Source organism: Ancrocorticia populi (assembly GCF_003123745.1).
In the GTDB taxonomy this organism is placed as follows: Bacteria; Actinomycetota; Actinomycetes; order Actinomycetales; family Actinomycetaceae; genus Ancrocorticia; species Ancrocorticia populi.
The window spans coordinates 173015-230685 of record NZ_QETB01000004.1 but is presented as its reverse complement, the minus strand read 5'-3'; the positions used below and the strand labels follow the sequence as shown (position 1 = coordinate 230685).

The following is a 57671-nucleotide window of genomic DNA, read 5'->3' as shown; positions in this document are numbered from 1 at the left end:
GCTTGTACGCGATGATGTTGCCACACCGGACATTGACGGTAGGCGCGGCATCGGCGGTGCGTTTTACGTTGTCAAGGCCGCGGGTGCCGCCTGCGCGAAGGGTCTCTCACTCGACGAAGCCGCAGCCGCAACCGAGCGCGTCCAGTTCAACACCCGGACGATCGGTGTTGCGGTAAAAGCGGGAACACTGCCAGACACCGGCAAGTTGACGTTCGAGCTTGGCGACGACGAGATTGAAATCGGTCTTGGCGTCCACGGCGAAATGGGCGTGGAGCGCTCGAAGATGATGAGCGCGGACGAACTAGCCAAGAACATGGTGGATCGCGTGGCCGATGACCTTCCCTTTGAGAAGGGTGATCGCGTTGCAGTGCTCATGAATAACCTTGGGGCTACAACCCAGATGGAGATGCTCATTGTGTACCGGAAGGTGGCCGAGCTTCTGGAGGAGCGTGGCCTAAAGATCGAGCGCACGGACATCGGTGCCCACTTCACGTCTCAGGAAATGGCGGGCTTCTCGCTTACTATGCTCAAGCTGGACGATGAGATTGCCGAACTGCTCGCTGCACCCTGCAACTCCGTTCCCTACACTCAGGCACAGCTATGACAGAACCACTGACCACTGAACAGGTTCGCGGCGTTCTCGCGGCCGCATGCCAAGCGATTTACGATGCGCGCGAGGCACTGTCCGATGCCGATCGCCAGATCGGCGATGGCGATCATGGGGTAGGTATGGGGCGTGGCTTCAAAGCGGCCCGAGAAGCGGTTGAAACCGCAGATCTAACGACAGTCGGAGATGCGTTCAAGGCCGTGGGATCCGCCGTTATGCGTACAAGCGGCGGCGCCTCAGGCGCAGTGTTCGGGACCATGTTTCGTGGACCGTCCAAGGTGTTGAAGTCTGAAACTCTAGATGGTGAGGGACTGGCGCAGGCACTCGAGGAATCGGCAGAGCAGGTTCAGCTCCGGGGAAAGGCTAAGCCGGGGGATAAGACGATGCTTGATGCGCTGGTTCCCGCAGGCCTGGCGGCTAGGGAATCGGCTGACGCAGGTGGAGACGTCTTGGCGGTTGCCAAGGCTGCTGCCGCAGCCGCTCACGATGGGTGCGAGGCGACCATTGATATGAAGGCCACCGTTGGAAAGTCCAAGTCACTCGGCGAACGGAGCCTTGGCTACCGGGATCCGGGTGCCATTTCGGTGACTATCCTGCTGGACACTATCGCGGAGGCGATTGAGGCCGCCTAGCCGGGCTCTCTAGCCGAGGTGGGTGCCGCCATTGGAAGGCGGCACCCACCTCGGGTTTGCGTCAGATCTCGGGAACAGAAGTGAATCTTGTGCCAAGTTTCTGGGATGAGAGAGGGGTGCTCTCCATATCGGAGAGCGCCCCTCTGACGCGTCAGTGTGTCCGGGCTGAGTCTCAGATCCAGGTCTGAACGACGTCTGTAAGCGGAGTTGTGGGGTGGCCGATCAGTTTGGAGAGGGTGCCGGGGTTCTTATCCTCAAGCTCTCCTGCCGCGATTGCCTGATCGGTGCCTACAAGGAAGTCCGCCATTCCTTCTGGCACACCCGAGTCGAGGAGAATACTGCGGTGTTCAGCGGAGGATACGTTGTTCAATGTGATGCTCTTGCCAGAAGCTTCACCGATGATGCTGTTCAGATCGGAAAGAGTCCATGACTCATCGCTCGCGAGCTCGTAGGTGGCTGGCTGGGCGGTTTCGGCGGTAAGTACGATAGCTGCTGCCTCGGCGAGATCCTTGCGTGGTACAGACGAGATTCGCCCATCGCCTGTGCTACCGAGAAGTGTGCCGGTGGAGACGGCCTGCTTCACGAGACTCTCGAAGTTCTCTGTATACCAACCGTTGCGTAGCAGGGCCACGTCGAATGGCGCCTCAGCTAATAGCTTCTCGGTTGCTTGATGCTCAGGTGCTACGGCGATGATAGAGGCGGTGTCTGCGTGCAGGAAGCTTGTGTAGGCAACGAAACCCACATTCGCTTCGGTGGCGGAACGGATGACCGCTTCGTGCTGAGGGATACGCTGGCCGATCGCTGATCCGGAGATCAAGAGGAGGCGGTCCACCCCTTCGAGGGCTGGCGTGAGCATGTCAGGCTGGTCATAATCGAAAGCGCGAACCTCAATTCCCTTATCGCGCAGATTGCTGGCTTTTTCTGGATTGCGGGCGAGTGCAACTATGTTGTCAGCACTGGTGCGAGCCAGAAGCTCGTCCGCAAGTAGTGTTCCGAATTGGCCTGTGGCACCTGTAAAGGCGATGGTCATAAGTGTTCCTTCCGTCCGTAACATGAACTATTCGTGCATCACTTACTTTTCGTAAGCACTTACTTAATGTAAGCTCTACTCATAGAAGTGTCAACCAGTAGCTGTGGTGAAAGAGGAGTCAATTAAGGTGGCCAACTTTGAGCATGAAGATGGACCGGTCATTGACGTATTTGATCCGCGATGTCCTTCTCGATCTATCCTGCGGGATGTCACCGGACGTTGGGCGCCCTTGGTTCTCATGGCTCTAAATGATGGTGCTTGTAGGTTTGGGGAGCTGCACCGTACCATCGGTGGTTCGAACGAACGGATGCTGTCTCAGACCCTTGCAACACTCACGGATGACAAGCTGATCAGCCGTTCTCTGGACGAAAATGGCCGACCTTCATACGAGCTCACGGACAATGGCAGAAACATCACGTACGCGCTTCTAGGGCTGCGTGATGCGATCGCCACCTGCCTCTGGGCCTCCGAAAATAACGAGCAATCGCGCTCGGTAGAGGCAGAGTGAGTAGTAGGGGCCTACACACCCACCTCGGCAACTTAGTGCGGAGGTGGAGTTTCGTCGTCGTCCTCAAACTTAGGGCTTGCGGCATGGGACACGTTGAGGGGGCCGCTCTTTTTAGCAAAGCGGCCCCCTCAACGTGGTGCTCAGAACCTATGCGCGCAGTGGCTGGCCCGAATCACTGGTGCCAGCCTTCGAAACGTCAGCTGACTCGCCCTGGAACTTCCATTCCCGAACCTCGGGCAGATCCTCAAGGTGTTCAACCTTGTAGACCTCGTGCTTGGCCAGTTGCTCCTCGCACCAACGCTTGAGATCGGCCCCGCCGCGCACCGTGCGCTTGCAGTTGTTGATTGCGTCAATTACGAGGTGGTAGCGATCCGCCCGGTTGCGAACCACCATATCGAACGGCGTAGTGGTTGTTCCTTCCTCAATGAACCCGCGGACGTGGAAGCGATCCGCATCCGGCCGGCCGTGGACGAGCTGGTGAACAACGCCAGGATAGCCGTGGAAGGCAAACACCACGTCCGTTGAATCGGTGAAGGTTTCGGAGAAGTCCTGATTGGACATTCCGTTGGGATGATCCTTGGGCCGCGCCAACGTCTGCAACCGCACAACGTTCACCAGCCTAACCTTCATCTGCGGTAGCTGCTGGCGAATAATCTGCGCCGCTGCCACAGCCTCCAGAGTGACCACGTCACCGGCGCAGGCGATGATGATGTCGGGGTCCTTTTCAGAATCGAGATCCTCGTTCCCTGCCCAGTCCCAGATGCCGTATCCGCGCTGGCAGTGATCGTAGGCTTCCTCCTTGGTGAGCCACTGGAACTGTGGCTGCTTGTCCTGAACGATCAGGTTCACCCGATCCTTGGTCTCGAACGCATAGGAGGCGATCTCCAGAAGGCAGTTCGCATCCGGCGGCAGGTACACGCGCACAACGTCACCGCGCAGGTTCACCACAGTGGACAGCACGCCGGGTCCCTGATGAGAGAATCCGTTGTGATCGTTGCGCCAGCAGGTGGAGGACAGAAGCACGTTCAGTGACGGAACGGGTGTACGCCAGTCAAGGCTCACGCCCTCCTCAAGCCACTTCGCGTGCTGGATGGTTTGCGAAACGCTTACCATCCCGAAGGCCTCGTAGGAGGCAAACATCCCGTGCCGGCCCGTCAGGTTGTAGCCTTCCAGCCAACCGTGAGTGTTGTGCTCGGAGAGTACCTCCATGACGCGACCACTCGGAGACAGCTTCACGTCCTGATCGTTGGTCGGCTCCATAAACGTCCGATCCGATACGTCAAACACCGAACCCAGCCGGTTGGAGTTAGTCTCATCAGGGCAGAAGAGTCGGAAAGTTTCAGGGTTCTGCCGGTAAATCTCCGCCATGAACTCGCCCAAGCTGCGGGTGGATTCCTTCTGGAACGTGCCGCGCTCCTCTGGTGCGAAGTCAAGCCCGAACGTGCCCCACTCAGGCAGCTTGAGTGGCGTATAGACGCCACCGCCATTGGCTGCGGGATTGGCGGACATGCGCTTTTCGCCAGAAGGATTGGCGCGGCGGACCAGGTCCACGGCCGCGCCGTCGGCGTCAAAAAGCTCCTCTGGCCGGTACGAACGCAACCAATCTTCCAGAATCTTGAGATGCTCGGGATTCTCTCGTACGCCGGAAAGCGGGACCTGATGGGCGCGCCACGTGCCTTCAACAACCGTGCCGTCTACTTCGTGTGGGCCCGTCCACCCCTTTGGTGAGCGCAGGATGATCATCGGCCAGCGTGGCTGCCCGGTCACGCCATGCTCGCGGGCATCGGTCTGGATCTTGCGGATCTTGGCCCACGCTGTTGCCAGCGCCTCGGCGAAACGATAGTGCATACCCGGCCGGTCATCGCCGCTGACTTCGATGACTTCATAGCCGTGACCTTCATACAGCTTGCGCAGATCGTCAGGATCCTTGCGGCCCTGAACCGTGGGGCTGGCAATCTTTGCCCCATTCAGATGGAGGATTGGCAGTACGGCACCGTCACGCTCCGGATTCAGGAAGGAGATACCCTTCCAAGAGCCTTCGAGTGGCCCAGTTTCAGCCTCGCCATCGCCCACCACTGTGAGCGCGATCAGGTCCGGATTATCAAACACGGCGCCAAAGCCGTGGACCAAGCTATACCCAAGCTCGCCACCTTCGTTTATGGACCCGGGTGTTGTTACGGACACGTGGGAGGGGATGCCTCCTGGTGCCGAGAATTGCCGGAACAGCCGAAGCACACCCTCCTCATCCTCGGTGATCTTCGGGTAGGTCTCCGTATACGTATCCTCTAGGTACGTTGCCGCCACGAGGGCTGGGCCTCCGTGCCCCGGCCCCGTCACATAAATCATGTCCTGATCCGTCATCCGGATCAGCCGCGAGGCGTGCGTGTAGATGAAGGAAAGCCCCGGAGACGTTCCCCAGTGTCCAAGTAGCCGCGGCTTGATGTGGTCTGCGGTGAGCGGTTCGCGAAGCAGCGGATTGGACTTGAGGTAGATCTGCCCCACCGTCAGGTAGTTGTCCGCGCGCCACCAAGCATCCATGGCGGCCACATCGTCTTCCGTGGGATGGGCAAGGGCATCTACTAGCTCCGGGCTTGGTGATTCAGCCATTGTGGCTCCTTTTCCGTACGTAATGGATACACACACTCAGCCTTCAGCATGTCAAACTAGGTGGTAGAGGAGAAGGCTGTTGCGCTTAGAGAGTAACCGGTGTCACTTTTTTGTGGACGACGACGTCACCTCACGCAACCACCCGCTCTAATGAGGTTGCGCGGAGGTGGGATCCGTCGTTGTTCCAAAGATTGCGTCATCCCTTTAGAAACGAAATCGGAATTGCGTCAATTCTGCAGGAAAGGGAGTACGAGTCTCTAGGAAGTGGGCTAATCGATAACGCCCTGATCGGCCAGCCAGTCCGAAGCAATCACTTCGGGCACCGCCTGCTCATCGACACTTCTGGCATTCAGCGCCAACAGCTCGTCCTGATCCAGCCGCGCAGAGATGTCATTGAGGACCTCTTGTGCCTGCTCATCAACGGAGTCGGTCACGATGGGGGCAATGTGCTCCTGAGGGACGATCTGCTCTGGATCCTCCAGAACCACGAAATCGTTGGCCGCGATGGACGGGCTAGATGTGAAGATATTGGCGGCTACATCGATTTCCCCGTCGTTGAGCGCCTTGACGGTGAGTGGTCCACCGGAATCGTCGATGGTTTGGAGCTCTACTTCAACGCCATAAGCATCTTTGAGGCCAGTTGGGCCGTATGGCCGTGTCTCGAACTCGGGATTTGCACCAACCACGAGCCCATCGATGGAGGCAAGGTCACCGATCTCTTGGAGGTTGTGCTCCTCCGCAAAATCTTTCGTGACAACCAGCGAGTTTTGATCCGTAGCTTCGGCACGATCCAGCGCGGTCAATCCGTCGGGTAGGGCGCTCGCGAGCTCCTCCTCGATCTCGTCAGCGCTTGTTGCTGTGGTATCAGAGTCAAAGTATTGCAGGAGGCTCCCCTCGTATTCGGGGAATACATCAATGTTCCCATCCTCCAGCTCAGAGGCGTAAACCTCGCGTTGGCCGATTTCATACTCGCGCTGGACGCTGTAGCCCTCGGCCTCGAGCGCCTGCGCGTAGATCTCCGCGATGATCGTGTTGGAGTAGTACTGCTGGGAGCCGACGACGATGGTTTCGCCCGATTCTCCGCCAGATTCGGATAGCGGATCTTCTTGGCCGCCACAAGCGCTCAGTGCGAGTGCCATCGCGCCCGAAAGAGCCGCCACCTTGATGGATGTTTTCATGGTTACGTCCTTACTCTCATTGTTTACCTCAATCCGGGCAATCTACGCAGGAGCCGCCCTATAACCTCGAAGAGGATATCGAGTACTACTGCCAAGGCAATGACTACAAGTGATGCTGCCAGAAGGAGGGGATAATCGTAGGTTTTTAGGCCGAGGAAGAGGGGCGCTCCGAGCCCGCCAGCTCCCACGTAGGCTGCAAGAATGGCGGTGCCGGCCACCTGCACTGTTGCCGTGCGAATTCCGCCGATCAACAACGGAAGGCCGAGGGGGATCTCTACACGAAAGAGCACTTGCCAACCGCTCATTCCCTGGGCTTTTGCGGCATCCACAACACGTGCGTCCACTGACTCAACTCCCGAGTAGGCCCCGGCAAGTACTGAAGGAATCGCAAGGGTTACAAGTGCCACCATCGGGGCCACCAGCCCTAGGCCCGTGAAGAGCGCTACGAGGGTGAGTAAACCGAGTGTGGGAAGGGCGCGTACCATGCCCGTGGTAGCTACGCTCAAATTGCGGAATCTGTGAAAATGCCCGATAGCCAGCCCGATGGGCAACGCGATCACTAACGCGATTGCCACAGCGGCCACGGTGTACCACAAGTGCTCACCCAGTCGCATTCCGAAGCCTGTTGGTCCGGACCATATATCCGAAGTGAAAAGAAGTTGGAACGCCTCACCTATCTGGTTCACGCGGCCACCCCCTTTGAGTGGGAACGTTGCCACGGAGCAGCCAGATACCCCACAAGGACGATAATCTGATCAAGGATCAGCGCCAACAGTGCTGTGATCACAACTCCGCTCAGGATCGAGGGGACGATGCCGCGCTGGAAACCGTCCGTGAATAGGGAGCCCAGCGACTGAACTCCGATCACGGCGCTTACCGTCACAAGACTGATCGTACTGACGGCCACCACTCGCAAACCGGCCAGAAGTGCCGGCATCGCCAGAGGCAGTTCAACTGAGAAGAATCGCCCGATAGGAGAGTACCCCTGCGCAGTTGCCGAAAGCCGGACTGTGTTTGGCACGGCATCCAGAGCGTCTGCCGCCGAACGAACCATAAGCGCCAGCCCGAACAGTGTCAGGGCAACCACCACATTGATGGAATCGCGAACGCCCGTTCCCAGAATGACGGGCAACACGATGAAGAGCGGCAGCGAGGGGACTGCATAAAGCAGTCCAGTACCTGTGATGATGACGCCGCGCACGCTCCGGAACCGATTAACGAAAGCAGCAATCGGTAACGAAAGCACGAACGCGGCCAAGATTGCCGGCAGTGCCAGCGCCACGTGTTGGCCAGCAAGGGACGCAATATGCGCGCTGTTGGTGAGAACCCAGTTCATCGGTCTACTCTCCGGCGAGCTGGCCGAGAACTCCGAGGGGCCTACCCGCGGCGTCGCTCACGTTCCAGCCGCCCGAGCGCCGCGGGGAAGCAGCAAGTTCGCGTCTTCCACCCTCATCTACGCCTACAAACCGAGCAACGAAATCATCTGCCGGATTCTCAATAATCTCCTGCGGGCTGCCCACCTGAGCAGTCTTTCCTCCGGATTGCATCACAGCGATCTGATCACCGAGCGTCAGCGCCTCATCAATATCGTGGGTTACGAATAGAATCGTCTTCTGTAAATCTTTCTGCAGGTGCATGAGCTCGCGCTGCAAGTCCAGCCTCACCAGCGGATCGACCGCCCCAAACGGTTCGTCCATGAGGAGGATATTGGGATCCGCCGCTAACCCGCGAGCCACTCCCACGCGCTGCTGTTGGCCACCGGAAAGCTGCTCGGGATAGCGATCGGCGAGCGATTGATCCAGCCCCACCATGTCCAGCAGCTCCCGTCCTCGCTCCCGTGCCTCACTCTTTGATGCTCCGTTCAGCCGCAGAACCGTCCCCACGTTATCCACCACCCGGCGATGTGGGAGTAGGCCAGCATTCTGCATCACGTATCCGATACTCCTGCGGAGGTTGACGGGGTTGGCGGAGGAAACGTCGTCGTCGTCAATCAAAACACTCCCCGAAGTCGGATCAACCATCCTGTTAACCATCCGAAGAAGTGTGGTTTTCCCGCAGCCGGACGAACCAAGCAAAACTGTGCAGGTGCGGGACGGGATAGTCAGGCTGAAATCGCGGACGGCTTCCGTCCCATCATCGTAGATCTTCGAGACGTTGCGGAATTCGATACCCACGGGTTGCTCCTCGGGCTGGACAGTTCGCTGAACCTTAGCTTACACGCCGTCCGCTTGCGTAGCGGCGCGAAGATCCTCTGGCCGCGAACTTTGGCATTGACGTGGGTTATTCCGGCGAGGAAGCTGGGGGCATGGATGCAAGAGATGTATTGATAGACGCTGCGACCCGCCCAGCGCAGGCCGCCCGAGCCCTTGAAAGCAAACTCAGCCAAGAGGTTCTCAACGGTCACCTTGGTGGTCACGACAATTCGGTCGCGTGGCTACTGTGGCACACGGGCCGCGAGATTGATGCGCAGCTCGCCGATCTGGCTGGCCAGCCCGAGGCGTGGGACCGCTTCAAGGATGGCATTGGGCTGGGTGATGCTGGGGCACTCGAGGGATACGGCCATACTCCCGCGCAGGCGCGTGCTATACGGGTGGACGATGCCGGGCCGCTCTTGGACTATATCGATGCAGTGACTGCCGATCTTGTTGACTACCTACATGGGCTCGCGGATGACGATCTGGATACCGTGATTGATGCGAGTTGGGACCCGCCCACCACCCGCGGTGTTCGGCTTGTGAGCATTATCGACGACGCCGCCCAACACATCGGCCAAGCCGCCTACGTTGTGGGGGCATTCAGTCAGAACTAGGCTCTCAGCGAAGAGGATTCGCCTTTACATCCCCGGTGGCCCCAACTAGCGTGGAAAAGAAGATGAACGGCTAAGCCGATGATCTCGATTGGGTGTTCAACCGCCTAGCCTCGGCTTAGCCACATTGCACGTAGGAGGCAATATGGCTACCTTTTCGTTGAACAATCCCTCTACCGGCAAATCCGAGGACACATTCGATCGAATTGAGGATTCTGATCGCGATGCAATCCTCGATCGTTCTGAAATCGCCTACGAATCGTGGCGGCAAACGCCGATAGATGAGCGCGCGGCAGTCTTAAGGCGTGCGGCCCAGCTCTATGAGGATCGCAAGGATGAACTCGCTGCTCTCATCGGCCGCGAGATGGGCAAACTCAAGCGTTGGGCAATCGCCGAAATCGACATCGTATCCGATATCTACCGCTGGTACGGCGAACATAGCCACGAACTGCTGGCACCTCAAGAGCTTCCGGCTCAAGGCGCCTTCCACACGTATGTACGCAAGGATCCTATCGGGCCGCTAGTTGGCATCATGCCGTGGAACTTCCCCTACTATCAGGTTGCTCGGTGGGCTGCACCGAACCTCTTGTTGGGCAATTCCCTTGTGCTTAAGCATGCCTCGATCTGCCCGCTATCTTCACAGGCCTGCGCGGACATCCTCCGCGAGGCGGGCCTGCCCGAAGACGTGTTCATTAACGTTTACGCGTCCGGCTCGCAGATGGGCGGATTTGTGGCCGATTCGCGCGTTGCTGGTGTTTCCCTTACCGGCTCGGAATCCGCCGGTGCTTCCGTGGCGAAGACTGCAGGCGAGCACTATAAGAAGTCGCTCTTGGAGCTGGGCGGCAACGATCCCTTCCTGATTCTTGATGATCAGAATTTGGACTGGGTTCTTGATCAGTTCGTGAAGATCCGCATGTACAACACGGGTCAAGCATGCAACGCTCCAAAGCGCTTGATCGTTCTGGACGATTTTTATGACCGCACCCTTGAGATTCTCAAGCAGAAGATCGGCCAGTTGACGGTTGGGCCGTGGGACGATGAGAGTGCGGATATCGGTCCGCTTTCGTCGATTGGTGCGCGCGATGAAATCGTAGAGCGAATCGAAGATGCTCGTCAGCGTGGGGAGGCGAGCGTGCCGGTTGGTGGAAACGCGCTCGACAGGCCAGGCGCCTACATGGAGGCGACTCTGCTCACTGACGTTGATCCAAGTTCCGACGCTGGCTCCAATGAGATCTTTGGTCCCGTTGCCATCGTCTTTTCCGCGCAGGACGTGGAGGAAGCAGTCTCCATCGCTAATAACTCTGATTATGGGCTGGCTAGTTCCGTTTGGGGCAGCGATTTGGCGCTTGCTGAGCGTGTTGCGGCGCAGATCCGGACCGGGATGAGCTTCGTTAATGAGGCATCTGTGACCGGTGCTGGCCTGCCTTTCGGCGGCGTTGGACGCTCCGGTTACGGCCGTGAGCTTGCCGAATGGGGCGTTGGTGAATTCGTCAACGATCACCTCATTCGAGTAAGCGATCAGTCCGATGCGGGGCTCTCGCCCGCTTTCTGACGTGAGAAGAACCATTCTGGGGGCCGGCTCGTAGTACGGGGTACCGTTGAGCCGGCCCCCAGTTTCTTTTTGGGTGGGCGCGCTTTCGAGGCTTGCTCGGCTGATTGTGCTTTTACAACGACGGCGAAGTAACGCGCAGCAAATCTGAGCCTCCCAGACTAACCGTCCAGATGATCGATCGCGTATTGAGCTTGATCTGCGGTGTACTTTTCCCCGTACTCGGAGACAAGCTGCTCGTAAATCTCCGAGGATGACATATCCATGAGGTCTTGGTAGCTTTTCGCGGATTCTAGGGCGTTCTTGTTCCAATCGGCATCAAGGTTGTCCACCGCATATTGGGCTTCATTGTCGGTGAATTGTTCGCCATACCCGGAGACTAGCTGGTCATAGAGCCCTCGATAGCTCATCGGCATCGATTCGTTATATGAGGCGGCGTTCATTAGGGCGTTCTGCTTCCAGTCAACGTCGAGGTTATCGACTGCATATTGGGCGGCTTCTGCTGAGAAGCCATCGCCGTATTCGGAGGTGAGCTGATCGAAGAGGCCCGCCTTACTCATATGGAAGATGTCTGAATAGGACTTCGCGGAATCGAGAGCGGACTGGTACTCAGCTGGCACGTTTGAGGCCGGTTCTGGAGTAGATTCGGGTGGCTCCACTGTGGGCTGCGGCGCCTCGCTTGGAGGCGTCGGTGGCTCGGTTTCAACCGTTATGGCAGATTCCGTCGGCTCAGGCGATTGCGACGTGGCGGGTGTTGAGGAACTTGTGGAACTAGAGTTTGCTTGGAGTCCGCCAATCACTCCGCCCGCTATGAGTAGTAAGCCAATAAGAAGCCAAAACCACCACTTCTTGAAGAAGGGAGACTTAGCCTGTTGACTCGGGCCCCATTGGTTGCCGAAATCTGGCTGGCTCTGTTCGGGTATCGCTGAATTTTGGCTAGGTGGGAATGACGGGAATTGCTGACTGGGCGGCGGTTGTGTACTCATAACCACACCTTAAGTGCAGGCTCCCACATAAAAGCGGCGATTAGCCAATATCGATACTTCGCACTAATGCTCATCGTGCCGTAGTGTCGCACTTAGGTTGCGTTCTATGGCGGATGAGAGACGAACATGTCTGAGGAACACAAAGAAGAATCAGTGCCAATCCCACCTGAAGCCCCTCCTGAGGAGGAAGTAGTTGCCGTGGTGGTCGAGGCCGAGGAACCTACCCCGAAAAGCTACGGAGGAGTGTCCGCGGTTCTTACGAAATACGGGTTGGGAGCCTGGTACCTCATCGGCATTGGGCTGGTCGTGGCTTTCATCATCTTCGCTACCGCTCAGATCCAAATGGTGTTTATCGCAGTGTTCTTGGCACTAGTGATTACCTCACTCCTTGGGCCGTTCGTTGGGTGGCTATCCCAATGGATACCGCGAGGATTGGCCACTGCCCTGTCGCTCCTGGGAACATTCATCTTCTTCGGTGGTCTGTTGTTCTTCGTTGGATACTCCGTCTCAAACGAGTGGGCTGATCTCGGCTCACAGTTTTCGACCGGCATCGCGCAGGTGTTTGATTTCCTTGACCGCAGCCCATTAAGCGACATGATCGGTGACGGCGAAGTGAACCAGAGGCTTCATGAGGTCACAGTTGCCGTGATGGAATGGGTTCAGGATAACGCGGGCAACGTCGCTTCTCAGGCGATGAGTTCCGCTTCCGCTATCGCGCTGGGCCTGACCATGCTGGCCCTCGCCATCTTCATGGCGGTCTTCTTCCTGACGTCAGGATCCAAGATGTGGCTCTGGTTCATCAACTTGCTACCCGCCAAGAACCGCAGGAACGTGCATCACAGCGCCACCGCTGGTTGGAAGACCTTCTCCGGATATGCTCGTGGGACTATTATCATCGCCGTTACGGACGGGATCTTGGCGGCCATCCTGCTATTGATTGTTGGCGTTCCTTTGGCGGCACCGCTCGCAGTCCTCGTAATGATTGGCGCCTTCATCCCGATGATCGGTGCTCCCGCAGCCATGATCATTGCAATGATTGTGGCGCTCGCGGCTGATGGCATCGTCAAAGCTGCCGTGGTAGGAATTGGCATCGCGCTGATTGGGCAGTTCGAGGGACATATCCTTCAGCCACTCGTCATGGGCCGTCAAGTATCGCTCCACCCGGTGGTGGTGGCCGTTGGTGTCGCAGCCGGGACCATGCTGGCGGGGCTGCTCGGGGCGATTATCGCAATCCCTCTAATCGCCGTAATCTGGGAGGTTTACAGAGTTTTGCGCGCGCCCGAACCGACGGTCCAGAGCCTCGAGGAGCTAAACGATTGACCCTCAGCTCCCAGAGATTGGACGCAACCTCGGCGGAGCCAAACACAGTGAAATCGCGCTGTCAGTGTCTTGCTGTGTCCTTGTAGGTTGTCTCGTGGGCGAAAGACGAGGTCTCGGCGTGAGATGCGCAAGAAGTGATCTCGCATAGCGAGCTCCCCGGAACGAGGAGCTGAGGTGATTCTCAACCCAGATCCCGGGGAGCTGGTGGGTCAATAGGGCGTTGAGGAACTCCCTGATTAATCGTTGAGTGTTGCTAGTTCGTCAGCTGGGTCAGCGCCATCTCCGATATTCTGCAAGACAATACCCAGATCATTCTCGAGCGATTCCTTTCCAGGAACGGTCAGCTTGCGGGGATAACTGGCCTCTTCCAATGTTTCGGTGACTAGATCGAGGCTGGACTGAGCTAGTTCAGTTTCATCGCCCACCTCAATTTCCATACCTTCTGCCACGGGGAAGCCCTGAAGGGTATTAACCCACATCTGTTGTCCTTCACCCACGGCCATAAACTCCACGAACTTTGATGCGGCCACCAAATGATCATCATCGATGTCCGCGTTTATGGCGATGGCGAAGTCAACGCCAGATGTGACACCAGCATCGTTGTCTCCGAGCGTGGGGAATGTGGCCATCCCGATCTCATCGCCTTCAACTGCAGTGCCGGGGACTTCAGGACTGCTGGAAAGAGCCGCGCCAATGTGCCACGATCCCGTGGGCATAGCGATCGACTTTCTGGCGAGGAAGTAATCATCGCGAGCAGACGGATAAGTGGTGGTGGAGGTAGCGCCCTGTTGGAACACGCCCTCGGAGAAGAGATTTTGCCACTGTGTTGCGGCTTCAACAAGGGAATCGGAATCCCATGGGATATCCCCCGCGGCGGCCTTGTAGACGTCACCGCCATCTCCATATTGGTTACTCAACCAGACGAAGAAATCGGCGTTATGCCACTCTTCCGCAGCACCCATGGCGAATGGCGAATATCCCGCATCGCGCGCGGCTTCACTCACCGCTAACAGCGAGTCGTAATCGGTGGGCAGATCAAGATCAAGTTCGTCGAGGAGTGTCTGGTTGTACAGGTAGTACTCCATGCCGCCCGTTAAGAGAGGAATGGCCGCCTCCGTACCTTCTGTGGTGGTTGTTTGATTGACTGATTCTTCATTGAGCTGATCGATCCAGTCCGAGGCGTATTCTTCAATGGGAAGGGCGAAATCGGCGTAATCGTCAAAGGACGATCCCACTTGAATACCGTAGAGGTCTGGAGTTTCTCCAGCCAGAATCTCGTTATCGAGGTTCGTAAGGTAGTCCCCGTAATCCTCCTCTCGTGTGAATTCAATGGTGATGTTCGGGTTCTCCTTCTCGAAGGCCTCGATAAGGTCGGTCCACTGGTCTTGAGTGGGGAGCCAAGAGTGGAAGGTTATGGTGACCGCATCATCTGAGGAACCTCCTTCTGAATCGGATCCACTGCATCCCGCTATGGCGAGGCTTGCTGCAGCCGTCAGTGCCACGAGAGGCGCTATGTGCTTTCTATAGTTTCGCGTGCTCATTGTCTACTCCTTTGTTGGTCGATGAACCGGCTTGTTGTCTGCGAGTAATCGGTTTCCTGATAGTGCAATAGGTGGGCAGCGGTCAATGAGATCTGCTGGGTAGCTGGCGCTTGGGTGACGTGGTAGCAGAAACGCCGCGTCCCAATGTGTAGGACGAGCTCAGCGTTGGCTACTTCTGCTCTGATCACAGCAGAAGATTCGTTCTGCTCCCAAGCTAGTGACTCTTCTGTGTGTTCCAATGGTTCCGACCACTCGACCCTAAGGTCTTCCGGGGTAATCTTGATGCGGATATAGTGTTGTGATCCTGCCCGCCACGGCTCAACGATGGCTGTGCCACCGGGTTCCGTGGCCACCTCGTAAACCGTGGTACCAGATGTGGGACGGGGCCCTGAGGCCGTCAGCTCACGATCACGACTGGTACCCGTCACATCCAGAACTGAGGAGAGATTCTTGAGTTCACCCTGCCAGAGCTCCACATGGCGGGTTATGGAGAAATCGTCAAAGCGTTGCCCACTGCGACTACTGGTGAGTCCCACTCTCGCAGGGGAATCGTCTATGTCGCAGCTGAACCGAACCGTATCGGCAAACGTAACGCATACAGATCCTGGGGATTTTTCGATGCGCAGCTTTTGCCAGCAGCTCGTAGATACGGTATTCGGCAGTTCCTTGGTGAGATCACGGTTTTGCCCTGCCCCCTGGTTCCTGACAGATAGAGTCCGATCATCATGATCAACCACCACCTCGATAGTGCCCCCAGACTCCGGTCGGAGATGGAAGCCAGCGCGGCTGGGGCCCGGCCCTATCCAGACCTGAGCGACATAGAAGGCGAACTTTCCATCGCAGAGGCGGGGGCCGTCAATCGTCAGCTCACCAGTATGCACGGCGGGAAGAGCGGGTTTAATGCGGGGCTCAGAGCTGGGTGCATCCGTGTACATCCGCTTCGATCCGCACCAAAGCGGATCAATCCGCATCACGCGTTGTTCCACACCTATCTGCCGAACTTGATCGGTAGAACGGCCATGGTAAATGATCCAATCACTAACTAGGTTAGGTGCAGTAGTGATGGAGTTATGTCCGGTCCCCTCCACCGCCCCGGTTTGACGGACAAGGGGGCTGAACGTATCGGGGTCAGGATGTTTCGACCATTCCAGCTCGTGGCCGGCCGTGCCAGTAAGTGGCGCAGAGGCCTGACCAATGAAGTAATCCTTGTGCTCGTACGCATTGCCTGAATACGTTAAGAAGGCGCGGTTGCCGCGCTCGATGTAGGTGGCGCCCTCAATGGTGTGCCAATCGCGGCCATCCCCAAATCTGTTCCGCTCGAAAACCTCTTCGTCCATGGAAGGCGACACAATCCTCTGGGGCCGTCCCTCCAGCTGATCGGGGGCAAGGAGGCGATCTGCCACGATCACAGTTCCGATACGGCGGGTTGTAGCTTCGTCGTCGTTCACTGAATAAAAAAGGATCAAATCCCCTTGCGAATCACGGACCACGTCCGGATCAATCGCGAAAGTATCGAAGAAGCGGTGGACGGGAGTAAAAGGGCCCTCAGGAACCGAACTGGTGGCCAAATGGAGCCGCTCATCGTGCGGATCGGAGGAGCCACCGGGCCGGAAGGATACGTACATGTCAAAGCGTCCGTTGTTATATACAACGCACGGCGCCCAGAAGTGGCTACGGCCAGCCACCGTGAGTGCGGGCCCGAGGTGGTGCCAAGTTACCAAGTCTTGTGACACGGCAACGTTGACCTGCTCCTCGCCCGTCGAATAGCAGTAGTAGCTGCCTCTGTAGGGCAGGATGAAGGGGTCAGGGTTTGTGTGCGCGATGCCGTCCGTGTACTGAACTGGATTGGTATACGTGGCAGGTGCGTAGGGCGAGACCATCAATTCTTCACCGCCCCTGCGGCTACTCCTTCTTGGAGGTAGCGCTGGCTGAACAGATAAACGATGACCGACGGAATGGTCATGAGGATCAGCCCCGCGTAGAGCTGGGAAATCTGTTCCAAGCTCATGCGGTCGAACTGTAAGAGTGATATGGCCTTTGGCACGGGGAAGAGTTCCGGTGACGTCAAAAGTAGGTTCGGGAGAAGGAATTCATTCCAGCAGTAGACGAAGGAAAGGACTCCCACAGTAGCCAGAGCAGAGCCGCTCAGTGGCATGAGGACCCGCCGCCAGATAGTGAAGGTGCCGCAACCATCCAGGGTTGCCGCTTCCAAGAGGTCGTCCGGAATGCTGTCAAAATGGTTGCGCATCAGCAACAGCATCATCATGACGTTGAACGCGATCATCGGGATGATAACTCCCACCCGAGTGTCCCGTAAGCCCATCGTGTTGACGGTGAAGAATAGCGGGGTTACCACGGCAGCTACGGGCACGGCCAGGCATGCGAGGAGCGCCCGGTAGATGACTTCTCTACCTCGGAACTGCATCTTGGAGAAGGCGTATCCACCCAGAGAGGAGATGAGTATGATGACCATCGTGGACAGGCCCGCCATGAGGAAGCTGTTGCCGATCGCACTCCAGTAGTTGAACGTATCGTGGTTCAGCACGGCAGAGTAGTTGTGCCATCCGCCCACTTGCACAGATTTCACAATCGCAATGACGATCGGGTACATCCAAAGGATCAGAAGAAAGACGAGCACCGCGTACATGATGACACGGGCGAAAAGTTTAGGCTTCATGCGTCCTTCCTCGAATTGACACGTAGTTGAATAAGCGAAAGTAGGAAGGCGATCAGCAGGATGATGACGCCTATAGACGACGAGTATCCTGCTTCACGATCGCCACGGGTCTGGTAGAGGTACGTGGTGAGGAACTGGGTCGCATTTCCTGGCCCGCCCCCGGTGGTTAGCCACACGATGTCGAAGGTCTTCAGTGATCCCACAATGCCCAAAATGATGAGGACACTGGTTGTACCGCGCAAGGAGGGAATTGTGATGGACCAGAGTGTGCGCCACCAGCCGGCGCCGTCGATGCGGGCAGCCTCGTAGATATCATTGGGAATGGCCATCAGGCTGGAGAAGTAGATCATCATCGAGAAGCCCATCCACTGGAAGATGTTGATGGCGATGATGGACCATACGCCCAAATCAGCGCCCAGCCATTGGATCACCTCGCCTTCTCCTAAGAGCCCGATGGAACGCAGAGTCTCATTGAAAGAGCCGTAGTTTGTTTCGAGCATGTAGCGGAAAACCGTTGCGATGATAGCGGGAGCCATGGCGATCGGCAGGAAGAATACGGCCTTGAAAAAATTGCTTCCCGGCATGCGTTCCTTGCAGATTACCGCAACGAGAAGTCCAAGGGCAGCCTGGACAGCCACCGTGATCACCATGAAGATGACAGTGTTGAGAGTGGCTCGGCGGAACGTGCGATCACTGAAAAGGTCTATGTAGTTTTGGAACCCCACGAACTCATACTTTGTCAGACCGTTCCAATCGGTCAGGCTGGCAAGGAAGGTAAATCCGATTGAGAAGTAGATGAGGACGCCGCCCAGAAGAACGATCGGCAGAATGTATAAATAGGGCGTCAAGCGGTTTGAGGTATTCCTCATCGACCCTCCTGAAGTGTAACATTCAACGTTGAACCTTTGAATTAGGATTTCACAGTTTAACGTTGAACGCAACACTCATTTTGATGTGCTTGTTGGCAAGCCATACGACAACGCGAGCGGCTAGAGTTACGCAAGTACAAACTGACAGAGGAGCGAGAAATGGCCCGTGTTACGCTAGCTGACGTCGCAGATGCCGTGGGAGTCAGTGCGAAAAGCGTCTCCAATGTTGTTAACGGTACGGGCTGGGTAGGCGAAGAAACGCGGAAGAGAATTCTGGCTGCCATCGACGAATTGGGTTATCGTCCCAACCTTGCCGCCCGACAGTTGCGAGGGGGGACCAGTGGTGTACTGGCCCTTGCGATTCCAGACTTACGGGAGCCCTACTTTGCGGAGTTCGTTTCACGATTCGTGACGGCAGCGCAGGAACGGGCCCTCAACGCACTTATCGTACAGACGGGTGGCGAACGAACCGCAGAAAAGCGGGCAATTGAGGGTGAGGGCCTTCCCGCACTTGACGGTGTTGTTGTAAGCCCTCTCCAGCTAACCTCCCAAGACATTCGCCAGCACCGAGGAAAGACCCCACTCATTCTTGTGGGGGAACATGGACAGGAAATCTCCGAGCCACCCGCAGTACACATTGGTGCGGACAACGGTGCAGCGGCACGGGCGGCTACCTCCTGTCTTTTGAAGAATGGGAGAAAACGAGTGGGCGTGATAGGTGTCCAGGAGGAAGGGTCAAAGGCCACGTCTCGCCAGCGTTTTCAGGGGTACCAGAGCGCTCTCGAGGAAGCGGGAATACCGTTCGAAACGGCGCTTGTTGGAAATGTTACCGACTTTAATCGTTCCGAAGGAGCGCGTGCCACAGAAGGCTTGCTGAAGCGGGGAGCTGACTTTGACGGTCTCTTTTGCTTCAATGACACATTGGCACTTGGCGCACTTCACGTTCTGGCTGCAAATGGCATCAGCGTTCCTGACGCCGTTGAGATCATCGGATTTGACGATATTGATGAGGGACGGTTCGCCACGCCGCCCCTATCCACAGTCAACCTCGGCATATCAGACGCGGCGGATATCATCCTAGATATCGTGGAGGGGCATCGGGAGATTGACAGTGGGCACGTGACCGTTCCCTTCAGCGTGGTCCGGCGTTCCACTACGCGCTAGACGGTCCGGTGTACGCAGGGTGCAAAGGGTGTTCGCACGGGATGAGTGCCACGTCTACGCCTTGATCCCGCCGGTAGATGGTCCTGAATGAGGGCAAGTGTTATCCAGTGCGTGCGGGAAAACAAAAGAAGCCCCCGCGATGTAGAAGCTACGCGAGGGCTTGTGGCTCCGACCGGCGTCGATCCGGTGACCTTTCGATTTTCAGTCGAACGCTCTACCAACTGAGCTACAGAGCCATCTGGATTGATGTCCAGAGAGACAAAAGGCCGGTTTCCCGGCCAATTATCCGCGACCCCGACGGGACTTGAACCCGCGACCTCCGCCGTGACAGGGCGGCGCGCTAACCAACTGCGCTACGGGGCCAATACTTTGAGGTATTGACCTCTGGCTCCACAGGATGGAACCTGTACCCCCAACCGGGTTCGAACCGGTGTCGCCGCCGTGAAAGGGCGGTGTCCTAGACCACTAGACGATGGGGGCCTTGCGGACGAACCGCGTTCCTAACGTCTCCGCTTGGTGGAACTCCTAAAGCTTAGACCGTGTTGCTCGGCTCTGTCGAATCGAGATCGTGTGGACTGGATCACCGGCGCGGTAACCGAATAACGGTCGCATTTTGGCCAGCTTTCCACAGGGCGAACAGATTGCCATCCCCAAACATCGGGGTCCTGCTTTAGCCTTGAAGTATGGGGAATGTATGGGCAGCGCTAAGGGTCTTGGCTGATAGTGATTCAACGGATGGTGTGGACACTGATGAAGTTGTCAGCGCAACGGTGGACGTTGTGACCGTCTTGCTTGGAGTAGGTATCGGCATAGCGGTAGGTGTGCTGATCGCGGTGATCATCCAACTCATTTCCCGGTTCGCCTTGCGTAAGCACTCCTTTATGCGCGAAACAGTGCATTCGGCCGCTAATTCCCTCGAGTTTGTGTTGGGTGTAGGGGGCGCTTGGATTGGGATGCGCATAGCGTGGCCGGAGAATTCGGGCACGGAAGGAACGCGCTGGCGTGCGTTGGCTGATCATGGGCTACAGATTCTGTTTATCCTCGCAGTCACATGGTTTGTGGCACGTGCGTTTACTAGCGTCGAGGCCACGATGCTCAACGGGATGAAGCGGAGGGGAGATTCGCGGTACCTGCGCAAACAGACGCAGCTGGAGATTCTCCACAGGATCCTCATCGTAGTAGTGTGGATGTTTGGTATCAGTGCCATTCTCTTGACGTTCTCTTGGGGCAAGACGCTGGGTAGTGCCCTCTTTACCTCCGCCGGCTTGTTCTCTGTGGTTGTTGGTATTGCTGCCCAGTCAACGCTGGGTAATGTGTTTGCCGGGCTTCAGCTCGCGTTCTCGGATTCGATCCGCATGGGCGATATCGTGGTGTGGCAAGAGGACTTCACTACGGTTGAGGAGATCACGCTTACCTATGTTGTCCTCAAGTCGTGGGACGGGCGCCGTTTAATCGTCCCTTCAAAAGAGATGGTGGGCAGCACGTTCGAGAACTGGACGCGGCGTTCGCCAAAGCTCCTCGGCAAGGTTGAGTTCGATGTTGACTGGAAGGTCCCGATCGACGGTATGCGCAAGCAGCTGAACGTGCTCCTCAAACACACGAACCTGTGGGATGGCGAGACGGGAATTCTCCAAGTCACTGACACCGCGGGCGGGCGGATTCAGCTAGCTGCCCTAGTATCCGGCAGCAATTCGGCGGAAGTTTCCGATCTGAAGCTGTACATCCGCGAAGAGATGGTCAAATGGCTTCAGCGTCAGGCCGAAGCGTCCGAAGGTGGGGAAGAGTCCGTAGAAACAGAAGATTCGGGAGATTCTGGGGATTCCAGTGGTCTCGTTGATCCAAATGGTAACGTCCTTCATTCTGGCGACGACGACGTACGCAAACCCTCCGATACCTTTGAAACAGCGACTGTCGGCCCAACTGTGGAAGATGTGACGGCAACACAGGTGATCGATGTATCGGATATGCCTCTGCTGTATCCGGCCCGCGTCCCCGTTGAGGAAAGGGAAACGTCTGATTCTGCGGAGGAGGAAGATACAGAGACTCACACCACTGGCCATCAATCAGCGATGTTCACCGGTTCCGAATCCGCGGAGAAGCGTGCGGAGGAGTTTTCCGGGCCGGGTGAAGAGGCCTACCACGAGCGCGATGCTGCATATGAACGGAAGCTGGCGGAAGAGACTCAGGTAATGTCGCTTGACGATATAGCGGACGGTGAGGCAGAAGGAACCGACGCTGATAGTACTGCGGCCGAGAGCGCAGAAACCCCGGCAGAGACCGAGGTCACCAAGACCTCGGTCATGGAGCCAGTTCAGACTGACGATGCGGCCGAAAATACTACCCAGATGGAGCAGGATCCCGGTAAGGGGTGAGCTGCCTCCCTTGTATAAAGGTGTGTCCGTGGAGGACTATGAGAAGGTGAGTGACAAACCAATGCTTCCCCAGAGCGAAGAAGAATGGCGTAAGGTCCTCCAGCCGGAGGAGTTTCAGGTGCTGCGCGAGGCAGGTACGGAGCGTCCGTTTACCGGAGAGCTCTTAGACGAATCGCGTGAAGGCATCTATCGCTGCAAAGCATGCGGGGCCGAGTTATTCCGCTCGGAAACGAAGTTTGATGCCGGTTGCGGCTGGCCCAGCTTTTACGATCCGGCGGAATCGGATGCGGTGGAAACTGATGTGGATTACAAACTCGGCTACGCGCGGGTCGAGGTACGGTGCGCCACCTGCCATTCGCATCTTGGCCACGTGTTCCCGGACGCTCCCCAAACACCAACAGGCCAGCGCTACTGCATGAATTCGGTGTCTCTCACGTTCGATCCGGAGATAGATACGGCCCACAAGTAAGATGCGGGTAGCGACCTTCAATCTTCAAAGTGGACAACCAAATGGCCTTAGCCCTCACGGGGGTACCGGCCAGCTGACAACCGACGAGGCAACGATGGCGGCCGCTGCCAAGATGGTGGAGCTTGACCCGGATATCGTCTGCCTTCAGGAAGTACGTGGATATCAGGGCCTGACGTTTGTCCACGGTTCTAGCGCGCGTTGGAGTGAAACTGCGCTAGCGCAGCGTCTCTACACTCCGCATAGTGTGCGAACTGAGAAGCGCTACGGGATTGTCATGTACTCGATGCTGGGTGTGGAGGCATCCTGGATCTGGCGGCTGCCCAGCTGGCACTCACCGATACGCCAAACGCCTAACGGCATGCGGTTTCGGTTCGAGGAGCAGCGCCGCGCGATTGTTGCGCTGGTCCGGGAGAACGGCCAGCCAGTATTTGTGTGCGGCACACATCTTGCCCCAACGGCCGGGCTGGGTATCCGCCAGCTTCATTGGCTCGAGGAACGCCTCGATAACCTAGCTCGGAGCACAAAGATGCCCCGAGCACCCCGCCTGATTATGGGCGATCTCAACATAAGGTCGGAGGTGCTCCGTGGCGAAACCCGTTATACGGTACTCGGAGAAGGGGATACTTTTCCCAGCGATTCGCCGCGCACTCAAATCGACCATGTGATCGGGCAAGGATTGAAAGTGCACGGCAGTCAGGCTGTGCTCATGCCAGTATCGGATCACCGCGCGCTGATCTCGGAGATTGAGCCAGAGGCTGGGAATGATCCGGGGGCGCGGCCCCGGCGATGAACAAGTGGCGTGGTGAGCAATGCTCATCGTTGGTGGAGGTACACGATGGGCGACGTTATTGTTGCGTTTTGGTCACTCATCGCAGTGATGATCGTTGGCTACCTATTAGCGCGGTATAACGTAACGCGCCCGGGAGCTGACAAGGCCCTTACGCGCATCTGCTTTGCTGGCGCAATGCCGGCGATGCTTTTCAACACGGTGGCAAGCTCGGATCCTGCCGAAGTGTTTTCGGCGGGTGCGGCGGCCAACGTTCTGGGGGCCGTGATTCTGACCACGACCTATGCGATTGTTGCCCGCTACGTATTCAAGTTGCGTGGGGGTGAAGTGACGATTGGGGCACTCTGCGCGTCCTATACAAACGCGGGCAACCTTGGTGTGGCCTTCTTGGTGGCAGTGGCCGGGGACGCCGCCGCATCAGCGCCCATCATGGTGTTCCAGCTGTGCGTGATGGTTCCCATTGCCTTCGCGATTCTTGACCGGCAGACGGGAGTGAAGGGCAGGAGCTGGATCAAGACGCTGCTTGCCCCATTTCTCAATCCACCCGTCATTGGAGTTCTGCTTGGCCTGATCGTGGCGCTCACGGGTGTTCGCGTGCCAGCCCTCGTGGCCGCGCCCGTGGACGTAATGGCGAACGCCGCGATTCCCATGATTCTTCTTGCTATGGGCATCTCCTGGCGCGGATCCCACATCCCGAAGATCGGGCGCGAATCGGCGCCGCTGTTCTTCGCCGTGTTCCTCAGGTGTATCGCGGGCCCCATTGTGGCGTTTGGTCTGGGAACAGCCTTTGGAATGGAAGGCGCCTCCCTCATGGCCGTCACGATTGCCGGAGGTTTCCCCGTGGCCAACAACGTGTTTACGTACGCACACCGCTACAACGTTGGTATCGAGCTGGCCCGGGACGCCAACATTTTGTCCACACTGGCCAGCCTAGTCATCACTTTATTCATCGCATTCCTTTTCCATATGTGAGGCAACAATGTCAGATGCGGTTAGTCCGCAATCGCAGAGCGGGAGGGCCAGTATCTGGGCCCCCATGCTCATGCTCGGATCGGGGATCTCCCAATACGTTGGCGCATCCTTCGCCGTGGGGCTTTTCGCTGTGGCCCCCGCGATCTCGGTGGGCTGGGGACGTATCGCTGCGGCCGCGATTATCATGCTGGTTTGGCGCCGCGCCCTTCCGCGCCGTCCCGACGGCAGTTTCGATTGGCATATGTTGGGGCGTGCGGCGCTGTTCGGCATAGTTCTGGGCGGGATGAATCTCAACTTCTACATGGCAATTGACAGGATCCCGCTGGGTACCGCCGTGTCCATCGAGTACATCGGGCCGGTACTTTTGGCTGCACTGACTGGCCGCGGTTGGCGGGTTCGGACTGGTATCACGCTTGCCGCACTTGGTGTTTTTCTCATCTCTTGGGCCGGCGTGGATATGTCGGATCCAAGCGTTGCCGCGGGCGTGGGCTTTGTTCTGCTCGCTGGCCTTTTCTGGGCACTGTATATCTGGATCGGCCGGAAGGTGGCCATCGGTGGGCGCGGACTCGATTCCCTGTCGTGGGCCATGATGGTGGCCGGACTGGTCTACATCCCGCTTGGCGCCCCAGGCATCGGCCCGATCGTCTCGGATTGGAAGCTGCTCCTCGCGCTCTTCGCCGTGGGAACTCTTTCCTCCGCCCTCCCGTACGGCATCGATCAAATCGTCATGCGCAAGATCCCTGCTCCCACGATGGCTCTGCTCACCTCACTGCTCCCGGTCACTAGCCTGTTAGTTGGACTTGTCATGCTCCAACAAATCCCCAACTGGGCGGAGGTGACGGGACTAATTCTCGTCTCGATCGCAGTGGCACTGGCCACCTCCCACACTCAAGAAGAAGCCGAGGCGTGACCGGCGCCATTACCTGACTGTTGGAGCCTTGGTCCACAATGGTAAGCATGCATGGTGAATACAAGGTTCCTGATGGCAAGCTCGTTGTAATCGATTGTGACGTCAAGGAAGGCGTCCTTACTAACGTCCAGCTCTCGGGAGATTTCTTCTTGGAGCCCGATGAATCCCTGGCGCGCATTGTGAGTGCCGTTGAGGGTGCCCCCGCCGATTCCACGTCCAGCCAGCTTGCTGAACGGATTGAGCATGCCGTGCTCCCCACGGACGTCCTGTTCGGCATCACGCCAGAAGCCGTTGGTGTGGCCGTGCGCCGTGCGCTTGGCCTAGCAATGAGCTGGGACGATATTGATTTCGAGGTCATCCACGGCCCGACGGTTCATCCGATGCTCAACGTGGCGATGGATGAAACTCTGCCGGCAGAAGTGGCCGCGGGCCGCCGCAAGCCCTTCATGCGTATCTGGGAGTGGAATGCCCCTCAGGTGGTCATCGGCTCCTTCCAGTCCTATCAGAATGAGATTGATCAGGAAGGCGTGGATTTGCATGGCATCACCGTTTCTCGCCGAGTAACTGGTGGAGGTGCGATGTTCATGGAGCCGGGCAACTGTGTCACGTATTCGCTGGTGGTTCCCACGGCATTGGTTGACGGCCTGAGCTTCGCCCAGTCCTATCCTTTCCTCGATCAGTGGGTTTTGGAGGCACTGGAAAAGGTAGGCGTGCACGCGCGCTATGTCCCGCTCAACGATATCGCCTCTGAGGTAGGAAAAATCGGAGGCGCGGCGCAGAAGCGCTGGGCCAATGGCTACATGGTTCACCACGTGACGATGTCCTACGATATCGATGCCAACAAGATGATGGACGTACTGCGCATCGGTGGCGAAAAGATCCGTGATAAGGGCCTGCGGAGCGCGGTTAAGCGTGTGGATCCGATGCGTAGCCAGACGGGTATGGCCCGCGAGGATATCCTCGATGTGTTCATCAACCACTTCGCAGAAAAGTATGGGGCTACCCCCGGAGAGATTACCGAGGCGGATCTGGCCGTTGCGGAGGAACGTTGCGAAACGAAGTTTGCCACGAAAGAGTGGGTGCACCGCCTACCGTAGTTTTATTGGCGACGACGAACTGGCGGCCGTCGTCGTTTCAATAAAAACTGGCTCAAAGCTGAAACGGTTGCACACAAGTGTGAGCGGACATACATTCGAGAGTGTAAGAACGCACTGACACAGGAGGAATCTCATGGCGAACGAAGATAATAAGTTCGATCAGTTCACTGGCAAGGCGAAGGAAGCTGCCGGAAAGGTTTCCGGCGATAAGGACCTAGAGGCCGAGGGCAAGGTGCAGGGCGCCGAGGGCAAGGCCAAGGAATTCGTTGATGACGCGAAGGCTGGCGTGAAGGCGGTCAAGGATCGCGTCGACGAAGAAATTGACAAGCGCCGCAAGTAGGGCGAACAGCTAAAGCAATCAGGTGGGGATCTCGCGGTGGGGTCCCCACTTTTTTGGTAGGCCCACTGGGATTCGAACCCAGAACCAGCGGATTAAAAGTTATATCCGTCCGGTAGATGGCGACTAGGGTTTGGGCTGTTTGGGGCGTAATATCAACACTTATTGCTCTTGTTGTTTCGCGTCAATTCGGACCTATTCTCGACCTCCTGTGCACCAGAAGTGCACCGTGAGAAGCGGATCCTGACAGTCGTGTAAACATAACACTAATAACAGACATAACACCTTCTGACGGGTGTCATGTTCAAAGCAACGATGTTCAAGGGGCGGGGATACTATCCACTCCCTCCTCAGTCGATGCCCTGAGAACATTACCCGCGCCGGTAGAGTTTTTCGGTGATCGCAGAAGAACCCTTTTCGTTGGCGTCACCGAAAACTATGGCGGCAGTGCCAAAGTTAATTTTGCGGGATCGCGCAAAGTATCACACCTGTGATAGAACCTCGCTGTATGGCTTCGGCTCAGGGGCAGGACGATTCGCAGGGCGTTCTTTCCCGTCTGCGCCGACTGTCTTGTCCAACTTCCTAATTTGGGAAGTCGATTCGAGTTCATCGCGGACTGTCCGGACTGTATTGTCGCTAACCCCTACCTCTCGCGCGATTGCCCGCGTAGACATGCCGAAGGGCACTCTCTAAAGGCAATGAAAGAGAGTGCCCTTCGTGGGTAGGTGGGCGGCGTCCGGCTGACGACGGCGAACCACGTCCGCCCACCGGTCTATGGTCTACAAGGCGCGTTTCCTGTACCTGTTGAGGATGAAGGTTTCTGCGAGGATCCAGCCTTTGAAAGAGGTTTGGAAGGACTCGGAGAAGGGGCCTGTAGATTGTTTGTATTGTAGTTGGGTTGGGTTGGCTACGAGGCGGGCGGTGGCGGTCGTAATGACTGCTGCTAGCTCCTCGTTTGGTTCCCCGTCCTGAAAGCCTTGACCGCGCGTATATGCGCGTGCCATAGCAGTGATGATGGGGAGGGACTGGTCTGCTAAAGCGATTGTTTCAGCGTCGTCAGATCGTCCCATGAACGCGGCAATATCTTCACCTGTGACCATTGGTTCACCGCCTTAGTAGCGCCGGGTGTACCGGCTGGTCATTTTCCCGCCGGGTCCGGCTCGCTACCGGCTCCGAGAACAACAACGCCTTCGGGGCGGAGTAGGCCCAGGTCGTAGCGGGCGGTGACTCGGATTGCCTGTTCGTCGTATTCGGCGTACCGCTGGTCAAGGATCTTCACGGTCGGGTTGGTATCGCGGGCAACGGCGACTTCGGCCATGTTGGCAAGGACAGCGGTCCCAGCTGTGAGCTTGTTGGTGGCGGTGACGGGGATCCCGAACAGGCGGTACGTGGTCCCAGAGGTAATATCCGACTCTAGGATGTATTTGCCGTTGTTGTCCTTGATCTTGCGGACGTTGATGAAGTCCTCACCGGAGATGAACCACCGGTTGGGGGTGACCTCGGCGGCAGAGGCGAGCGCGATCGCGTCGAGGAAACTGTCTGGCTCGGCCGCGTCGAGGATCCCGTGCTGTACACCGGGCTGGTTGATGATGCCGGTTACGGATCCGCCTGTGCCGTCACCTGTCAGGAAAGCATCATCGAGCTTGCGTGCCACATCGTTGACAAGGCGGGCCTTCAGGGTCGCATCAATCCCAATAGTGGATTGGCGCAGAAGCTCGTTGGTGAACCTGATCAGAGTCTTAACACTCTTACGGTCGGTGGGCATCAGCTTGACTTCATCGAACTGGACATCGTGCTCGGGGATCAGTTCGCCTTCACCGATCCAGCCCGGCTCACTAGAGCCTACGAGCTTGGGGATCCGCAACGGGGAGGCGGTGTCGAAAATACGGGGGCCAGCCGCGAGCACGACGCTCTCGGCTTCCAGTGGTTCTACGAGAAGGGAGCTGACCTGCTCGGCGAGTAGTTCCTTGTTGTCTTGGGTGGTTTCTACCATGATTATTGTCCTATTCAAACTAGAAGAGTTTTCGTCTTTGGTTTCCTCTAGTCGCCCGGACAACGGGAAGGGAGCCAGCACCCGGCCAACTCCCTCCCAGTATATACCCCTAGGGGGTATCTGTCCTAGTTGTATCCAGCGGTTTTCACCGCATAGTGGCAGCCCTTTTTCTGTCCGTCATAGGGGTTAGCCCATCGGGAGATTTCCCCATCCACGTTGTACTTGACGCCGCGAATGGTCACCTTGTCCGATGCGGTGATGGGGCAGTCGTAGGTGTCGTACACGTCGAAGCCATGCACATAAGTCACGCTGTTATAGTCGAACGCTTCGGGTTTAACACGAGGTGCCACCATACAATTGGGCCGGTCCACGTCCTCATTCCGGTAGATGGGGTCATTACTGGAAGTTTTTCTGCCCGTGTCCACCCTGATATGCAGGGTCACGGTCTCGCCTCGATAATGTGGCATCAGGAATCATCCCGAACAATGGTTGACACTGCTTCGGCCTTGATCGTGTAGACCTGCTCACTGTCCTTGAAGAACGTGAAGTAACCACTGTCGAGACGGTAGTTGTCGGCCTCGATTGTTGCTTGGATCTTGTTGGTGCGGTCTTTATTGAGGATGTACTTTGCCATTTTCTTCTCTCTTTCTATGCGTTGGCGCGGAGGATACCGGCCAGATCCACCATGTTTGTGGTGGAGGTTTGTCCTTGCCCGATGCTGCCTGTGGGGCGGCGTGCACCTAAATGTGGTTTGGCCTTGAGGAGATCATCGATCGCCTGTTCAAGGGCCTCGGGATCGTCGAGGTGGGCCGCGTCGTATGGCAGGTCTGTGGGGTCCTGGAGCCGTCCTGTGGCCGCTGTGAGGGCCGTGTGGAGCCGCTGTGCAAGCACGTCAGACTGTCCAGCCCGCCGCCTGTATTTGGCGTTCTCATCACGTAGCTTCTCCACATATTCACGAGGAAAAGAATCCGGCTCGGGGGGATCCGTCTGCGTGCCCTCGTTTTCGGGGTCAACCCCATTAACCTCAGCCTCGGGGGTTGCGTCAGCATTACTGACGGAATCATCAAGGGTGTCCGTAGTAGTGACGTCCTGCTGTTCTTCGATTGTGGTTTCCTGTGTCATCGCTTTACTCCATTTCTGTTGAGGAATTTGCTATACGGGACCGACAGCTCACGGTCCGCGAAGGTTGGTAGTGGGCTACAGCCGCAACCCTTGTGCGTTTGCATCGGGTAATCCTTGGGCCAGATCCGCCCATCGGCATACAGCCATTGACAGAGTTCGCACGCGCCCGGCTCCAACTGGGGCACCCAGCCTTTGACTTTCCCGTTGGTTCTGATGCCCTCAGAGAAGGACCGTGCCGCACTATCCAACGGCTCCGAGTTCCCCAGCCGGGCCAGTTGCATGAGAGTGTCTTGATCGGCCGCGAGGATCGTCCCGATAGCCTTCTCCAGCCGTGCCAGCTCTGCCGTGGTTACTGTGGCAGACTGTGCCACCGGGACAGTTGGGATCCCGGTCGCGATCTCCACATAGCCATTGAGAGCGGCCTGTGCGGCAGCCCGTCCCTGCTCGTTCGCCAGATACACAACCTGGGCGGCAATCTGGGCGAAGTCTGCTTGTGGCAGTTCCCCGCGCTGCACGGATTCCCAGAGCTGTTCAAGGATCGTTGCCGTGCTCTTCCCGAGCCGTTGAACCGTGTCCTGATAGGTGCTCATGAGAGAAGTCCTTGCAGGTCAGTGCCAGCGTTATCAAGGGCCTCAGCCCGGCGCGCGGTACGGATAGCCTCGATCTCATCATCCGAATATCCCAGACGCGCCAGAGCCTCACTAGCCGGGAGAAGCCCAGCCTGATACAGCTTCACCGTGGCGTCGGCCTCTTGAGCGACAGAGCGGGTTGTAGTATCCGCCCACTCGATACGCACATCCACATTCTCGGGGTCCTGTCCGGTACGGATCGCCACCATCAACCGGGCCACGTCCTCCCATGCCCGGCCGAACTGTGCACACCGGGCACTCGCCCTCGCGGACAAGCTGGCCTCGGCGGCGCGCATAGAATCCGCGTTCGGCGGGTTCGAGGTCAACGTGGGCAGATAGTGGGAAGGCAACCCAGACACCGCCATAATCTGGGACGTGAGCACGCGCACCGACGACTCATAAGAGGAGAGGTCCGCCGCTGGCAACTGTCCGAACTTCGTATCCGGGGACTCACTAATCATCGCCCGGTTCGAGTTCGGGATCGGATTAATCGCGTTACCCTCTTCGTCCTCTTCCAACTCCAACCCAGTCGCCCACCGGCGCGGCCTAGCGTAATACTCAGAGCTGACCATCATGTCGGCCAGCACCTTGTTCAGGGCGTCCACCAGAGGCAGTAGATCCTCCATCTCCGAGACGCCATCATCAAGCAACCTATCCGAGTTCCTGAGCGCCACCACCGGGACCATGCCCAGCGGATTAGGGATCGTCTCGGCCACATGGAACTGGGAGCCAGTCACGCCACCCGTATGGTCCGCCCTGTAATGGATAATCTCATCCGGGCCATACAGCACCGCCTCAGTTGTCTTATCGGTCTCCCAGCGTTTCACAGCGGCCGTGATACGGCGTGTGCCCGGATCCCTGACCACCGCTACCTGACGGGCACTCTCAACGGACACGGTAGGATTACCGGCCTCATCAGCCCACACGATCACATACGAGGATCCCAAAGTCAGCGCCTCACGGTGAGCCACAACAGAGAGTTGGTCCATGTCGTTACCGATCCAATCAGCCCACACCTCAGACGCCGGGGAACCGTCCTTGCTAAAGCCGATCACGCGCAGCCGCTCCGTCAAAGACGTGACCGCAAGCCTCGGGATATTCACCGCCATGCGGGTCATGCGGTCGCCCAGATCCTCCCTCGACTCAGGGCTAAGGAACGCCATCGGTTGGCGTCCCGCATAATACCTATCCAGCTGGGCGAACCGTCCAGCCGGGGCATCCAATTTCTGTAATAGTTCCGTCAACATCGTGTTTCTCCTTATCGTTTGAAACTAGCCACTTTGCGGCCAGCCTTCTTGCTATGGAACGCGCTCCGATCAAGCGCCACGATCGCAGCCACCGCCGCATCGATCTTGCGGGGCGAGTTCCGTTTGTCCTTCGTGATCAGATCCCCCACCGTGGAGGACTTTGCTACGGCATGAGAGAAGTGGTTCGCCATGGATTGATTGCCGTCATGAGTCAGCTCCTTATTCACCACGGCCTGATACATCCGGTCAGTTGCCGGTCCCATACGTTGAGCCTGAGCCGTGTTCCACATCAGGACGCGCTTCTCCCCAAACTCTTGAGCGAGTTCTTCCAGCTCGGTACGCCATCCCCACGGGTCCGCTGCCAGCTCCACCACGTTGTAGTGGTTGAACATGTAGCGAATCTGGTCGATCACTTCACGGCGGGGTACACGCCAACGTGGATCGTGCGGGTTCTCCCACAGCCCAGCCACAAACACGTGAGGTTGCTTTTCCACCGTGCAGCCAATCAGAGCCGTCGAATCCCCACTAGCGGAGCCATCAAAGCCAAGGACAATTTTCTGTTTCGGATCCACAACCACCTCAGGGGCAGCCAGATCCTCCCAAGCACCGAACGGCAGCCACGAGTCAATACCCTTCGCCCACTGTCCAAGCCGCAACTGACGGAACACCGGTTCCCGGATCGTCTTGCGCACCGCCTCGATCGCATCCTCAGCCAGAAACGGATCCTCATCCGCCAAAGCCGGGTTCGCGATCCTCCACGCATCCCTATCGGTCACCTCACAGCCCTCGGGGGCGGCCCATTCACGCAGATAGAACTGGGCATCCTCATCCTCCCGGCCATGCTTCACAAGCCGCCACATCAGCGAATCTTCACTAGCGGCCGGGGTACTAATCGCAAGGGTTAAACTCTCGGGACGCTTACCCGCTGCCGTCACAGCCGCACTCCACACATCCTCAGTAACCACATGAAGCTCGTCCACGATCAAAAGCGAAGGATCATAGCCCTGCAAAGCCCCATATTCAGCAGGTAACGGGACTAGCGTGCTATCCGTCTCCGGGACATATATCCGGTCACTGAAAATATGGGTACGATCCGCCAGCTCCGGGTTCAGCTCCACCATGCGCTTCGCCAGCTTGAACGTGATATTGGCCTGACGTTGATCAGAGGCCACCACAAGCACCTCAGCGGACATGGGTCCAACAAACAATTCAGCTAATCCCAGCATCGCAGCGATCGCAGTTTTTCCGTTTGCCCTTGGGATAGAGATAAGCGCCGTACGGATCCCCGGAGCAAACGCGCCGGTAATGATCTCCTTCTGAAACGCCCGCAAATTAACCGGCTTACCCGCACCATGCCCACGAGGCGTAACCAGATATTCCTTGATAAACCGGATCCGACGCCTAGCCCGATCCCTCGGCCAACCCTTAAACGAGAGAGGATCCGCCTTGATAGCTGCTTTAGGTCCAGCCATCAGTCATCCACCTCCTTTACACAGGTAGTTGAAACTTGAAGTAATTGAGATTTTGCCTGCCACGGGGGCGAAACAGCAGAATCTTTTCCGCCTATCCCCCCAGGTATGTGGTGGGTGATGTGTTCTCCACGTGCCGAACCGCGAGCACGATTACATTCACCGCACACCACGTCCACATCCTGTAAACGCACGGGCAAACCCTTGTCGTAGCGTTCCCACGCGATAGGTAGGTGATCGCATTGAAGGTCCTCGGTGGCTCCACAATCACTACAGAACGGTTGGAGTTTCCTTGCACGCTTGGAGAGCTTGTGCCACGCATAGGTCCGGTAGGCGTCGTCTCGTTGACGTGGAGGACGGGCAGAAGCAGGGATCCGATGCTCGGGACACCTGACGCCTTCACACGGAGCACCACACACCAGACACGAAGACAGAAGCTGACTCATGACGCTTGCCTCTCTGTGTTAGGTGTTATGTCTGTTATGTTTGTTATGTTTGGGACGTAGACACCTCGGCCGCTCTTGCTGATCGAGCCGCGTTTATAGAGGCGTGAGAGGTTGGTGCTGGCTGTCTCATCGCTCCATCCCATGAAGGTGGCAACGTCAGAGCGCTTCACGCCTTCGGGATGATCGTTGATGTACTGAATGAGTTTTGCGTTGCCATCACCTAGATTGCTTGTCTCATGGTGCTTGCGTGCTGCTTCGGCTGACTCTTCGAGGTCATCACCGATCAGCTCCCAGACTCCGTTATCTCCCATTGTGAGGGCGTACTGTCCTTCCATCGCGTCGCGTGCGGTGACGTTGAGAAGAGCATCGCCAGAGTTGCGGTCACGGCGGAGCGTGAGGATTGTGTCTACTGCGCCGGTTAGGCCTTGGGTGCCTGAGACTTCCTGTACGAAGTCATCGGCGGCACCCTTGCGGGTATGGTGCACCACTATCATTGAGGCCCCGGGGTAGCGGTCAATCATTTCTTTCATGACGCCTAACTGGGCGTAGTCTTTTTGGTAGGCGTCGTTGCCGCTGTAGACGTCGCGGACTTTGCCTAGGGTGTCCAGAATGATTAACGGCTTGCGGTATTTCCTGAGGAAGCTGTCTAGTGTGGTGAGCAGGTCTGACTTGAGTTCGGTTAGGAAGAACAGGTTAGGGTCTCCCGCGCCTCGAATGGATCCGAGTCTGTTTTGTAGCCGTCGCGGTCCATCTTCTAGTGCCATGTAGAGGACGGGGCGACGATCCACGGGGATTACTCCAAACGCATGGTTGCCTTCGGAGCATGCCTTGGCGAGTCCGAGCACCATCCATGATTTCCCTATCTTTGGTGGGGCAGCGAGAAGGGCTAGGCCTTCGGGAACGATTCCGGGCACTGCGTACTCAAGAGGAGGGAACTGCTGCTTGAACAACCATTCTGATGAGAACATCCCATCGAGTGGGCTAGATAGTTTCAACGGTTCGAATTGTTGGAGTGTGTGCCCGGCCATGATGTGATCGGCGGCGTCTTTCAATCCTTCGGCGGGCGCGACTGCTTCAACTTGTCCAGCGCAGAGCCGTTCAAGTTTCGGGGTGAGTCCTTTGGCGCGTTCTATACCGGCTTTGTCGTTGTCGGCAACAACAAAGACTTGGGCGGCATCAGCTAGTGGAGTGTAGTCGGCCTTGTTCCATGACTGTGCGCCTTGCGGGGAGGTGGTGGCGCAGACTCCGAGAGTGCGGAGCGTGTCAGCGTCTTTCTCTCCTTCACACACATAGATCGGTGCACCGGCCTTCACGGCTTCGCGTACTTCATCAAGGCGGTAGAGGGGTACTGTCTCTTTGTCGAGTACTTTTTGGTTGAACTGTTTTGCCGGGCTGCGTGTGACCGTGCGTGCAAGGTCCCCGGCGATGTCGTAATACTCGTACCGGTTGCCTTGCTTCGGGTTGTCGAAGAGGTCTGCCCACCCTAGGCCGATTGCGTCAAGGAAGAGTTCTTCCTCATCTGCGAATGACTTGATAAGGGTTTGCCCAGCTATGCCCGTGACGTGAACGGATAGGTCAGATTCGGAGTGCCCAGGGCCTTGGCAGAGGAATGAGTCTCGCCGCTCGGGTTTGATATTGAGGCCTTGATTCTCTACTGCGCGTCGTACCCGTTCAAACGCGGTGAGGCCGTCTGTGGGGTTAGCGTTCAAGGTTGCCTTCTTCCCATTCGAGGATGTCGGCCATGCGGTAGCGGACGTGTTTGCCGATTTTGATTCGGCGGGGGCCTGTGCCTTGGCTGTTCCACGTGTAGATGGTGGCGAGTGGTACTTGGTATCGCTCGGCCAGTCCTTCCGTGGTGAGAATGGTTTGTGTTTCTGTTTTCGTGGCCATGACTTTCCCCTTCTTCATCCCAAGTGATTGAGTGCTGACAACCCACAATCACCATGATCGAGTTCAGCATAACTCCCTCAGGGTGATTGCGCAATGACCGTAGGCAATCACGCTGATCGAGGATTGTCAGGAATCAATCAGTGGCATAGTGTTGAGGCATGTACACCATCGAAGAGGTGAGGACGGACTCACGCAGTAAGCCTTTTGCTGTAATTGAAGGCATTGAAGTTGACGTCCCGTGCACGGTAATAGGCACGGTTGTGGAAGAGGGTCGAGATTTAGATTTTGAGGCTGAGTTAGATTTAGTGGGCGACAAGAACCTTATTCGCACGACGTCAGTGAGGGTCCGTGCTCAGGACGGTGGAGAGATAAGTTCGACCGATCTCCGGTTAATTCCGACGTCATCAATACCCTTGATGGCGTTGACCGGAGATATAGAGGAAAAGTTGGGTGTTCGCCTCCAAGATTTCGACACCGAAGATCTCGACCTATTGAAGGCGATGGGGCCTGTGCCTGATTCCCTCAAACGGGTTGCCCGTTCATATAAGTTGGCCAACACCATAGGTTTAGCACCCTCGTGGTTTGTTCAGGTTTCCCTGAAACTTCCGCCCGCTACGGCTACGCGCTGGATCCGTAAGGCGCGTGAGAAGGGTTTCCTTGATGGCGAAGGTAAGTAAGCGGGTCCGTGACGGTAAGGTCACGTGGCTTGTGCGGTGGCGTGATCCTGACGCTAAACAGCGTTCGAAGTCGTTCAAGAAGAAGAGTGACGCTGATAGGTACCGGACATCTATAGAAGCCAGCTTGAACACTGGGAGCTATGTGGATCCCGCTAGTGGGCGTATCAAACTGGGCGAGTGGGCTGATCCGTGGGTGAAGTCGCAAGTGCAGTTGAAGCCGTCCACTCGGGCACGATATGAGGGCCTGCTCAAGGTCCAGATTCTCCCCACCTGGGCTAATGTGCCGTTGAATAAAGTGATGTTCGCGGATGTGGGGGAGTGGGTGCGTGGATTATCGGAGTCTGGTCTGTCTCCCGCTACGGTTCGGCAAGCTCATCGGGTTATGTCGTTGATGCTTGATGATGCGGTGCTCGCTGGGAAGATTGCTCATAATCCGGCGAAGAGGGTTGCGCTGCCTCGTGTGGGCGAGAGGGAGAAGCACTACCTGTCTAGCGAGGAATTGGAGCGGTTGGCGGGCCAGTGTGGGGCCGATGCGCTGGTGGTGCTCGTGCTGGGATATTGCGGCCTACGGTTTGGGGAGCTTGCAGCGTTGCGAGTCGGCAGGGTGGATCTTGAGAAGTGTCGCCTGACGGTCGCGGAGTCAACCACTGAGATTAGTGGGCGGCTCGTGACAGGTACACCTAAGACTCACCAGATCCGAACAGTCCCGATCCTGAGGTCTATCGCTAATGAACTTGCCACCCATATGGAAGGGAAGTCTGACGATGACCTTGTGTTCACTTCGCCTAATGGTGGGCCGTTGAGGTTACGGAATTTCCGTCGCCGTTGTTTTGATGATGCTGTCAAGAAACTCAAGCTTGGGATTACGCCTCATGATCTTCGGCATACGGCCGCATCGTTGGCGGTGAGCGCCGGGGCGAACGTGAAAGCGGTTCAGAGGATGCTTGGGCATAAGAGCGCCGCCATGACGCTAGATATATACGCGGACCTGTTTGACGATGACCTTGATTCGGTGGCGGAGAAGATGGAAGCGGCTCGGGCTGATGTGCACCGAAAGTGCACCGGCCTTGAGCGAGTGAATCTTGATGATGTGGTGGATCCGCTAGATGTAGCGGGTTTGGATGGTAGGCCCACTGGGATTCGAACCCAGAACCAGCGGATTAAAAGTCCGATGCTCTGCCGTTGAGCTATAGGCCCTTGCCGAACCCTGCATGATGCGGAGGCTCAGCGCTACCATGATACGCGCCGCGGGTGGCCGCGTCACATTGGTACGGCGTGACCTTGCGCCTAATGGTGGGCGGCTATCCGAGCGGGATCCGTCAGGGTATTCACGTGTAGGTGATTTGGTGGAAGTTTCCCATTAGTACGTGATCTGCGAGACAATAGGGAAAGCACTGAAGGAGGTTGCCATGAGCAGAACACCACGGCGTCCGGCCCAGCTAGACGCGGAACAGATTGAAGCCATCGAAGGCGATTCGGATGTGGCCTACAACTCCGAGTTGGCCCACACCTCAGCTCAGGCACTTGTGCCGCTTGGCCAAGCCCGGGCGGAGCAAGATCTTGAGGCGGTCAAGCGCATTATCGCGCTCGTGGACGATGAAGGGGTAGACGTTCTTGCGGAGTCATGGGTCAAATCTCCCGAGGACACACTGCCGGGCATCCTCTGGCGAGGCTACCTTTTGCGGGAGTGGATACGGCGCAATGGGCGCGCGGTATCTGATCGCTTTGAAAAAGTTGTTGACCTCATGAAGTCTCAGGGCGCGGACGGTGAGCTGAAGGTGTCCATGACTCCCAAGCCGGGCACCGTACTTCAAGAGTGGAACACTGTGCTGGCGGGAACATTTGAGGGCGCCTTCGAGGATGTCCTGACGGACTCGGCCCGGATCACGAATTTCCTCGGGGAAGTTAAGGCCGAATGGATTGAATCTGACGAGGACCAGTTGGCAACGGCGGTCACGCGGCGTGATCGGGCCATGCTCACAACTTCGGCGGAGTTTAGGCACGCGGCTGCCCTGGCATCCGAGGGGCTTCTGGAGTAGCGGCGAAAGGCCGAGAATGCTTCTTAGTCGAGGTGTTTCTATGGGCCAATACGCTCTAAGAATCAGAACTTGAATCCATTCCGAATCCAGCAATCTAGGGGAAACACTCGTGGCAGATGAGTACACCGAAGCGACGCGACAGCCAGAGCCGGAAGCCGAACAGGCCGTTGCGCCAGAGGCTCATGAGGGATCGCAGGTCGTTCCGGCGGACGCGGATCAGGTGACGGCTCCGGAGGCGCACCGCGCACCCGGCCCCCAGCTGACCGACGAGCAAGATCCGGATCTGGAGGATGAAGAGGTTGCCCTAGGAGTGGTGGATGAGGATGAGCAGCTTGCCGAGCGTGCTCGCCGAAAGGCACGCCTTCGCCTCGGTTCTGCGGTCTCAACAACCTCACTGGTAGATATGGCGCGTCAGGCGCGCGAGGAGGCAAAGCGCTCGCGGCGTTCGCTCGATGAGTCGACGCTGCCCGAGGGGCGTTTTGCTGATCGTGAGCTCTCGTGGTTGGCGTTCAACGAGCGCGTGCTGGAACAGGCGGAGGATCAGGATCTTCCCATTCTGGAGCGTGCGTGGTTCCTAGCGATCTTCGCCTCGAACCTAGACGAGTTCTTCATGGTTCGCGTGGCTGGGCTCAAGCGGAGGATCGCGATGGGCGTGGCCGTTCCGGGTGCCTCGGGCCTCAGCCCCCGGCAAACACTCGACGGGATTATCGAGCGTGCTCAGGAGCTTATGTCCCGGCATGCCGACGTGTTCCTCAAAGATATTCAGCCAAAGCTGGCTGATGTAGGCATTGATATCCTGCACTGGAAGGACCTGCCGGATCAGGAAACGGGTAGGCTCCGTAAGTTCTTCAAGAAGCAGATCTTCCCGGTACTGACGCCTTTGGCAGTGGACCCCGCGCATCCGTTCCCCTACATCTCGGGTCTCTCCTTGAACCTTGCCGTGGTGCTGCGCAACCAGAAGACTGGCAAGAACCTGTTTGCCCGGATTAAGGTGCCAGAACTGCTGCCTCGTTTCATCGCGGTGGATGCAGAGGGCCGTCCATATAAGCCAGAAGACGTTCCGGTGGACGTTGAAGGCCGCACAAAGTATGTGCCATTAGAAGAAGTGATTGGCGCACACCTCGATCAACTCTTCCCCGGCATGGAGGTATTGGAGTATCACAATTTCCGGGTCACGCGAAACGAGGACCTAGAGGTTGAAGAGGACGATGCTGAGAACCTCCTGACTGCCCTTGAGAAGGAGCTGGTGCGCCGGCGCTTCGGGCCCGCGGTGCGCCTAGAAATCGAGCAGAAGATGTCCTCGCATGTGCGAAGCATTTTGGTACGCGAATTGGGAGTGCGCAGCGAGGATGTGTTTGAGCTTCCCGCACCGTTGGACCTCACGGGCCTTAACGTTGTGCATGATCTTGACCGCCCCAACCTGAAGTATCCGCGCTACGTTCCCGTCACCTCCTACGGGCTGGCAGAAGTGGAATCGGCGAAGCCGGGCGACGTCTTCGAATCGATCCGCAGCCACGACATTCTTCTGCATCACCCATACGAATCTTTTTCTACCTCGGTCCAGCAGTTCATTGCGCAGGCGGCGGATGATCCGGATGTGCTTGCCATCAAGCAGACCCTGTACCGGACATCGGGAGATTCGCCGATCATTGATGCCCTGATTCGGGCGGCCCGTGCCGGCAAGCAGGTACTAGCCGTGGTGGAGATTAAGGCGCGATTTGACGAGCAGGCCAACATCGAATGGGCCCGCAAGTTGGAGCACGCGGGCGTGCACGTTGTGTACGGGATCGTTGGGTTAAAAACTCACTGCAAGCTTTGCCTCGTGGTACGCCAGGAAGCCGAGGGACTGCGGCGGTACTGCCACGTGGGCACCGGCAATTACAACCCCAAGACTGCGCGTGGCTATGAGGATCTCGGCTTGCTCACGTGCGACCGAGACGTCGGCCAAGATCTTACTCGGCTGTTCAACCAGCTTTCGGGTTACGCCCCGCAGGCCAAGTTCCACCGTCTGCTCGTGGCACCCACGGGAATCCGCGCCGGCCTGATAGATCGCATCGAGCGCGAGATTGCCAACAAGAAGGCCGGGAAAGACGCGTGGATCAAGCTGAAGGCCAACTCACTCGTCGATGAGAAGACGATCGACGCGCTCTACCGAGCCAGTCAGGCGGGCGTGCCCGTTGATATCCAAGTTCGCGGTATCTGCGGCCTGCGCGCGGGTATCCCTGGGCTCTCCGATAACATCAGGGTACGTTCGATTCTAGGTCGCTTTTTGGAGCACTCCCGTATTTACGCTTTTTGCGACGACGGCGACACAGACGTCTTCATCGGATCCGCCGATCTCATGCATCGCAACCTCGATCGCCGCATCGAAGCGCTCATCCGGATCACCGATCCGGTCATGATCAAGACCCTCGTGGACATGTTGGATGTGGCGTGTGCGGATACCACCAGCTCCTGGCATTTGGAGCCTGATGGGTGGGTCCGCCACCACCTCAGTCCAAAGGGCCGTCCGCTTCAGGACATTCAGGAGCTCCTCATGCGTCAGGCGCGCTCGCGGGTAGCGGGTAGGTAGCGATGAGCGGAGATCTTGAGGTTGAGGCGAATGGTGAACCGGGGGAGCCGGATAGCGTACTTCGTGATGAAAAGGCGGGTGGCGCACACAAGCGTCAGCCAACGCAGAGCACCAAATCTGACCTGCGTGCAGCGGGCGGTATCGTCTGGCGCAGACGTGGGCGACGGCTCGAGGTTGTACTGATCCATCGTCCCCGGTATGACGATTGGTCCTTCCCAAAAGGAAAGATCAAGGAAAACGAGGATCTTCGCACGTGTGCAATCCGCGAGATCACCGAGGAGACCCAGCTGAACGTTGCGCTCAGCCGCCCGGCAGGGACGATCAGATACCGCTTGGCTAATGGGCTACTTAAAGAAGTGACCTACTGGGTATGCCATGAGTTGGAGTCTAGCCATCCGGCTCTCAAGGCGCGGCCGAAGATTAAGCCAGCTTCTAAGAATGAAATTGATCAGGTGTTGTGGGTTCCGCTCTCCGAGGCCATGGTGATGCTGACCTCCGAGCAGGACCGTGAGGTTCTGGGCCGCGTTGTTGATATGTGGAGCGACGGTAAGCTGGATACGACGCCAGTCATCTTGGTGCGTCACGCCCGGGCGGTGAAGAGATCCAACTGGCAAAAGGGCAAGGGCACGGAAGAGACCCGCCCCTTGACAGCCCGTGGCAAGGAGCAAGCCAAGGTAATCGCGCGTCAGCTCGACGCGTATGGTGCGCGGCAAGTAACGTCCTCGCCGTGGGTGAGATGCATGGATACGCTACAGCCGTACGCCGATGCCGCACATCTGCGAATCATCGAGAGGCCCGAGCTGACCGAGCACGCGTACTCCAAGCATAAAAAGCCCGTTGCTCGCGCGGTGCGTGATCTGATTAGGGAAGCGCAGGAGACCGTAGTTGTGTGTCTGCATAGGCCCACGCTCCCCAGCGTGTTCAAATCGGTGAGTGATCGATCGCCCAACGGATTATCGAAGAAGATCCCGGCGAAGGATCCGTATTTGAAAACTGGTGAGCTTTTTGTGGCGCATGTGGCGCATCCCTATGGGAGGGCAGCACAAGTTGTAGCGGTGGAGCAGTATCGCCCCACCACTCGATAGGACTATCGCCCGCTAGCCCGGCAATCCAAATTCTGCGTCAGCTCTCTAAAAAGCTCACCGGGATTGCGTCAGACCTTGAACAAGCTCACCGGGATTGCGTCAAGAATGTGTTTCGGGGAGGGCAATGTCTCCTCCGCGGGCCCGCCTTACGGGAACGTTCACTGACCGTTCACTAGCCGCTGGCTGCCCGGTTACAGTACATCCTTATCGTTGCTCGTGAGCGCACCGTGCGCTCCTCGCGACATCAAAGGATGCACATCGTGAAAACTGAACGCTTCAAGGGTGCAGGGCTAACGGCTCTCGCCGGTGCAATCGCCCTGACGCTTTCTGCTTGCTCGTCTGGCCCACAGGGTGACGGGGCAAATGGCGGCTCCACAACAGGTGATTCCGCTGCCTCCGGATCTGACGCTGGCGGAACCATCAACGGCTCCGGAGCATCGTCACAGGCTAATGCACAGCAGGCGTGGCGCGACAACTTCTCGTCAGTCGAATCCGCAATCACCGTCAACTACGAGGCCACGGGATCTGGAACGGGCCGTGAGCAGTTCCTTGGTGGACAGGTCCAGTTTGCCGCCTCCGACGCAGCACTCTCCGCTGACGAGCTAGAGAAAGCTCAGAACGTTTGTGGGGAGGTCGTGGAACTTCCCGTCTACATTTCCCCAATTGCAGTTGCCTACAACCTTCCGGGCGTAGATGAGCTGAACCTCTCCGCCGATAGCGTGGCGGGTATCTTCGCTGGAGATATCACGAACTGGAGCGACCCGGCCATTGCAGCGGATAACCCTGACGCAGATCTCCCAGATCTGGATATTATCCCCGTGAACCGTGCGGATAAGTCCGGTACCACGGAGAACTTCACGGCCTACTTGGCTGAGGCGGCACCGGATGTGTGGACGGAAGAGCCCGGAGAAGTCTGGCCAAGCACCGGAACGCAGTCGGCTGAGAAGACCTCGGGTGTTGTCCAGCTCGCGCAGTCAGTTGAGGGATCAGTGACCTACGCGGATGCCTCTCAGATTGGCGATCTCAAGCATGCAAACATTGAGGTGGGCGGAGATTTCCTCGAGTACTCGCCGGAGGCCGCTGCGGCAATCGTTGATAACTCGGCACCAGCCGAGGACGCAACCGACACGATCATCTCCTTTGATCTGGTGCGCGACGGCTCGGTTGAAGATGCTTACCCGATCGTGATGGTCAGCTATCTGATTGGTTGCCAGACATATGACGATCCCGCCGTGGCGGAGAACGTCAAGGCCTACTTCACCTACGTTGCTTCGGCCGAGGGCCAAGAAGTTGCAACGAAGGCTGGTGGCGGAAACGCCCCGATCTCCGATGAGCTGCGCGACGAGGTGCAGGCTGCAATTGACACCATTGAGTGATTGGCCGGGCTGGGTACTACAGGCTAGTATCCAGCCCCATCGCCGCACAAGGAGTACATGTGGCAGCAGAGACAATCGTGAAACTACCTGAGAAAGCGAAGAACGCGTCTGAAGGGGCCGCGGCGGCAACGCCAGCGAAAACGACGAGGCCACAGAAGAAGGCCGTTCAGGGACGCGGCGATGCCGTGTTTGCCGGTATCGCGAAGGGCGCAGGAATCATCATCATCCTGCTGCTTGGTGCGGTAACCTTCTTCCTTGTATCGCAGTCTTACCCCGCTTTCATCGCATCGGATGAGACCGTTCAGAGCGAGGTGGGATTCACTCGCGGTATGAGCTTCTGGCAGTTCGCCGGAGCAGCTCTATTCGGCACGGTCCTCTCAGCGACCATCGCCCTTTTGGTGGCCACACCATTTGCCATCGGAATCGCGCTCTTTATCTCTCACTTCGCCCCGCGACGGTTCGCCGGAGCGTTAGGTTACGTTGTAGACCTCCTCGCCGCGATTCCCTCCGTAGTGTTCGGGCTGTGGGGAATGAACACCCTAGAGCCGGTGATCCGTCCGATCTTTGCGTGGATCTCCGATATCCTCACTCCCGCGATGGAATGGTGGGTAGGCAACATCCCAGGTATGGGTTATATGGCGGACAACTTCGACTGGTGGCCGCTCACCCCGGACCTCGTTCATTTCGTCCCGCCCGCACGCAACATCCTGATGGGTGGCCTAGTCCTGGCGATCATGATCCTTCCCATCATTACCTCCCTGTGCAGGGAAGTATTCCTGCAAACACCCAAGCTCCTTGAAGAGGCAGCGCTTGGGCTTGGTGCTACCCGCTGGGAGATGATCCGGATGACGGTGCTGCCTATTGGCCGATCTGGGATAGTTTCGGCCGCGATGCTGGGCCTCGGCCGTGCGCTCGGAGAAACGATGGCGCTCCTCATGGTTCTATCCGCTGGTCTCCAAGTGAACTTCTCCGTGATGTCCCCGGGCCAGCACTCTACGATCGCTTCACAGATTGCCTTGAACTGGCCCGAAGCCCAAGGTGGCCTTGAACGCCAGTTCCTCATCGGGCTCGGCCTGCTCTTGTTCATCCTCACCTTCGTGGTGAACTTTGCTGCCCGCCGCGTGATGGCCCGTTATTCAGAGTTTTCAGGAGCGAACGCATGAGTGAATCGGAATTCGTCGCGGTTAGAAACGATGCGGAACCCAAGGTAGGTGACCCTACGAAGGCCGGGACCAAGCGTTTACCCAAGTGGGTGCCGTGGGCCGTAGGTGCCGTGTCAGCACTGGCATCTGTTCTGGCCTTCGGCGGCCCGGATGGGACGTCCAACATCATGGGAATGACGATAGTGGCGGTGCTGATCTATCTGGCCGCGATTCTCATCCTGTCCCGCAACTACGAAGGTGCGCGCCACAGTTCAGATCGCCTAGCAACAACCCTCATCGGAGGCTCGTTTCTGCTGGCCGTGGTGCCTCTGCTCTCGCTGCTGTACACAGTGGTGGTGAACGGTCTTGGCGTCATGTCTGGCGCGTTCCTCAACCACACCACAGAGGGCATGACGCTAGAGGGGGCCGTCCCCGGTGCCGGCCATGCCATCATCGGCACGTTGGAGGTTACTCTCTCCACGGCGCTCATCGCGATTCCACTCGGCGTCTTCACAGCCATTTACCTCGTCGAGTATGAGGGCGGATGGCTGAAGAAGGTCATCACGTTCCTCGTGGACATCATGACGGGCATTCCCTCAATTGTGGCTGGGCTATTCGCCGCCGCGATGTTGCCCCTCCTCGTGGGCGATCCAGGGTACCGATCCGGCTTTATGGGCGCGGCTGCACTCGTGGTGCTCATGACCCCACTCGTGGTGCGAAACACCGAAGAGATGCTGCGCCTAGTCTCGAACGAACTGCGCGAGGCCGCCTACGCCTTGGGTGTCACGAAATCTCGAACCATCGTCAAGGTTGTGTTACGCACAGCGCTTCCGGGCATCGTATCCGGATGCGTTATTGCCACCGCCCGAATCATTGGTGAATCTGCCCCGCTCCTTATCACCGCGGGATCCACCGATTACTACAACTTCTCACTATTCAACGACAGGGTGATGACTCTGCCAGTGTTCGTCTATAACCAGTACGTTGCCGGCAATTTCTCGCTGGCATGGGGCGGGGCACTCGTCTTGGTAGTGCTGGTACTTATTCTCAACCTCATCGCGAAGCTCATTGCCCACTGGTTCGCACCCAAGGGGTAATAATGATGGGCAAGTTTCTCGGAAAGGGACACCAGTGTCACAAGGCATCGATGTAACAAACGAAAGCATCTACTATGGCCAGCACAAGGCCGTGGAGGACGTGAATGTCCATATCAACCCATCTTCGGTCACGGCTTTGATCGGCCCCTCAGGATGCGGCAAATCCACCTTCCTCCGCTCCCTCAACCGCATGCACGAGGTGATCCCCGGTGCGTACGTGGAGGGTGGGGTGAGAATTGACGGGTTGGACATTTACGCGCCCGGGATCGATCCCGTGGACGTTCGCGGGCACGTGGGCATGGTGTTTCAGCGCCCCAATCCATTTCCTACGATGTCCATTGGCGATAACGTTTTGGCGGGTATTCGCTTGAACAACAAGAAGCTCAAGAAGTCGGATGCGGATGAGATCGTGGAGCGCTCCCTTCGTGGGGCGAACCTGTGGGAGGAAGTCAAGGATCGGCTGGGGCGTCCCGGCTCCTCGCTTTCCGGTGGTCAGCAGCAGCGGTTGTGCATTGCGCGCGCTATCGCGGTTCAGCCTGACGTGCTCCTAATGGACGAACCATGTTCGGCGCTAGACCCCATCTCCACTCTGGCCATCGAGGACCTCATGACGGAGCTCAAGGCCACCTACACTATCGTGATCGTGACCCACAATATGCAGCAGGCGGCTCGCGTTTCACAGATGACAGGCTTCTTCAACATTGACGGGGCCGGGGCGCCCGGGCGGTTGGTCGAGTTCGCGGAGACAGAGACCATATTCTCCAACCCGTCTGAGAAGGCCACGGAGGATTACGTTTCCGGGCGGTTCGGTTAGTTTTTGAACGACGACGAAGGGCCCGCCGGCTGGCGGGCCCTTTATGTGTCAATTAGTAACTTCACGCGACTGCGCTTACTGGAGCTGCGAGTGTTAGGCGGGGATAACCTGCAGGAGAAGCCATGTCACTGCTGCGGCAATAGTGGCGGAGGCGGGAATCGTGAGAACCCAAGCGGTTACGATGTTTCCGGCAACGCTCCAGCGCACGGCTGAACGCCGCCTCGTCGCGCCCACACCCATGATCGCCGAGGTGATTGTGTGCGTTGTGGAGATTGGAGCGGCCCACACGAATGCGGTTGTGTACAGCACGCCGGCTGCGACTCCCTCTGCTGCAAAGCCCCGGGCTGGGTCAAGATCGATGATCTTCTGTCCGAGTGTCTTCATGATGCGCTGGCCACCCGAGTATGTGCCCAACGAAATTGCCAGAGCGGCGCCAATCTTTACCCAGTTAGGGATGCCGGAATCGCCCGGCTCATGGTAACCGCCAGCAACGAGCGCGAGGACCACAACACCCATGGTCTTCTGTGCGTCCTGAAGGCCGTGGCCCAGTGCCATTGCCGCAGCCGAAATTGTTTGGAGGTGCCGGAAACGGCGCATCGTGGGCTTGTATGAGGCGTTCGCCAAGAAGGCAAGCAGGATCTTCATGACTAGGTAGGCCAGCACGAAGCCCACCACCGGAGAGAGCACCATGGGGATCACCACCTTGTCCAAGATGACGTCCCAGTGAACAGTCAGTGCGCCCACAAGGCCTGCACCGGCGAGGCCGCCAATGAGGCCGTGGGATGAAGAAGAAGGCAACCCGAACCACCATGTGATGAGGTTCCAGATGATGGCGCCGGCAAGGGCGCCCAGTACAATCGCTAGGCCAACGTGGGCCGTTTCGGCATCGGGGATGTGGATGATTCCACCGCCGATGGTCTCCGCGACCCCAGTGCCTAGGAAAGCGCCGATAAAGTTCATAACCGCCGCCATCGTGAGCGCTTGACGGGTGGTCAGTGCGCGAGTAGCAACGGAGGTGGCGATTGCGTTCGCCGCATCATGGAAGCCGTTCGTGAAGTCAAAAATGAACGCTACGGCAACAATGAATATGACCAGCAGAAGGGTCTCGGTCAAGATCAGGACTCCTTGATCGCGATCGATTCAATGGTGCCCGAGAGTTTCTCGAAGGCGTCGATGGCATCCTCGATCACGTCAAGTACCAGCTTGACCTTCATGACCTCGAGGGCGTCTGTAGCGTTCTCGAACAGTGAGCTGACCATCTTGCGATAGACCTGATCGCCTTGATTCTCCAGCTGGTTGATTTCGATCCAGAAGTCTCGGGTCTTCTCATTGATCACCGAGAGCTGACCCAAGGTGTCATGGCTGAGTGCAGCGCAGTTGCGAAGGATCTCCACCTGAGTGTTCACGCCGTCAGGGAGCATGCCTGGCTTGTACAGGACGATGTTGTCCCCGGCCTCATCCATAAGATCAATACAATCGTCCACTACCGAGGCGAGCTCGTAGAGATCCTCGCGATCGAAGGGGAGAACGAAGGACTGGTTCACCTTGCGCAGCACTGTGTGGCAAGCTTCGTCAGCCCTGTGCTCAACCTTATGGAGCTCATCGTTCAGGGCGCTGCGGCTTTGAGGGTCTGCACCGATAATTTTGGTCAGGATGTCGGCCGCTTGTACGAGGTATTGCGATTGATCCGCCAATAGCTCGAACAGGCCATCAGATTTGGACTTCTTAAAAGCCACGAGATCTCCTTGAGGTTCAAGGTTGCCGCAAGATGAACGGCATTCCACTAAGCAGAATAGGCCATGTGAACGCGCAGTCCTATCTACTTGGGGAGATTACTATCATAATCGGCCACAAATCCGGCAAGTATGGAGGTCTCAGAGCCGCTGATTCTAGCTGTGCAACTAACGCAGAATCGGCGGATTATCGCGGACTTTGAGCCGCTAACCCTGCCAGTGAAACACCCTAGGCCGTACGGCCTAGAGCCAGTGTGGGATGGTGCACCGTTTTCTTGATATAGTCCCGGCTTTTCACCATTTGTTCACCTTCTGTTTACCTTGCCGCGTGGGCAGAGCCGGAATAACCCCTTTAACCCCTGCTCCCGGCCTCAAGCCTGAACAGAGAAAAAGGTAAGAGCCGCACATTGTGCGGCTCTTACCTGTAAGACACCGAACCCGAGAGCGCCAGTCGGCGCGAAGGCCGCTCGGAGCGGCAATAGTTGGAGCCCGGGGCTTCCGTGATCCGATGTCGTACAAACAGCATAACACCCAAGATCGTGCATGTCTCGCATTCATTTGATAACTTTTTGGTCGCGAATTCACTGCGACTCGAAACGCTGATATTTCAAGGAAAAGTGGCCGAAAACTACTTAGGAGTAAGTTGTGTCGGGCTGCTGATTAGGCGTCGAACCGGTAGCCAACGTTGCGCACGGTGGAAATGAGGGATTCGTACTCTGGCCCCAGTTTGGCTCGGAGCCTGCGGACATGCACATCGACGGTTCGTGAGCCTCCGAAGTAGTCATATCCCCAAACTTCCTGGAGCAGTCCGTCGCGGGAGATCACCTTGTTTGGATTTGCGGCAAGATATCGGAGGAGTTCGAACTCCTTGTACGTCAGATTGAGCTGCCGATCGCCAGCGCGGGCCATGAAAGCGTTGGAATCGATGGTTAACCCTCCGATTGCCAGAATGCTTTGATCAATGCTCTCTTGGCGTGCCTCAGCCTGAGCCCGATCACTCATCATCCGGATGCGGGCTTGAATCTCGGCCGGGGGAGCGCTGTATAACACGGTATCGGTTGCGCCCCATGAGACGGCAACTACTGCGAATCCTCCTTCTTCGAGCACGAGGAGGATTGGTGGGGCTTCCATCGCGCCGCTGGCAGCACGGCATAGAGAGCGGGCTGAAACAAGATCCCTCCGCCCATCAAGAATGAGTGTGTCAGCGTCCAAGTTCATCGCTAGGGCGGAAGTTGTCAGTGGCGCTACTTCTACATCGAGTGTGAGGAGGGCCAGCCCGGGGAGGACATCTGTGGGCGCTGCCGGTTCAGACGTGAACAGTACTATTCCTGCCATCGCACCTCCCGTTGGTAGTAACAGACCCATCATAGTTGCACGGGTGCCTACTATGCGCGCGCTGAGAATAGCTGTTCACGGTGTGAGCCTTCCGAATATAGATTGGCGGCATGTCACTGAAAAGGTATGATCTCTCGCCGCTTGAGCAGCTCCTTTCATGGCTCAAAGATACAAAAGTGTCATTTTCGTGAAACACGGTGGTAATTCGCCGTCGTCGTCAAAGTAAAGGAATGGGCCACGTACGAAGCCTGGCTTCGGGGTGGCCCGGACACGCGGGATCTGGACCAACGTTGCCCGTGGACCGGTTCGACGTGAGAAGATTCTGAGGTGGAACAGCTCCGATCATTTCCAGAAACGCGCAGGCAATTCCTCGGCATCATGCTGCCAGCGTTGGTTGGGGTTGTGCTGTTGGGCGCTGGTATGGCACAAGCTGCGTACGGTAAAGGGGCCGGATCGTCTTCGGCAGATGTGCAGTTGCAGGCGGTGGTGCTTGATCCTTTCGGTGTGAGGTTCATAGTTCTTCTTGCCGGATTGGCTGCCGTTATGGGCTTCTTGGCGTTCTCCTTACCGCGCCTGCTAGAGCTGCCGCACGAGGGAATTGCGCGAGTGTGCCTCCTCGTGGTGGCCGCTGGCGCATTAGCGGCCGCGTCTCTTGGGACGGCAGAAGATCTAGCGTTGGTGGCGGCGTTATCGGTTCTGCTTGTGTTCTTGGCGGAGATGTTCCGGCCCGGCCCGAGGGAGAATCTGCTCCGACAGGTATCTGGCACATACACCGCCGCGCTCATCACCATGATGGGTTCGCTGTGGATGCTGATGGCCCGGACTCAGGGTGGCGGATACCTCGGACTTCTTTGCGCTGGCGGGATCGGTGGGGCTCTCACTGTTTCGATTCTGTTCCTCGGGACGGCTCGGTTGATTGGTGTGCCCCTCGGGGCGTTGGCGGGTGCTGCGATCGCTCAGTATTTCTTGCCCGATATGGGCTGGTGGCCATGCCTTTTCCTAGCGGTGTGTCTTGGGCTTGTGATGTGGGGCCTTGATGGGCTCGCTCGCATGGTGGGGATGCGTGACGGGGGAGTGGCACGGGCCGGTTTCGGCCTGATCCCGGTTTCCGCCATCGGCGTTGTTGGGTATGCCCTCGCCCTTCTTGTGCTCTAGCCTTGGCACATGGTCTTTCAAATCCCGGAGAATCTTGCACCCGAGTGCTATCCCATGGCGTGGCTAATGGATTCGTGGCGCGGAGCTGGTGTGCTCGAATACGAAGGTATCGATGCGGCGGCTTACCTTCACGAATTGACGATCGATAATGACAATAATGGCCCATACCTCCGTATTCGCTCAGACGTCTGGCTAGCCAACGAACCTGCTGGCGCCGTTGATCAGGAAGTACCCGGGGCGGCCATGTATGACGAACTGTCCAAGGGTGAACTCTGGAGTTCGGCCACGGGCTATTTGCGCGCTACCCCTGGCGCCGAAAAGCGCGATGGAGCAACGCTCCTCGAGGCTATGACGGCTTCGCCTGCTGGCCATGCCACCACTTGGGTTGGTCTTATTAAGGGGCCCCAGCTTCAACTGGCCGCCGATGCTATCGCTGGCTCACCCACGGCAGCTGAAATGACTGAGGCACGGCTCGTGGGAGGCCTTGTGCAGTCAGACTTCTTTGTGGCCTACGATATGGCGGCTTTCGGGGCGGAGTTACGAAGCTATATGGCCGGCCGCCTCTCTCGCGGCCAAGCGTCTGAGTAGGGCGAGGTAATGTCCGAAAAGAGCCCACTGATATCTCTCCTTCACGCCGTGGAAGCCGACGATCTTGATCAAGGCATCGCCGCACACTACACCGCCCCTTTCCCGGAGCAACGAGCTTTGGATGCGGGGGAGGCATTTACCGATCTTTCTAACCGAGAGGTTATCGAACTCCGTGGGCCTGACCGGCTCAAGCTGCTCCACCTGTTAACAACGCAGGATGTGGAGAACCTCAAACCCGGAGAATCCACAGAGCTTATGGTCCTCAGTCCCACGGGCCACATTGAGAGCGTGGCCGGAGTGCTTCAGACCGCCGAATCCACGTGGTTGCTCGCGGACGTAGGCGCCGGTGCGCCACTACGCGAGTTCCTCATGTCTATGAAGTTCATGATGGACGTTGCGGCGATTGACCGCCCGGATATCACCATGTTTGGTGGCTACGGCGGAATCCACAAAGCACTAGAGACTGTAGCCCTGAACCCAGATGGCTCCACTCCGCTTGTCTGGGATGATCCGTGGCCGGATACAGCACCCTTCGCTGCAACGTATGGCCCGCCCGATGATGACCATCCAGCGGCCGGTGCGCACCGTATGATCGCCTTGATCAACCGAGCCGATCTAGAGACGGCAGCAACCCATCTGATCGAAGACGAAGGTCTTTCTCCCGCGGGCGTCACCGCATGGGAGGCCCTTCGCGTGGGGTATTGGCGGCCGCGTCAGGCATTAGAAGTGGGAGAGCGCTCCCTTCCGCACGAGCTCGATTGGATTAGGACGGCAGTTCACCTCGAAAAGGGCTGCTATCGCGGTCAGGAAACTGTGGCGAAGTTGGTCAACCTTGGCAAGCCACCACGGAGGTTAACTCTTTTGTATCTGGAGGGCCCGCCCGATAAGCTTCCAGCACACGGCGATCCTGTGCTTTTCGGAGACCGAACGGTTGGTCAGGTGACCTCAGGTGTGCGTCACTACGAGGAGGGGCCTCTAGCCCTCGCGCTCCTGCGCCGAAATCTGGATCCGGACGCGGTTGTCAGCATCGGGAAGTTCCAGGCGAGTCAAGAGCCGATCGTATCCCCAGATGGCAAGTCCAGCGCCTCGCCGGAGGTCCGCCCCGGTAACGAGTTCAGGGGACGCGGCGCGTCTAGCCGGGGCGCTCCCGGCGGAGGCCCGTCATTGGGAGGTCACTGATGTCGTATTACGGCGCCATGGGATGGATCAGCCTCACCATCTCCGTGGTTGTGATCGGGCTGGCGCTATGGGCTCTAATCGCCGCCGCCTTCCGCTCCTCCTCGGATTTTGTATACGCCGGAACCACGAAGACGCGCTGGCTGGTTGGGCTCATCGCCTCACTTCTTGTCTCGCTTAACGGGTTTGCCTACAACATTCCGTTAATGTTTGGATGGCTGCTCTCCATCGCGGCGATCGTGGCACCGATCTACTATCTAGGTCCGGTCCGCTCCCGGATGCCACAAAAGCGGGGCCGTCGTGGCGGCCAGCGCAGCCAGCGCGGTGGCTGGTAGCCGCCGATAAGCCAGAAGAAAGATACGTGCGAAGGGAACATCATGCGCGCAGTAATTCAGCGTGTAACGCGGGCGCAGGTGAGTGTGGAGGGCGAAGTCTTGGGCTCCATCGGCACCGGGCTTTGCGTCCTGGTAGGTGCTACTCACGGTGATGGGGCCGCCCAGACCTCGAAAATTGCCAGGAAGATTGCGCAGTTGCGTATTCTGCGGAATATTGAGGGCGACGACGACCCATCGCGTCGCGTGAGCGCCGAAGAATCGGCTGCATCGATCCTCCTCATCTCCCAGTTCACGCTGTACGCCGATGTGCGCAAAGGCCGCAAGCCAGGGTGGTCCCACGCGGCACCCGGCCCGGTGGCGGAACCATTGGTAGAAGATGTGGCCCGCGAGCTCCGCGAAACATATGGGCTGCATGTTGAAGAAGGGAAGTTCGGTGCGATGATGGAAGTCCAGATCGTTAACGATGGTCCGTTCACGATTCTGGTGGAGGCCTAGCGCCTAACGCCTGTGGCGAACAGTTGGCATATCCGGCCCGGGGCGTCGTTACAGTTAAGTGAATTAACTTGTGCCATCCAAGGAGTGTCAATGTTCGAACGGTTTACCGATCGCGCCCGCCGAGTCATCGTGCTCGCGCAGGAGGAGGCTCGAAACCTCAAACACAACTACCTAGGTACCGAGCACATCCTCCTCGGGCTCATCCGTGAGGGTGAAGGTGTGGCTGCCAAAGCGCTAGAGGCGCTTGGCATCACGCTCGACGATGTGAGGGACCAGGTCATAGACATCATCGGGGAGGGACAGGAGCCACCGGCCGGCCACATCCCCTTTACACCTCGCGCCAAGAAGGTCATCGAATACGCGATGCGTGAGGGCCTTCAGTTGGGCCACTCATACATCGGCACCGAGCACCTTCTGCTCGGCCTGACCCGTGAGCCCGACGGCGTAGCCGCCCAGGTTCTCATGAAGCTGGGCGCGGACCTGCCGCGTGTGCGCAATCAGGTCAATCAGCTCATCTCTGGATTCCAGGGTAAGGAGCCTGTGGGCGTTGGTGGCGGCGCTCGCGAAGGCCAGAAGGCCGGCTCAACGGTGCTGGATCAGTTCGGCCGTAACCTCACCCAGTCTGCTCGTGAACATAAGCTCGATCCGGTGATCGGGCGTCACGTGGAGACCGAGCGAGTAATGCAGGTTCTCTCACGCCGTACCAAGAACAACCCCGTCTTGATCGGCGAGCCCGGCGTTGGTAAAACTGCCGTTGTTGAGGGCCTCGCTCAGGCGATTGGCGCGGGCGATGTTCCCGAGACCCTGAAGGATAAGCAGCTCTATTCGTTGGATATGGGCTCACTTGTTGCCGGCTCGCGCTACCGCGGTGACTTCGAGGAGCGCATGAAGAAGATATTGAAAGAGGTCAACACGCGCGGCGATATCATCCTGTTCATCGATGAGATCCACACGATGGTGGGTGCGGGTGCTGCTGAAGGTGCTCTAGACGCTGCCTCGCTACTAAAGCCCATGATGGCTCGTGGCGAGCTTCAGGTGATTGGCGCAACTACGCTAGATGAGTACCGTAAGCACATTGAGAAGGACGCCGCTTTGGAGCGTCGCTTCCAGCCGATTCAGGTGGATCAGCCCACCGTGCCTCAGACCGTGGAGATCCTAAAGGGTCTGCGCGATCGCTACGAGAGCTTCCATCGCGTAACGATTACTGACGAGGCACTAGAGGCTGCAGCCTCCCTCTCGGACCGCTATATCAATGATCGGTTCTTGCCAGATAAGGCTATCGATCTGATCGACGAGGCCGGAGCGCGCCTTGCCATCCGTAAGATGACAGCTCCACCTGAGCTTCGCGAACTTGATGAGAAGATTGCTGGTGTGCGCCGCTCGAAGGAAGCCGCCATTGACGGTCAGGACTTCGAGAAGGCCGCCTCTCTTCGTGATGAGGAGCAGCAGCTCGCCTCCCAGCGTGCCGAGCGTGAACAGGCTTGGAAGGATGGGGACATGGACGTTGTGTCCGTGGTTGATGAGGAGCTCATCAACGAAGTCCTGTCCATGGCAACCGGCATCCCAGTGTTTAAGCTGACCGAAGCCGAATCCGCCAAGCTGCTGCGTATGGAAGAGGAACTGCACAAGCGAGTGATCGGCCAGAACGAGGCTGTGGTGGCGCTTTCGCAGGCCATCCGCCGTACTCGCGCTGGACTCAAGGATCCGGACCGCCCCGGCGGCTCGTTCATCTTTGCTGGCCCGACGGGTGTTGGAAAGACCGAGCTTGCCAAGGCGCTCGCAGAGTTCCTGTTCGGGGACGAATCGGCGCTTATCACCCTTGATATGTCCGAGTACTCGGAGAAGCACACGGTCTCGCGACTGTTCGGTGCCCCTCCCGGATACGTGGGTTACGAAGAGGGTGGCCAGCTCACCGAAAAGGTCCGCCGTAAGCCGTTCTCCGTGGTTCTGTTTGATGAGATTGAGAAGGCCCATCAGGACCTCTTCAATTCCCTGCTCCAGATTCTTGAAGAGGGACGCCTCACGGATTCGCAGGGGCGCATGGTGGACTTCAAGAACACCATCATCATCATGACCACAAACCTCGGAACGAAGGACATCGCCAAGGGCGTGACCACAGGCTTCCAGTTCGATCAGGACACCACAACGTCCTATGAGCGGATGAAGCGCCGTGTGGGAGAGGCCCTCAAGGACCACTTCCGTCCAGAGTTCTTGAACCGTGTTGACGATACGATCGTGTTCCCGCAGCTTCACCGCGAGGAGATCCTGCAGATCGTGGATCTCATGGTCTCCAAGCTGGATAAGCGGCTTGCCAATCAGGATATGCACATCTACCTGACTCGGGCCTCCAAGGAGCTCCTTGCGGATCGTGGATACGATCCAGTTCTAGGTGCCCGTCCGTTGCGCCGCGCTATCCAGCGCGACATCGAGGATGTGTTGTCCGAGAAGCTGCTCTTCGGAGAATTCGAGCGCGGCCAGAACATCGTCGTGGACGTGGATAGCGAGAACATCCCGATGACGTTCACGTTCCACGGGCAGAATGCCGATGAGCCTTTGCCCGAGGATACTGTGGAGGTCACCGATCCCGGCGAGATGGATAGTTTGACCGCGGGCGTGGATAATCGCCGCCCCGGTGAGAACCCTCAGCCCAGTGGGCTATCGGCAGCACACTAGTCACTAGACTGCCCGAGTAAAAGGCGGGTGGAACAAGGCGAGAGCCTTGTCCCACCCGCCTTCGTCGTCGTCCCAAACTGTCACCGCCCCCCAATCTCGGGTTTGCGTCAGATCTCTGCGACGTGGAAACCGAGGGTGGCAGTAGGCGCGTCTTGGCCTGACACTCTATACTTATGGCGTGCGTCACGGTGGCGCCATCGTACGAGGATGTACGAGTGTTGAAGGAGAGACATGGCTATTGAGGTTGTAGACCCCGAAAGCGTGGGTGTGTCCAGCGAATATCTGTCCCATATCGATGATCTAGTGGCCAGACACATGAGCGAGGACGCCTATCAAGGCACCGTCATTTTGGTGGCGCGGCACGGTAAGATCTGCTATTTCAAGGCATTCGGAAACGCGAACGATGGTGTACCGATGGAACGAGACTCCATCTTCCGGCTCGCTTCCATGTCCAAAGTTCCGAGCGCTGCTGCGGTCATGCAGCTATGGGATCGGGGTCTGATATCACTCGCGGATCCGATCGCGAAGTATCTGCCAGAGTTCACGCAGATGTACGTGGCGAAGGAAGGGGCGGGCGGGGAGGATACGCTGGTTCCTGCAGCCAATCCGATCACGATCCATCACCTGCTTTCGATGACCGCCGGAATGACCAACACGTGGTGGTATGACGCCGAAAGCGACAAATACGCGTACCGGACCGTACCCAAGTATTACGCGGAAGGGGGCGTGCCAGACGATTTCCAGATCACGGACGCGACGCTGGAATCTAAGGTGAAGCTGTTAGCACGCCAGCCTCTGATGGCAAACCCGGGAGAGGTATTCGACTACTCCAATAACTCCGTGGATACGCTGTGCAGGCTTGTGGAGGTTGTTTCGGGGGTGGATTTCGATACCTATCTACGGCGCAATATCTTCGAGCCGCTTGGCATGAACGAGATCTGGTTTTATCCTCCAGAGGAGGTCACGGATAGGGTGGCTGCCGTCTACTGGGCAGGTACGAAGGATAGGCAGACCGAGGACTTCCCATTGGGTCTGGGCATGATGGGCGTGGACTATGGGTTCGGAGGGGCCAAGCGGTTCTTCTCTGGCGCCGGCGGGCTGCATTCCACAACCTATGATTACTACCGCTTTGCCCAAATGTTGTTGAATCGGGGAGAGCTTGACGGCGTACGTGTGCTGAGCCAGTCCGCTGTAGACCTCATGACACACAACGAAATCGGCGACCTGACAAACTGGCAGCTCACGCAGAATAAGTGGGGCTATCAACTGGACATTCAAGAAGGAGTAAATGCGCCCGTCGGGTCTTCCACCTACTTGGGTGGTGCTGGGGCATACAGCTGGCAGGGATTCTTCTCCACCAAGTTCGTGAATAACCCGGCGAATGACACCGTTATCATGACGATGTCTACTCCAGGGTTTGATGGGGCTTTGCCGCACAATCTATTACTTGTGGCAGCGGCCAATGCCGCAGTGGAGGCGTAGTAGGGCGGCCAAGAATGTCTTCGGATCATCGAGCTGGCGCCGACGGCCGTATGTGAAGCGCAAAGTTCAGTGTAATTCTGACCGATAGTTTTCACATGGTTTTATGAGAAAAACGCCCGTTGGGTGTGCAGATTCGACTGAAGGATGAGTTTGGAAATACTCCAGCCGGTTGAACGCTTGGCAAATTTGGGAACTGGTCACTGTGGCCTGTGAACTGCGTCGCTCTCGAGGAATGCCAATGTGGCAAGGATTCTCTAAGTCAGGTTGTGAAACTAGGAAATAGGACCCAAACATGCACGCATTCCCAAATGTGTCCCAGCTAACTGAGAGTATGTGCAAAGTAACATGACAATCGCAAGATTTAACACAACGGGTGTTAGTCTCGGCAGGACAGTCGGCACCTCCACGTGGTGGTGTTGGCCGCCGTTGTAGAGTTCGGGAGCACCTAAAGAAGGGCGCAGCATGGGATTGCGGATCGTTGTTGCAGCCGACATCGCTGACGATGGCTACAAGGAGATCCTCGCAGAGGACTTGGAGTCTGTTGAGCGTGTAGACGAAGTCATCGGTGTGGCTCATGACTCACTCTTCCGTGGGCGTCTGGTACCCTCCAATAGCGCACAGGTTCCTCCTTCTGGGCAGTGGCTCAAAGGGAAGGGGCCGGTACAACGGGTAGCGAGGAAGCG

At 57.6% G+C, this 57671-nt stretch carries 54 protein-coding genes, 4 tRNA genes and 1 pseudogene (2 of these 59 running past the window's edge); 31 read left to right on the top strand and 28 right to left on the bottom strand.

The features are described from left to right. Positions 1-604: the 3' portion of a dihydroxyacetone kinase subunit DhaK gene (locus DD236_RS08200; protein ID WP_109093888.1), read on the top strand. Its footprint begins 401 nt before the window's first position; only the last 604 of its 1005 coding nucleotides appear in the window; its start codon lies off the left edge, out of view; it ends in the stop codon at positions 602-604. Next, positions 601-1239: a dihydroxyacetone kinase subunit DhaL gene (gene dhaL, locus DD236_RS08195; protein ID WP_109093887.1), complete on the top strand. Its 639-nt coding sequence runs from the start codon at positions 601-603 to the stop codon at positions 1237-1239. Before DD236_RS08200 ends, dhaL begins: the two co-directional genes overlap by 4 nt. Positions 1240-1411: 172 nt before the next feature. Here dhaL and DD236_RS08190 read toward each other — a convergent pair whose 3' ends face one another. After that, positions 1412-2269 (bottom strand): SDR family oxidoreductase, encoded by an 858-nt coding sequence (locus DD236_RS08190; RefSeq protein ID WP_109093886.1) that lies wholly within the window; start codon positions 2267-2269, stop codon positions 1412-1414. 127 nt (positions 2270-2396) lie between these two features. Between DD236_RS08190 and DD236_RS08185 the strand changes: the two genes are divergently transcribed. Then, complete coding sequence (locus DD236_RS08185) at positions 2397-2777, top strand: winged helix-turn-helix transcriptional regulator (protein ID WP_207785754.1); 381 nt, start codon at positions 2397-2399, stop codon at positions 2775-2777. A 147-nt stretch (positions 2778-2924) separates the two neighbouring features. On the opposite strand, the gene DD236_RS08180 is transcribed toward DD236_RS08185, so the two are convergent. From DD236_RS08180 to DD236_RS08160, 5 genes are all read right to left on the bottom strand, one after another. Continuing rightward, on the bottom strand, positions 2925-5384 hold the full coding sequence (locus DD236_RS08180; protein ID WP_109093885.1) for a phosphoketolase family protein: 2460 nt from the start codon (positions 5382-5384) through the stop codon (positions 2925-2927). 269 nt (positions 5385-5653) lie between these two features. Continuing rightward, a complete protein-coding gene (locus DD236_RS08175) occupies positions 5654-6562 on the bottom strand; it encodes an ABC transporter substrate-binding protein (RefSeq protein WP_109093884.1) in 909 nt (302 codons plus the stop codon). Positions 6563-6585: 23 nt separating this feature from the next. Next, complete coding sequence (locus DD236_RS08170; RefSeq protein WP_243410150.1) at positions 6586-7248, bottom strand: ABC transporter permease; 663 nt, start codon at positions 7246-7248, stop codon at positions 6586-6588. Further along, positions 7245-7898, bottom strand: coding sequence for an ABC transporter permease (locus DD236_RS08165; RefSeq protein WP_109093883.1), 654 nt, complete (start codon positions 7896-7898; stop codon positions 7245-7247). Before DD236_RS08165 ends, DD236_RS08170 begins: the two co-directional genes overlap by 4 nt. A 4-nt stretch (positions 7899-7902) precedes the next feature. Next, positions 7903-8736 (bottom strand): ABC transporter ATP-binding protein, encoded by an 834-nt coding sequence (locus DD236_RS08160; RefSeq protein WP_109093882.1) that lies wholly within the window; start codon positions 8734-8736, stop codon positions 7903-7905. 131 nt (positions 8737-8867) lie between these two features. Between DD236_RS08160 and DD236_RS08155 the strand changes: the two genes are divergently transcribed. Further along, positions 8868-9371, top strand: a complete 504-nt coding sequence (locus DD236_RS08155; protein ID WP_109093881.1) for a mycothiol transferase — start codon at positions 8868-8870, stop codon at positions 9369-9371. A 142-nt stretch (positions 9372-9513) separates the two neighbouring features. Beyond that, positions 9514-10920, top strand: coding sequence for an NAD-dependent succinate-semialdehyde dehydrogenase (locus DD236_RS08150; RefSeq protein WP_109093880.1), 1407 nt, complete (start codon positions 9514-9516; stop codon positions 10918-10920). A gap of 158 nt (positions 10921-11078) precedes the next feature. Here the strand turns inward: DD236_RS08150 and DD236_RS12310 are convergent, their stop codons facing one another. Then, positions 11079-11576: an Ltp family lipoprotein gene (locus DD236_RS12310; RefSeq protein WP_243410149.1), complete on the bottom strand. Its 498-nt coding sequence runs from the start codon at positions 11574-11576 to the stop codon at positions 11079-11081. A 453-nt stretch (positions 11577-12029) separates the two neighbouring features. Between DD236_RS12310 and DD236_RS08140 the strand changes: the two genes are divergently transcribed. Continuing rightward, positions 12030-13223, top strand: coding sequence for an AI-2E family transporter (locus DD236_RS08140; RefSeq protein WP_109093878.1), 1194 nt, complete (start codon positions 12030-12032; stop codon positions 13221-13223). A gap of 236 nt (positions 13224-13459) precedes the next feature. On the opposite strand, the gene DD236_RS08135 is transcribed toward DD236_RS08140, so the two are convergent. Genes DD236_RS08135 through DD236_RS08120 form a run of 4 tightly spaced genes read right to left on the bottom strand, consistent with a single transcriptional unit; the run spans position 13460 to position 18310 of the window. Further along, positions 13460-14764: an ABC transporter substrate-binding protein gene (locus DD236_RS08135; RefSeq protein WP_109093877.1), complete on the bottom strand. Its 1305-nt coding sequence runs from the start codon at positions 14762-14764 to the stop codon at positions 13460-13462. Further along, positions 14761-16644, bottom strand: a complete 1884-nt coding sequence (locus tag DD236_RS08130) for a glycoside hydrolase family 43 protein (protein WP_109093876.1) — start codon at positions 16642-16644, stop codon at positions 14761-14763. Before DD236_RS08130 ends, DD236_RS08135 begins: the two co-directional genes overlap by 4 nt. Beyond that, positions 16644-17441 carry a carbohydrate ABC transporter permease gene (locus DD236_RS08125; RefSeq protein WP_109093875.1) on the bottom strand — a complete coding sequence of 266 codons (798 nt, stop codon included), beginning with the start codon at positions 17439-17441 and terminating at the stop codon, positions 16644-16646. Before DD236_RS08125 ends, DD236_RS08130 begins: the two co-directional genes overlap by 1 nt. Next, positions 17438-18310 carry a carbohydrate ABC transporter permease gene (locus DD236_RS08120; protein WP_109093874.1) on the bottom strand — a complete coding sequence of 291 codons (873 nt, stop codon included), beginning with the start codon at positions 18308-18310 and terminating at the stop codon, positions 17438-17440. Before DD236_RS08120 ends, DD236_RS08125 begins: the two co-directional genes overlap by 4 nt. Before the next feature lie 159 nt (positions 18311-18469). Here DD236_RS08120 and DD236_RS08115 point away from each other — a divergent pair, with 159 nt between their 5' ends. Then, positions 18470-19474, top strand: a complete 1005-nt coding sequence (locus DD236_RS08115) for a LacI family DNA-binding transcriptional regulator (RefSeq protein ID WP_109093873.1) — start codon at positions 18470-18472, stop codon at positions 19472-19474. 163 nt (positions 19475-19637) lie between these two features. Here DD236_RS08115 and DD236_RS08110 read toward each other — a convergent pair. The 3 genes from DD236_RS08110 to DD236_RS08100 all read right to left on the bottom strand — a co-directional run bounded on the left by DD236_RS08110 (position 19638) and on the right by DD236_RS08100 (position 19954). Then, a tRNA-Phe gene (locus DD236_RS08110) sits at positions 19638-19710 on the bottom strand. 53 nt (positions 19711-19763) lie between these two features. Next, a tRNA-Asp gene (locus DD236_RS08105) sits at positions 19764-19837 on the bottom strand. A gap of 44 nt (positions 19838-19881) precedes the next feature. After that, positions 19882-19954, bottom strand: a tRNA-Glu gene (locus DD236_RS08100). A 203-nt stretch (positions 19955-20157) separates the two neighbouring features. Between DD236_RS08100 and DD236_RS08095 the strand changes: the two genes are divergently transcribed. The 7 genes from DD236_RS08095 to DD236_RS08065 all read left to right on the top strand — a co-directional run bounded on the left by DD236_RS08095 (position 20158) and on the right by DD236_RS08065 (position 26421). Then, positions 20158-21846 carry a mechanosensitive ion channel family protein gene (locus DD236_RS08095; protein WP_109093872.1) on the top strand — a complete coding sequence of 563 codons (1689 nt, stop codon included), beginning with the start codon at positions 20158-20160 and terminating at the stop codon, positions 21844-21846. A gap of 61 nt (positions 21847-21907) precedes the next feature. Further along, positions 21908-22315, top strand: coding sequence for a peptide-methionine (R)-S-oxide reductase MsrB (gene msrB / locus DD236_RS08090; RefSeq protein WP_207785774.1), 408 nt, complete (start codon positions 21908-21910; stop codon positions 22313-22315). A 1-nt stretch (position 22316) separates the two neighbouring features. Next, positions 22317-23105 (top strand): endonuclease/exonuclease/phosphatase family protein, encoded by a 789-nt coding sequence (locus tag DD236_RS08085; protein WP_109093870.1) that lies wholly within the window; start codon positions 22317-22319, stop codon positions 23103-23105. 45 nt (positions 23106-23150) lie between these two features. Further along, on the top strand, positions 23151-24074 hold the full coding sequence (locus tag DD236_RS08080; protein ID WP_109093869.1) for an AEC family transporter: 924 nt from the start codon (positions 23151-23153) through the stop codon (positions 24072-24074). A 7-nt stretch (positions 24075-24081) separates the two neighbouring features. Further along, a complete protein-coding gene (locus DD236_RS08075) occupies positions 24082-24984 on the top strand; it encodes an EamA family transporter (RefSeq protein WP_207785753.1) in 903 nt (300 codons plus the stop codon). Positions 24985-25031: 47 nt separating this feature from the next. After that, positions 25032-26081 (top strand): lipoate-protein ligase LplAB, encoded by a 1050-nt coding sequence (gene lplAB / locus DD236_RS08070; protein ID WP_109093868.1) that lies wholly within the window; start codon positions 25032-25034, stop codon positions 26079-26081. A gap of 133 nt (positions 26082-26214) precedes the next feature. Continuing rightward, complete coding sequence (locus DD236_RS08065; protein WP_109093867.1) at positions 26215-26421, top strand: CsbD family protein; 207 nt, start codon at positions 26215-26217, stop codon at positions 26419-26421. Between the two features lie 776 nt (positions 26422-27197). On the opposite strand, the gene DD236_RS08060 is transcribed toward DD236_RS08065, so the two are convergent. The 10 genes from DD236_RS08060 to DD236_RS08015 all read right to left on the bottom strand — a co-directional run bounded on the left by DD236_RS08060 (position 27198) and on the right by DD236_RS08015 (position 35214). Continuing rightward, positions 27198-27518, bottom strand: coding sequence for a hypothetical protein (locus tag DD236_RS08060; RefSeq protein WP_109093866.1), 321 nt, complete (start codon positions 27516-27518; stop codon positions 27198-27200). A 38-nt stretch (positions 27519-27556) separates the two neighbouring features. Continuing rightward, a complete protein-coding gene (locus DD236_RS08055; protein ID WP_207785752.1) occupies positions 27557-28411 on the bottom strand; it encodes a phage major capsid protein in 855 nt (284 codons plus the stop codon). Between the two features lie 125 nt (positions 28412-28536). Continuing rightward, a complete protein-coding gene (locus DD236_RS08050; protein ID WP_133246082.1) occupies positions 28537-28854 on the bottom strand; it encodes a hypothetical protein in 318 nt (105 codons plus the stop codon). Positions 28855-28877: 23 nt separating this feature from the next. Next, on the bottom strand, positions 28878-29045 hold the full coding sequence (locus DD236_RS12065; protein WP_165819863.1) for a hypothetical protein: 168 nt from the start codon (positions 29043-29045) through the stop codon (positions 28878-28880). Between the two features lie 14 nt (positions 29046-29059). Continuing rightward, positions 29060-29533, bottom strand: a complete 474-nt coding sequence (locus tag DD236_RS08045) for a hypothetical protein (RefSeq protein WP_109093864.1) — start codon at positions 29531-29533, stop codon at positions 29060-29062. Continuing rightward, on the bottom strand, positions 29530-30123 hold the full coding sequence (locus DD236_RS08040; RefSeq protein ID WP_109093863.1) for a VG15 protein: 594 nt from the start codon (positions 30121-30123) through the stop codon (positions 29530-29532). The genes DD236_RS08045 and DD236_RS08040 overlap by 4 nt, the downstream gene beginning before the upstream one ends. Then, the gene (locus DD236_RS08035) at positions 30120-31409 is read right to left on the bottom strand and encodes a phage portal protein (protein ID WP_109093862.1); all 1290 of its coding nucleotides are present in this window, start codon (positions 31407-31409) and stop codon (positions 30120-30122) included. Before DD236_RS08035 ends, DD236_RS08040 begins: the two co-directional genes overlap by 4 nt. 11 nt (positions 31410-31420) lie before the next feature. After that, the gene (locus DD236_RS08030; RefSeq protein WP_207785751.1) at positions 31421-32881 is read right to left on the bottom strand and encodes a terminase large subunit domain-containing protein; all 1461 of its coding nucleotides are present in this window, start codon (positions 32879-32881) and stop codon (positions 31421-31423) included. A gap of 439 nt (positions 32882-33320) precedes the next feature. Beyond that, the gene (locus DD236_RS08020; protein ID WP_109093860.1) at positions 33321-35033 is read right to left on the bottom strand and encodes an AAA family ATPase; all 1713 of its coding nucleotides are present in this window, start codon (positions 35031-35033) and stop codon (positions 33321-33323) included. Continuing rightward, entirely contained in the window at positions 35023-35214 is a 192-nt protein-coding gene (locus tag DD236_RS08015; RefSeq protein ID WP_109093859.1) for a helix-turn-helix transcriptional regulator, read from the bottom strand. Before DD236_RS08015 ends, DD236_RS08020 begins: the two co-directional genes overlap by 11 nt. A gap of 158 nt (positions 35215-35372) precedes the next feature. Between DD236_RS08015 and DD236_RS08010 the strand changes: the two genes are divergently transcribed. Beyond that, positions 35373-35891, top strand: coding sequence for a hypothetical protein (locus DD236_RS08010; protein ID WP_109093858.1), 519 nt, complete (start codon positions 35373-35375; stop codon positions 35889-35891). Continuing rightward, positions 35875-36873 (top strand): annotated as a pseudogene (locus DD236_RS12460) (tyrosine-type recombinase/integrase); the annotation flags it as partial. The gene DD236_RS08010 and the pseudogene DD236_RS12460, both read left to right, overlap by 17 nt. 140 nt (positions 36874-37013) lie before the next feature. Here the strand turns inward: DD236_RS12460 and DD236_RS08000 are convergent. Then, a tRNA-Lys gene (locus DD236_RS08000) sits at positions 37014-37088 on the bottom strand. A gap of 212 nt (positions 37089-37300) precedes the next feature. Here DD236_RS08000 and DD236_RS07995 point away from each other — a divergent pair. From DD236_RS07995 to pstB, 7 genes are all read left to right on the top strand, one after another. Continuing rightward, positions 37301-37930: a hypothetical protein gene (locus tag DD236_RS07995; protein ID WP_109093857.1), complete on the top strand. Its 630-nt coding sequence runs from the start codon at positions 37301-37303 to the stop codon at positions 37928-37930. Between the two features lie 109 nt (positions 37931-38039). Then, a complete protein-coding gene (locus tag DD236_RS07990; protein ID WP_243410147.1) occupies positions 38040-40502 on the top strand; it encodes an RNA degradosome polyphosphate kinase in 2463 nt (820 codons plus the stop codon). A gap of 2 nt (positions 40503-40504) precedes the next feature. Further along, entirely contained in the window at positions 40505-41587 is a 1083-nt protein-coding gene (locus DD236_RS07985; protein ID WP_109093856.1) for an NUDIX hydrolase, read from the top strand. Between the two features lie 260 nt (positions 41588-41847). Then, positions 41848-42963: a phosphate ABC transporter substrate-binding protein PstS gene (gene pstS / locus DD236_RS07980; RefSeq protein ID WP_243410145.1), complete on the top strand. Its 1116-nt coding sequence runs from the start codon at positions 41848-41850 to the stop codon at positions 42961-42963. Between the two features lie 59 nt (positions 42964-43022). Next, complete coding sequence (gene pstC, locus DD236_RS07975) at positions 43023-44126, top strand: phosphate ABC transporter permease subunit PstC (protein ID WP_243410135.1); 1104 nt, start codon at positions 43023-43025, stop codon at positions 44124-44126. Then, positions 44123-45202, top strand: coding sequence for a phosphate ABC transporter permease PstA (gene pstA / locus DD236_RS07970; RefSeq protein WP_109093854.1), 1080 nt, complete (start codon positions 44123-44125; stop codon positions 45200-45202). The genes pstC and pstA overlap by 4 nt, the downstream gene beginning before the upstream one ends. A gap of 34 nt (positions 45203-45236) precedes the next feature. Further along, the gene (gene pstB, locus DD236_RS07965) at positions 45237-46016 is read left to right on the top strand and encodes a phosphate ABC transporter ATP-binding protein PstB (RefSeq protein WP_109093853.1); all 780 of its coding nucleotides are present in this window, start codon (positions 45237-45239) and stop codon (positions 46014-46016) included. 93 nt (positions 46017-46109) lie between these two features. On the opposite strand, the gene DD236_RS07960 is transcribed toward pstB, so the two are convergent. From DD236_RS07960 to DD236_RS07950, 3 genes are all read right to left on the bottom strand, one after another. Next, a complete protein-coding gene (locus tag DD236_RS07960) occupies positions 46110-47129 on the bottom strand; it encodes an inorganic phosphate transporter (protein ID WP_109093852.1) in 1020 nt (339 codons plus the stop codon). 2 nt (positions 47130-47131) lie between these two features. Further along, positions 47132-47752, bottom strand: coding sequence for a DUF47 domain-containing protein (locus DD236_RS07955; protein ID WP_109093851.1), 621 nt, complete (start codon positions 47750-47752; stop codon positions 47132-47134). A gap of 657 nt (positions 47753-48409) precedes the next feature. Next, positions 48410-49084 carry a winged helix-turn-helix transcriptional regulator gene (locus DD236_RS07950; protein WP_109093850.1) on the bottom strand — a complete coding sequence of 225 codons (675 nt, stop codon included), beginning with the start codon at positions 49082-49084 and terminating at the stop codon, positions 48410-48412. A gap of 327 nt (positions 49085-49411) precedes the next feature. Between DD236_RS07950 and DD236_RS07945 the strand changes: the two genes are divergently transcribed. The 8 genes from DD236_RS07945 to DD236_RS12190 all read left to right on the top strand — a co-directional run. After that, positions 49412-50239: a hypothetical protein gene (locus tag DD236_RS07945; protein WP_109093849.1), complete on the top strand. Its 828-nt coding sequence runs from the start codon at positions 49412-49414 to the stop codon at positions 50237-50239. A gap of 9 nt (positions 50240-50248) precedes the next feature. After that, positions 50249-50827: a heme-binding beta-barrel domain-containing protein gene (locus DD236_RS07940; protein ID WP_109093848.1), complete on the top strand. Its 579-nt coding sequence runs from the start codon at positions 50249-50251 to the stop codon at positions 50825-50827. A gap of 9 nt (positions 50828-50836) precedes the next feature. Beyond that, the gene (gene ygfZ / locus DD236_RS07935) at positions 50837-52006 is read left to right on the top strand and encodes a CAF17-like 4Fe-4S cluster assembly/insertion protein YgfZ (RefSeq protein WP_109093847.1); all 1170 of its coding nucleotides are present in this window, start codon (positions 50837-50839) and stop codon (positions 52004-52006) included. After that, positions 52006-52338 carry a DUF2516 family protein gene (locus tag DD236_RS07930; RefSeq protein WP_109093846.1) on the top strand — a complete coding sequence of 111 codons (333 nt, stop codon included), beginning with the start codon at positions 52006-52008 and terminating at the stop codon, positions 52336-52338. Before ygfZ ends, DD236_RS07930 begins: the two co-directional genes overlap by 1 nt. A 42-nt stretch (positions 52339-52380) precedes the next feature. After that, complete coding sequence (dtd, locus tag DD236_RS07925; protein ID WP_109093845.1) at positions 52381-52833, top strand: D-aminoacyl-tRNA deacylase; 453 nt, start codon at positions 52381-52383, stop codon at positions 52831-52833. Positions 52834-52923: 90 nt separating this feature from the next. Further along, positions 52924-55506 carry an ATP-dependent Clp protease ATP-binding subunit gene (locus tag DD236_RS07920; protein ID WP_109093844.1) on the top strand — a complete coding sequence of 861 codons (2583 nt, stop codon included), beginning with the start codon at positions 52924-52926 and terminating at the stop codon, positions 55504-55506. Between the two features lie 231 nt (positions 55507-55737). After that, a complete protein-coding gene (locus DD236_RS07915; RefSeq protein ID WP_109093843.1) occupies positions 55738-56988 on the top strand; it encodes a serine hydrolase domain-containing protein in 1251 nt (416 codons plus the stop codon). 462 nt (positions 56989-57450) lie between these two features. After that, positions 57451-57671: the 5' portion of a hypothetical protein gene (locus DD236_RS12190; RefSeq protein WP_207785750.1), read on the top strand. Its footprint extends 79 nt past the window's final position; only the first 221 of its 300 coding nucleotides appear in the window; its start codon is at positions 57451-57453; its stop codon lies off the right edge, out of view.

Coding starts and splice junctions, on each gene's coding strand:
- dhaL (WP_109093887.1), top strand. CDS start 601: ATGACAGAACCACTGACCACTGAACAGGTTCGCGGCGTTCTCGCGGCC.
- DD236_RS08190 (WP_109093886.1), bottom strand. CDS start 2,269: ATGACCATCGCCTTTACAGGTGCCACAGGCCAATTCGGAACACTACTT.
- DD236_RS08180 (WP_109093885.1), bottom strand. CDS start 5,384: ATGGCTGAATCACCAAGCCCGGAGCTAGTAGATGCCCTTGCCCATCCC.
- DD236_RS08175 (WP_109093884.1), bottom strand. CDS start 6,562: ATGAAAACATCCATCAAGGTGGCGGCTCTTTCGGGCGCGATGGCACTC.
- DD236_RS08165 (WP_109093883.1), bottom strand. CDS start 7,898: ATGAACTGGGTTCTCACCAACAGCGCGCATATTGCGTCCCTTGCTGGC.
- DD236_RS08155 (WP_109093881.1), top strand. CDS start 8,868: ATGGATGCAAGAGATGTATTGATAGACGCTGCGACCCGCCCAGCGCAG.
- DD236_RS08150 (WP_109093880.1), top strand. CDS start 9,514: ATGGCTACCTTTTCGTTGAACAATCCCTCTACCGGCAAATCCGAGGAC.
- DD236_RS08140 (WP_109093878.1), top strand. CDS start 12,030: ATGTCTGAGGAACACAAAGAAGAATCAGTGCCAATCCCACCTGAAGCC.
- DD236_RS08135 (WP_109093877.1), bottom strand. CDS start 14,764: ATGAGCACGCGAAACTATAGAAAGCACATAGCGCCTCTCGTGGCACTG.
- DD236_RS08130 (WP_109093876.1), bottom strand. CDS start 16,644: ATGGTCTCGCCCTACGCACCTGCCACGTATACCAATCCAGTTCAGTAC.
- DD236_RS08125 (WP_109093875.1), bottom strand. CDS start 17,441: ATGAAGCCTAAACTTTTCGCCCGTGTCATCATGTACGCGGTGCTCGTC.
- DD236_RS08120 (WP_109093874.1), bottom strand. CDS start 18,310: ATGAGGAATACCTCAAACCGCTTGACGCCCTATTTATACATTCTGCCG.
- DD236_RS08115 (WP_109093873.1), top strand. CDS start 18,470: ATGGCCCGTGTTACGCTAGCTGACGTCGCAGATGCCGTGGGAGTCAGT.
- DD236_RS08095 (WP_109093872.1), top strand. CDS start 20,158: ATGGGGAATGTATGGGCAGCGCTAAGGGTCTTGGCTGATAGTGATTCA.
- msrB (WP_207785774.1), top strand. CDS start 21,908: ATGCTTCCCCAGAGCGAAGAAGAATGGCGTAAGGTCCTCCAGCCGGAG.
- DD236_RS08085 (WP_109093870.1), top strand. CDS start 22,317: ATGCGGGTAGCGACCTTCAATCTTCAAAGTGGACAACCAAATGGCCTT.
- DD236_RS08080 (WP_109093869.1), top strand. CDS start 23,151: ATGGGCGACGTTATTGTTGCGTTTTGGTCACTCATCGCAGTGATGATC.
- DD236_RS08075 (WP_207785753.1), top strand. CDS start 24,082: ATGTCAGATGCGGTTAGTCCGCAATCGCAGAGCGGGAGGGCCAGTATC.
- lplAB (WP_109093868.1), top strand. CDS start 25,032: ATGCATGGTGAATACAAGGTTCCTGATGGCAAGCTCGTTGTAATCGAT.
- DD236_RS08065 (WP_109093867.1), top strand. CDS start 26,215: ATGGCGAACGAAGATAATAAGTTCGATCAGTTCACTGGCAAGGCGAAG.
- DD236_RS08060 (WP_109093866.1), bottom strand. CDS start 27,518: ATGGTCACAGGTGAAGATATTGCCGCGTTCATGGGACGATCTGACGAC.
- DD236_RS08055 (WP_207785752.1), bottom strand. CDS start 28,411: ATGGTAGAAACCACCCAAGACAACAAGGAACTACTCGCCGAGCAGGTC.
- DD236_RS12065 (WP_165819863.1), bottom strand. CDS start 29,045: ATGGCAAAGTACATCCTCAATAAAGACCGCACCAACAAGATCCAAGCA.
- DD236_RS08045 (WP_109093864.1), bottom strand. CDS start 29,533: ATGACACAGGAAACCACAATCGAAGAACAGCAGGACGTCACTACTACG.
- DD236_RS08040 (WP_109093863.1), bottom strand. CDS start 30,123: ATGAGCACCTATCAGGACACGGTTCAACGGCTCGGGAAGAGCACGGCA.
- DD236_RS08035 (WP_109093862.1), bottom strand. CDS start 31,409: ATGTTGACGGAACTATTACAGAAATTGGATGCCCCGGCTGGACGGTTC.
- DD236_RS08030 (WP_207785751.1), bottom strand. CDS start 32,881: ATGGCTGGACCTAAAGCAGCTATCAAGGCGGATCCTCTCTCGTTTAAG.
- DD236_RS08015 (WP_109093859.1), bottom strand. CDS start 35,214: ATGGCCACGAAAACAGAAACACAAACCATTCTCACCACGGAAGGACTG.
- DD236_RS08010 (WP_109093858.1), top strand. CDS start 35,373: ATGTACACCATCGAAGAGGTGAGGACGGACTCACGCAGTAAGCCTTTT.
- DD236_RS07995 (WP_109093857.1), top strand. CDS start 37,301: ATGAGCAGAACACCACGGCGTCCGGCCCAGCTAGACGCGGAACAGATT.
- DD236_RS07985 (WP_109093856.1), top strand. CDS start 40,505: ATGAGCGGAGATCTTGAGGTTGAGGCGAATGGTGAACCGGGGGAGCCG.
- pstA (WP_109093854.1), top strand. CDS start 44,123: ATGAGTGAATCGGAATTCGTCGCGGTTAGAAACGATGCGGAACCCAAG.
- DD236_RS07950 (WP_109093850.1), bottom strand. CDS start 49,084: ATGGCAGGAATAGTACTGTTCACGTCTGAACCGGCAGCGCCCACAGAT.
- DD236_RS07940 (WP_109093848.1), top strand. CDS start 50,249: ATGGTCTTTCAAATCCCGGAGAATCTTGCACCCGAGTGCTATCCCATG.
- ygfZ (WP_109093847.1), top strand. CDS start 50,837: ATGTCCGAAAAGAGCCCACTGATATCTCTCCTTCACGCCGTGGAAGCC.
- DD236_RS07930 (WP_109093846.1), top strand. CDS start 52,006: ATGTCGTATTACGGCGCCATGGGATGGATCAGCCTCACCATCTCCGTG.
- dtd (WP_109093845.1), top strand. CDS start 52,381: ATGCGCGCAGTAATTCAGCGTGTAACGCGGGCGCAGGTGAGTGTGGAG.
- DD236_RS07920 (WP_109093844.1), top strand. CDS start 52,924: ATGTTCGAACGGTTTACCGATCGCGCCCGCCGAGTCATCGTGCTCGCG.
- DD236_RS07915 (WP_109093843.1), top strand. CDS start 55,738: ATGGCTATTGAGGTTGTAGACCCCGAAAGCGTGGGTGTGTCCAGCGAA.